Here is a 54,871-nt window from a genome sequence, read left to right on the forward strand (position 1 = left end):
GAGCGGAAATGGGCTGGTTGATCGTCAAGGCATCGTCCTTCGCGCATGGCCGCCGTTCGGATCGCGACCCGCAAAACGGCATTCGGGCTTGTTTGGTGCAGACTATTGGACGTGAAGCTTGCGCCACACTGTTCGGAGGACTTTACGCTGGTCAGCCTGGGAACAGGTTAAGACGTGATGTTTGTATCAAGCCTATTTTGCGCGATATGCCCAACCTTTGGACGGCGTCATGAAAAACGAGACGATCTATGTAACGAAGCCCAGCCTGCCGCCGCTCGAAGAATTCATTCCTTCGCTGGAAGCGATCTGGAATAACCGCATCCTGACCAATGGCGGGCCTTTCCACCAGCAGTTGGAGCAGGAACTCTGCAGCCATCTCGGCGTGAAGCATATCAGCCTCTTTTCCAACGCCACTGTCGCGCTGCTGACCGCGCTTCAGGCGCTGCGCGTCACCGGTGAGGTCATCACCACGCCCTATTCTTTCGTGGCCACCTCGCATTCGCTCCTCTGGAACGGCTTGAAGCCTGTCTTCGTCGATATCGACCCAGTGACGCTCAATCTCGATCCAGCGAAAATCGAGGCTGCGATCACGCAGCAGACGACGGCGATCATGCCGGTGCACTGCTACGGCCACCCTTGCGATGTCGATGCGATCCAGAAGATCGCCGATCTCTATAATCTCAAGGTCATCTATGATGCCGCCCATGCCTTCGGCGTGGAAGACGAGCGGGGAAGCATCCTCAATCATGGCGACCTTTCCATCCTGAGCTTCCATGCGACGAAGGTGTTCAACACGTTCGAAGGCGGGGCCATCATCTGCCCGGACGCGAAGACGAAGATCCGCATCGATCAACTGAAGAACTTCGGCTATGTCGATGAAGTGACCGTCGTGGCGCCCGGCACGAACGGCAAGATGAGCGAGTTCAACGCCGCGCTCGGCCTGCTGCAGCTGAAATACATCAATTTAGCGCTCGAAAGGCGTGAGGTCATCGACCGCGCCTATCGCGAACGGCTTCGCGGCGTTTCGGGCATCGAATCCCTGGACCGCTCCGGCGAGACCGTCTCCAACTTCTCCTATTTCCCGATCCTCGTCCGCCCCGGCTATCCTATCTCGCGCGACGCGCTCTATGAGCGGCTGAAGGAAAACGGCATTCACCCGCGCCGCTATTTCTACCCGCTGATTTCCAGCTTCTCGATGTACCGCAGCCTGCCGTCCGCGCAGCTCTCAAACCTGCCGGTCGCAACCGAAGCCGCCCAGCAGGTGCTCTGCCTGCCCATTTATCCGGACATGGAGATGGAGGTTGTTGAGCGGGTCGCCGAGTTGATCGCAAAGCCGATTTGCCCGACCGCGCACTCTCACTGAATTTCCTAATATCGAAAAGAGACCTCATGCCGCGGATCTCCATTTGCATTCCCGCCTTCAAACCCACTTATTTCGAACTATGCCTAAGAAGCGCGCTGTCACAAAGCTTTCAGGACGTGGAAATTCTAGTTTCCGACGATTGTCCAACGGACGAGATACGCGAAATATGTGAGAAATTCGGGAGCTTCATATCGTATTCTCGGAATCCCAGCCCTGGCCTTGAAAGCAACGTGTGCCGCCTCATTCGGATTTCAAACGGAGAATATATAAAGTTTCTATTCGATGACGATGTCCTGCATCCGTTCTGTGTTCAGTTCCTGTTTGAAACGATGGAAGCTACGAAGTCGAGGAATACAAAGCTTGCTTTCTCCCCTCGATATTTTGTCGATGAGCGTAATCACGGCTCCGAATTGATAAATCCTTTTAAGGCGGCAGATAATGTGAAGCTTATCAGCGGCAGCGAATTCATCAAGCTGACGGCACTCAACCATCATAATTTCGTTGGCGAGTTTACAACCGTGTTGTTTCGCCGTGAGGATTGCTTCGATGAGGCAGGCGAATTTCGTCTCTTCAGGATGGTTGGCAACGAGTTCGATGGACTTACGGACCTGTCATCGTTCTTCGAACTCGCCTGCCTTGGCGATCTCGCGGTTCATCCCAAGCCATTGTCCTATTTCAGGCGTCATAGTGCAGCCACCTCTAACCATATCTTGAATCCGAGATTCATCGTCGCCGTCACTTATTACGAGACGCTACTGAATGCGGCCTTTGAACGGGGGTATCTTTCTATCGATGATTTGCCGGTGGCATATCGCAATCTGCTGACGCTCTATAGCTCATGGGTGAATGTCTACCCGCAGCTTCGTCAGCGCATGGATCAGATTGAGATGTTTTTGCCAAATCGGTGACGGAGGATGAAGGCCTGTGGCGCAGGAAATGACGATGTCATGAGGTATTTGCGTTCACCTCGGCCTCGAGTTTAAGTATTGCTCGATCTCTCGCGGCGAGGCGCCTTGCCGGGCTTCCGGCAAATATCTCCCATTCAGGAACCGGCCTATGGACAACTGATAACGCGCCGACCGCGCTGCCTTCGCCGATGTCGCAGCCTGGCAGTACAACGGAGCCGCTGCCGATGATCGCATGGCGGCCGACCATGACACGCCCTCTCTTCGGCATCCGCAAATGCTCTGGGACTGTCGGATTTGTCAGAGACTTGCCAGAATAATCGTCGCTGATTGAATAGATGCGCACCCCATGCGAAAGGCCGGAAAAATCCGAGAGAACGACTCCCGCGCCTCCCATAACCACTGTATGGCTGGCGATGTGGATATGAGAGCCGAGTTCGACATAGCCATTCGCCGCGCTGATGACACAGAAGGCATCGATGCGGACGTGTGAGCCTATCCTAACATTCTCCAGATCAACCAAGATTGTCGTCGAGTGCACCTTCACGTTCGTTCCCACGCGCGCCACACCGGCCACCGCGAGATCGTTCTCATCGAGATAATGGCCTCCCAATATCTTCACGATATCCTCACTTGAGAATCACCCCGCACTCCACCGCAGAGGGACAGATTAGATGCTTTGACTTTGCTGCCTAGATATCCAGCACATAAAAAACATCGCATTGGCGGAACCAAACGCTGCAATTACGCCGATCAAGAGAAATTTACAAAAAATGGCACGCCCTAGGGGAGTCGAACCCCTCTTCCCAGAATGAAAATCTGGTGTCCTAACCGATAGACGAAGGGCGCTTCCTTCGCGGTGGCGCCCTTATAGTCAGCACCTTTGTGCGCTGCAAGCGGCAAAATGCGAAAAATTTGGTGATTATGCAGATTTCTTCGAGACTTGTGGAAATGACGGAAATTGCAGGCGGTGCCGGGCGTGATCATGACGGGCACCACGCGGGAAACTCCAATTGCGGCGTTCGCTTTCCGCGGTAGAAAGAAACCGGCTGATAATCCAGTATTTCAGGATTGGCGCTTACCTCCACGCATTCGCCGTAGCGTGCTTCGTAAACTAAACACAAGCCTACACGCCATCGCTTATCCCACCGGTTTCTTAGGCGCTTGCCCGCCCAAGGTGTCTCGTTCCGATACGAGAAATACAACTCTCTCATCGGATGTTTGCACAGGGTCGTGTTGGGTTAGCATGGATGAAGCAGCAGTTCGACGTGGACGCCAATCAGATCAAACAGTGGAAAGACCAGCTCCTTGAGGGGGGCGACAGGAGTTTTCGGCGATGAAGCCAAGGCGGAACCGGCGGCGCCGACCGTCGATACCAAAACCCTGCATGCCAAGATTGGAGAACTGACGCTGGAGAACGTTTTTTGTCCGGTGCGCTCGGTAAAGCGGGGTTGCTGAGCGGAAAGAAATGATCAATCGCGAGCACAAACTGTCGATGGTAGTGTCCAGAATCCTTCGCACTTTCGGATTTGACGGCTTCTTCTAGATTTATGGAAGGAGCAACGGGATGAGTGATGAGAGGGATGCATCGATGGGACAGGTGATCCGGATTGACGAAGCTCGGATCAAGGACCACCTGGGGGAGATGGTCAGGGGGACTGTCGAAGAAGCGCTGAATGCGATGCTCGACGCAGAAGCGGACCGATTGTGTGGCGCTGGACGATATGAGCGCAGTGAAGGCCGACAGGATAGGCGTGCTGGCAGCTACGAGCGGGCGCTGCACACCACGGCCGGCGAGGTAACGCTGAAGGTTCCGAAACTTCGGCGCCAGACCTTTGAAACGGCGATCATCGAGCGCTATCGACGACAGGAGAGTTCCGTCGAGGAAGCCCTGATCGAGATGTATCTGGCTGGTGTTTCTGTTCGACGTGTGGAGGATATCACCGAGGCGCTCTGGGGCACGCCTGTCAGCCCCGCGAACAGTGTCCAATCTCAACAAGAAGATTTATGCAAAGATCGAGGAATGGCGGAATCGGCCGGTCGCTGAGACCCATCCCTATCTTTACCTCGACGGGATCGTGATGAAGCGGACCTGGGCAGGCGAAGTGCGCAATGTTTCGCTCCTGGTCGCCAGTGCCGTTAATTCAGAAGGTTACCGCGAGATCCTGGGTATCTGCGAAGGCGCGAAGGAAGACAAATCCGGTTGGTCGGCATTCCTGCGCCACCTGGTGGATCGGGGACTGAGCGGCGTACAGTTGATCATCTACGATGCTTGCCGCGGCCTGGTGGAAAGCATGACCGACTATCTGCCTGAAGCTCGCTGGCAACGCTGCATGGTTCATTTTTACCGCAACGTGTTTTCGCACGTACCGAGCACGAAGGTGACGTCTTGATTTGCGGATTCCGTCGCGTGCTGCGACATAGACCAAAAACAGAAAAGACGCTACGGGTGTCTTACTCCAATGACGGTATCAGGGGCAACTACTCAAAACGATAGCCGAAAAGGGTAAGATCGCGTGAATGGCGGCGCGCTATTCGTTCGGCATCTTCCGTGGTGTAGGCTTTTCGATAATCATCGGTCTGGCGCGAGGCGTTGACGCGCTCCCCCGCTGGAATGTTTATGTATAAGCCGTACTTCCGTTTAAGTGCCGACAATTCGTCCTGCAACGCCTCCTGACGGAGAATTTCATTGACCGCAACATCTCCGTTTTCGTCAATGATCCAATCGCTGACTTGCCGCCGTGCGTAGTCGTTCGGAGATCTTGGCTGCTGCAGGTCTTCTAACCACCTGGTATATTCTGAAAATGTAAGGTTCCTGATCTGCTCGTGCTCTAGTCGCATCCCCGACTTCGTTCCATTCGTGTCCTTTGATACATAGTTGTACCAGGATAGGTGCCAGTCCCATGGGTTGCGGATCACCGTGAAAACAACAAAGTCCGAGAGATGCATGCCTCTTTTGCCGAAGATTTCCCGATATTCCAGGTAAGTTTTATGCCCCTTTGCTTCTGGCCATCGTAAGGTCGGGCAACGCGTCAGCCGCTGACCAAATGCCTGGCCGACAAAGCTTCCTCCACACTTGGGAGTGTGAACAAAGATCATTGGCAATCCGGCGTTTGAGACGACGCTTTCAAAAAGGTTACGCGGCACCTTCATCATTCTATCCTTGGATATGGGAATTCGACGTAGATGCCACGAATGTGCTACGGTAACTGCATTGTAGCATGCGGGGATGGCGTCGGATCGTAGAGACCATTAGCATACACGCCCTCGAAGAAGAGGAAGTGCGGCGCGACAGCAAGCTATTAGGCAATCTCCTTCTTCAGAGTCTCGATAATTAGTCTAGCTTCTGCAAGCTCCATCTCCCACCAACGGCTTTGAGTAATCTTAGCTCGCTGCTCTTCGGAAAATCTATACCCAATCAGCCTGGCAGGCGACCCGGCGACAATGCCAAAGTCGGGGACATCCGAATTTACGAAGGAGTTGGCGCCCACGACTGCACCAATGCCAATTCTCACGCCCCGCTTGATCACGGAATCGACGCCAATCCAAGCGTCGCTTTCAATGGTGCAATCGTCTCGTGTAAGCTCGGCGTACGGTTTTTCGTAAAACAAACTACTTGTTGAAATGTCCCGCACGTGATGCTCGCCCGGTCCCACGGATACGTTATTGGCGATAGAAACATAATTGCCGATCCAGGCCCTTGTGATATCGCATCGTTCCCCAATGTAGCAATATCTTCCCACTACAGAGTCTCGGCTTACCCTGCTGGTTGGCATGATCTGCGTAGTCTCATCGTAAATGCTTTTCGTTTTGCGTTTGAACAATCTTATTCGCATCTACAATTCCAAGCCCTACAGATCTGCCGTTCAGTTCATCGTCCAGTGTAAGGCGGACTTCTATAAAGAGGCAATCTGATTAGTGCTCGAAGAAACGCGTCAAGCTCTTTGTAAGCCGTCTTGACAGTCTTTTTCCTGCATTGCCTAGCTTGGCGAAGCGGGGTTGGAACGATCGCTCTGGCTTCAACCGATATGGACGGCCCCGATCCTGCGGGATCGTTTCGGATGCCAACTCATTCGCGAGCTTTGCTAGTATCGCGAACAGATTATGGTCGTTGAGGACAAGCTTTCTGGCCTCCTGGAGATAAGGTAGCGCCCGCTCCGCTTCGTCTGAATCGATAATCTTTTTGATCTTTTGTATGGCGTCGTCAGGGTCAAGTATGTTGATCTGCGTCACGCTCTGCGCAGGAAAGTATTCCAAAATATTGGGACAGCCATGATAAATGGGATATGTGAGGGTTAGAAACGGGTCGGCGAGCTTCTCCGTCCAATAATTGCTGAACGTCGAGTTCTCGATGGCGATGTGGTAGCGGTACGGCGCGAGCACTTCCAGCTTGTCAGCAAAGCCATTAATTCCGCGCCCGAAGACGTCAACGTCAGAGCCGAAATATGCCTTAATCCGGTCGGCGAACGCCAGTCTTGCCCGATGACCTTCTGTAAACGCCTTATTTGACGTTACGATTGACAGGTGTTTTGTCTTTGCCGGGCTGAACTGCTCAAAATCGGAATAACCAAGCGGCTTGTCCAACAGCTTGCCGTTAGAGTCCCAAGCTCCCACAAGCCAAGGAAGACCCAACTGGCTGAATACGACGTTAAGGTGCTTGGTATTCTGGTCAGTCGTTAGGACGCGGTCGAACTGATTTAGAAAAGACGGAAGGTACGACTTTACGCTGCTAGGCTCAGACGCAATGAATACTCTGTGTTTTGCTCGTACTTTGAAAGCAGAATTGCCAGGAACGGCGTCATATACAAAGAGTACATCGCAAGACTCAAGCTGCTCGGAAAACAGGAACCGAACGCCATCCCATTCCGGATGGAAATTGGGGAATTGCCTAGACCAGTTCCAACTCGGTGCAGATGAAAGGAATCCGGCTCTTATCAATTGCTTATTTTCCCGCGTCTTAGCGTAAATTATTGAGCCGAGCGTAAAGGCCGTCGGTTCGCTGAGCAAGGCTCGAGTGATTGCCTTCTTCCATAATGCGGCCGCCGTGCATTATGACAATCCTGTCAGCGTTGACGATGGTCGAGAGCCGATGGGCAATGACGACGACGGTCCGTCCAACCATCGCCTCATCGAGCGCCTTTTGCACCGCAGCTTCCGATTCGGTGTCGAGCGCCGACGTTGCCTCATCAAGGAGCAGGATCGGCGCATTGCGGACGAGCGCGCGCGCGATGGAAAGGCGTTGGCGCTGGCCACCTGAAAGCGTCACGCCGTTTTCGCCGACGGGCGTGTCGTAGCTCTGGGGCTGGGCCAGAATGAATTCATGGGCGTAGGCGAGGCGTGCGGCGCGCTCAACCTCCTCGTCGGTTGCTTCCGGACGGCCGTAGCGGATATTGTCGCGGATATTGCCTTCAAACAGATAGGGCTGCTGCGAAACATAGGCCAGTTGCTCGCGCAGCGACTGCTTCGTCACATGGGCGATGTCCTGACCGTCGATCAGAATTTGTCCCTTCTTCGGATCATAGAACCGCGGAATAAGCGTGATGATGGTCGACTTGCCGGCGCCAGAAGGACCGACAAGTGCGGTCGTTTTTCCGCCCTCAGCGACAAAGCTGACATCACGAAGGACCTCGTCATGACCGTAGGCGAAGGAGACGTTGCGGAATTCAATGCGGGCATCGGTGATGACCAGTGGCTTCGCATCGGGCAGATCACGCTGATGCGGCTTTGTATCGAGAATCTCATAGACCATTTCAGCGTTGGTAACTGCGGCTGCCAGTTGAACTGGCAGGCGTGCGAGGCGCCTCGCCGGATCATAAGCCAGCAAAAGCGCCGTCAGAAATGACAGAAATCCGCCTGGGGGAACATCCTGATAGATCGACCGGTAGGCCGCGTAGGCCATGATGGTCGAAACAGCGAAACCTGCAAATATCTCGATCAGTGGTCCGGACCGCTCGGAGACACGGACAACTTTATTCGCGCGCTGTTCGGCGAACCCAATCAGCCCGTCCATCTTCCGCTCGAGCTCTGTCTCTAGCGTGAACGCTTTAATGATAGCGACGCCCTGAATCGTTTCCTGAATGGCGCCAAACACGTGACTACCGGCATGAGCGGTTTCTCGCGTGACAGCGCGAAGGCGCCTAGACAGTTTGCGCAACCCATAGCCCAGCGGTGGCGCCGTAAGAAAGACGAAAAGGCTCAGCCAAGGCTCTTGCACAAACATGACGCCAACCAGCGACACAAACGTGAGCAGATCTCGGGCCGCCGAAGTGATGGTGAGGTTCATTACCTGACGAACGCCGTTGATATTCTGTCCCAATTGAGCGACGACCCGCCCGGATCGCAGTTGATTAAAAAATCCGACCGAAAGCTTGAGGAGATGGGAATACGCGCGAACTTGGTATCGAGCTGCTATGTTGTTGCCGATCTTGGAGAGAATGACCGCCTGACCGTAGCTCGCAAACCCGCGCAACACGAAGGCGATAAAAATTGCCACACAGATGCCCCAGACGAGATCGGCGCGGCGCTCAACAAATGCCTCGTTGATAACGGACTTCATCACCCAAGCGGTGAACGCTGTCGACAGGGAGATGATAACGAGGCATGCAATCGCAATCGAATACTGCAATGCATACTCGCGTCCATTTTCCGCAAAGACGCGCTTGATTACCTTGAATGTTGTACTGCTGTTTGCCATCACCTACCCGTCGTGTGAAAAGCGCTTAGCGCGCGGCAGGCACTCTTTGCAAGTCAAACCCGCTCCCAAGTCGCCGGTATGAGATCCTTGTCATCGTGCAACGGCGACCGGAACCAGTGTAAAGGCGCTATCACATGTTTCGCTGGATTAGCGTTTAGCCAAGCTCCCCACCAACTGAAAGTGCTGTTTGCCGTAATATGGTTGCGGCATGCGGCCATCAAGTGCATGTCCTCGCCATCTCGACCGTCCTGCTGTGGCTCAACGAAGGTCATTTTCCAGGACGATTTCAGATTCTGCTGCGCCCAAGCGGGGTCATCCGAGAATACGAAGAAGCTCGGATCATCCGTCCGCTCCGCCATCCGCTGCATCGCAGCTTCATACCAGCCAGGCTCTATGGTTCCGTGGGTTGCATTTGCAGAGGGATTTGTAACGTAGTCGCCGCGTCGAACATGTACTGAAACAGCATTTGTCGTTCTTATGTGCGATAAGATGGCTTCCCTTCCGGAACTCAAGGGTGCGGCGAGACCGAAGTCGCTCCGAATCGTGTTAGCGATCGATGCGAAGTATTTTTCGCTCTGCCAGTAACCGTCGAAGTACAATGAGCCGCTAAGGCTCATAACGGTTGGGTCAAATGTGTGTGCCTTCTCGATGATATGCTGGCACGGGCTCTGTCTTTGAATGAGCTGGAATGCTCGCCGGAGAAAGCCTCGTGAACGCGTCACAGGGGTCTCGTGGGGGCGAGCCAACCCTGCCTGGATATTAAACTGCTGCAGTGAAAATTCCCGGCGGGTGTATTTCTTCATGGACTCGAGGTCCAGCTTCAATGTCTGGCCGGTACTGACAGACAGCGAACGTCCGACAGCATATTGGAACATTTGGTTACCCAATCCGCCGACGATATGCGTTATGACAACCATGGTGCTATGAGTTTTCTTTGAGACGCTCTGGAATTGGTTGGCTGACCTCGGCGGGGAGGTGTTTAGACGTGCCCAGCAGGTAGGGCAAATTTGCGAGGAAGCGCAGGACGTCATCGCGGGCGCGATATATTGCCCGGAGCTTTCGGAATCTCCGGGACCTTGGCGCTCGTTGAGCTCCTTGCCAGATTTCAGATTGTTCTGCGGTGTTTGCGATGTGACTAACGGGGTAAGGGAAGAGGCCCAGGCTATCCACGCCATGGGTCCAGAACCGATCCAAATGCAGGTCCACCGGCTCGAACCATGTTGAGGCTTTAACCAACAGTCTCTTTGCTGCCTTTGGCGACACGGCGTAGCAGGACGTACCATTTGGACCTTTAAGGAAGCGGACGATCTTCACTCCATCATCGATTTTCTCGTACTCGGTAAAAGCTCTCTCCTTGTGGCCAGAAAAACGTATAAGGCCAAGTCGGTGTATCCTTTCGACCGTGACTGAGTATGCTTTCATAAAGCTATCATCAATCGCAACATCGTCTTCGAAAATGAGAAGCGGCGTATTTTCTCGAACGCAACGCTCCCACAGAAGGTAATGGCTGGCGAAACAGCCCATCTCACCTCCATTCAAGGTAAAACCTCGCCGGACCTCAGCAAGACGCTGATCTACCCGGTCAAACAGCGCGTGCTTCCCCTCCCTGCCGTCTATTGCTTGGAAGAATTCAAAACAAATGCCCAGCGGCGACAGGATAGCAGCCATCTGCTGGCGCCGGTCAGCAGACCGTGCCAGATTGACGACCACCACTTTTAGCTGGCTTCCCTGCATAGGCATAGCTCCGGCACTGAGATCACTTCGGTCGCAGGGTTCTGTTAGGAATTCCGTGACGTGTCAATCCATCCCAGTGCAGTGTTCCTGCCGCCTCCGGCTAGCACCGTTTTCCACCATTCCGCCGCAAAGAAGCAATTTTAAAATTATTGCCGGTTTGCTTTTGCCTCCTCAGTCGCCCGGTGCACCAGGAACCACTCATAAGTTGATCGTATTCCGTCTTCCAGATCTATGCGGGGCACCCATCCCATCGAACGCAGCTTTTCCGCGCTCATTAGTTTGCGAGGAGTGCCGTCGGGCTTGGAGAGGTCGTGGGTGATCCGGCCCTCGAAGCCCACAATCCTGCACACCAGCCGCGCGAGCTCCAGGATGGAAAGATCGGTTCCGCTGCCGACATTGACATGACTGTCGCCCGAATAGTTCTTCATGAGGAAGATGAGAGCATCGGCACAATCATCGGCGTGCAGAAACTCCCGGCGCGGCGATCCAGTGCCCCAGAGGACCATGTCCTTATCGCCGCGCAACTTGGCCTCGTGCGCTTTTCGAATAAGCGCGGGCAGCACGTGACTGGAGTTCAGATCGAAGTTATCGCCGGCGCCGTAAAGGTTCGTTGGCATGGCGGATATGAACTCGCAGCCATATTGCTTGCGATAGGACTGCGCCAGCTTGATGCCCGCAATCTTGGCGATCGCATACCATTCATTGGTCGGCTCAAGCGAGCCCGTCAGCAGCGCCTCTTCGGCAATCGGCTGCTCGGCAAACTTGGGATAGATGCACGACGAGCCAAGAAAGAGAAGCTTCTCAACGCCGGCCTGACGCGAAGCCTCGACTATGTTCGCCTCTATCATCAGGTTGTCATAAAGAAATTCCGCCGGTCTCGTGTCGTTGGCAAGAATGCCGCCGACTTTGGCAGCCGCCAGTATGACGGCGTGTGGCCTTTCTCTCATCACCCATGACATGGTTGCGGCCTGATCGCGCAGGTCGACCTCATCACGACGAACGGTCAGGACTTCGCAGCTTTCCTGCTGAAGGCGCCGGGCAACAGCGGACCCTACCATCCCCCGATGGCCAGCCACCCAAATGCGTTTCCCGCGAAGAGCATAGCCTGTCATATTACACGCCCTTCGCAACGACATCGGATTGCATCACGCGAAGGTCTTCCTGCACCATCTCACGCGCCAGTTCACGCACGCCGGTCTCATGATGCCAACCGAGTTTTTCATGAGCCTTGGTTGGATCTCCAATCAGCACGTCGACCTCGGTCGGCCGGAAATAGCGCGGATCGACCTCAACGAGAACTTGTCCCGTCGCCGCGTCGATACCTTTTTCCTCAACACCGCGTCCTTTCCATTCGAGATCAATACCGATGTCGGCAAATGCCCATTCGACAAAGGTTCGGACTGGTGTCGTTTCTCCGGTGGCTAGAACATAGTCGTCGGGCTGATCTTGCTGGAGCATCAGCCACATGCCGCGTACGTATTCGCGGGCATGCCCCCAGTCCCGCTTGGCATCGAGATTGCCAAGATAAAGCCTTTCCTGCCGTCCGAGCTTTATGGCAGCCGCCGCGCGGGTGATCTTACGGGTCACGAAGGTTTCCCCACGAAGGGGGCTTTCGTGGTTGAACAGAATGCCGTTGGATGCATGCATGCCGTAAGCTTCACGATAGTTCACGACGATCCAATAAGCGTAAAGCTTGGCCGCGGCGTAAGGGCTCCGGGGATAAAAGGGTGTCGTTTCCCGCTGAGGCACTTCTTGAACCAAGCCATAGAGTTCGGAAGTGGAGGCCTGATAGAAGCGTGTGGTTTTGTCCAGACCCAAGATTCGGATAGCTTCGAGGAGCCGCAAGGTGCCTATTCCATCGGCGTTTGCGGTATATTCCGGCGTTTCAAAAGAGACTTGGACGTGGCTCTGGGCGGCGAGGTTATAGATCTCGTCGGGCTTTGTCTCCTGCACGATACGGATAAGGTTCGTGGCGTCCGTCATGTCGCCATAGTGCAGGAAAAAACGCGCATTCGTTTCGTGCGGGTCTTGATAGATGTTCTCAATCCGGCCGGTATTGAAGGAGGAAGACCGGCGTTTGATCCCATGAACAATATAACCTTTATCCAAAAGCAGTTGGGCCAAATAGGCTCCATCTTGCCCTGTTACGCCAGTAATCAGGGCGACTTTGGCATCCTTGCTCATAAGCTGTTACTCCAATGGTGCTTCATGCCCCGGATTCGCTCGGCTACCCGGCGTATTGCCGCGGGCAGGGCGCTCCGATTGTTTGGGCCGGAAGTGACGGTAGTGGACCGGAAAGGCGCGGATGGCAAGATTGATTTCCGCTACTTCGACAAAAGCGGCGAATACTGAAGACAAAGATCGACTGTCGAGAATTGTGGTACGCCCTAGGGGAATCGAACCCCTCTTTACAGAATGAGAATCTGTTTCCGACCCTTGTTATGGCGTGACAGGCGCCGCCAAAATTGCCACATGCATTGAATTCATTTGACTTTTCTGCGGCATATTCTGTAAAGCGGTGCCATGGCGCGCCGGATTGCACGTGCCGGGATTTGCCGGGGCGTTGGTGCTGTTTTCCTCAGCCTTGCGGAGTGCTACCTGAAACCGCAACCCGGCAATGACGCGCGCGGCGGACCGGCCCCATTCTTCCCGGCCCTTATCGACGGCATTGGTATCTGACGACGGACGGAAAAACCGCATGGATTGGCCCGTTCGATAGCGCCGCCGAGGTTTGGGATTTGTTTGAAATGCTTACGACCAGTCGTTGGGAATTCGGCGGTCCGATTCGTTGTCGGCCTCAAAAGTTATCTTGCGATGGTTGCGGCTTCTTGCGCTTGTCACGCGCGTATAGTAGCCGTCGCCTACTCCTGATGGAGGGGCGACAACGAGGACACTGAGGTTATCCGTATGCATACAATCGGGCGGTTCGTGCCGGGGAGAATCAGGCAATTCGGGACGGCGCGAAGCGGCAGCACGCTATGCTACAACGCCATCCGCTTCCTGGCGCCGGGCCGGAAAGTGGCAAAGCTCCACGACTTCAAGACAAAATACATCTTCCAGCCGCTCGTCATCACGACCCGCGATCCGTTTGATTCTGTCGTCAGCATGTTGCAGATAGACGACCTGGCGCCAACCGACGAGAACGTTGCTCATGTCAGCAAGCTCTTGTGGAACCTCGGCTTCTCAGACATCTACCGGGCCAAGCGGCTTGGCTTCGGTCTGTTCCTCGAATATGAAGCGTTCTACGGCAACTATGCCTATCTCCTGACAAGAATCGGCAACTACCTTGGCGTTCCCGTGACGCAAGACGACGTCGCCCGCTTCGAACTGGAGTTCAGTGTTAACAAGGTACGGGAGAGCACGAAGGATAAGCCGTTCAAGACTTGGGACAACGCCACAAAACTTCACGGCTCGCACATCTCGGCAACGCTCGGGCGTCCTGGAGAGGGAGAAACCCTCGGCCCACAGAAACAGATCGTGCGTGAAATTCTGAAGGTGGAAGGCTAGCCTCGATTCGATCTTTCCCGGATTATGATTCTCCTTATGGCTGTTTACGACAGCGGCAGGGATATCTCCGCTGCCTGCGACGCCGACGACTATCCGGTTCACGGGGGCACCTATGGGCCGTCGGTTCCAATGCCGAGGCCATCAGAGCGTGAACGCCCGGCGCGAACAGACGAGAGCCGAGCGCGCCATGCCAAGCGGCAAGCGGTCCTTGGCAGGCGGTAGCAAGGCCAGGCCGCCGTTATGCTCCCTTCGCATAGCGTACCAATAATCAATGTCTAAGCGGCCCTGAACTCGCCCGAACTGCCAGCCCCGGCATTCCAAATGGGCGGAAAATAGAATGACCATTCGGAAGGCTGTAGGTCCGCAGCGGTCAAATTCAGTATCTGCGGAATTTCAGCGATCAGCTCTGCGAATGACGCTTTCCCCGTGCTTCTGCCGCCGAGTATCTGAAGAACCGCCTCAGCAAGCTCCCCCTCTGCCGTTCTCCCCTGTGCATCAGGCATGTTGGCTCCTTTTAGCTTTGCCCTCACCCCACGCTACTCTTGCAGCGTCCACGCTTTCGACTTCGGTTAGTCCATCATGCTTCGTGATGTGCCAACTGGCATTACTCCGCGTATTTCTTTGCGGTCGCGCGCAACCGGTCGCTGTAGTCGTAAATCTGATCGAGGCTGTCGACGATGAGACGCTCTTCAGTCTCGCCATCAAAAAGACCGATGTACTTGACCGAGCGATTGAACCAAAGGCGGGCAAGCGGCTTCGATTGTTGTTGTCAATCAGAATGCCGCAATAGGATTTCTGATCGCGCATGACGACTCGCTTGGGGCTGATGGAGTCGCGTACAATAGCTTTGACGATCATGTAGCCTTCGCGCTCCTCCTCTGTTGTCACGACGTCCGGCTCTTCCTCGACAGCAGTGTCGATCTTCTCGATGACCTCTTCAGTATCGGCGAGCGCGCTGGATAAACGACTTTTGACCGTATCCATGATGACTTCGCGGAAGGCGGTCCTGACAACGCCGGTGAACATCTCCTTGACCTGCGCGGTCATACGGCCTTCGTATACGCCTCCCGATGCGATCCGGACGAATTCGTCGGTCGGCTCTTCGGTGAGCTTTGAAATCACTTGCTTGACGCCGGAGGTGTATTTTAAGCGCTCTGCGGTCGCGAGGATGGCCGCTACGTCGAACGCCGACTTTTCGAATTTGCGCAGCTCGGTAACGATGCCGGCGTTGAAATCCGTCACATCGAAGACAAAGAAGGGCCTGGTGTCGAGCTTATTCGGAGCTTCCAGATCCGTGTAGAAGTTGAATGTCCGCCCATTTGTCAGGATCGCGAATTTGGCATTGGTGACGCTAAAGTATCGGTAGAGCTGATCGAGATGCTTCTTGTCGAGCGCTACAGATATCGGCTTGCACTCGATGAGGATGCGGATCTCTTTGTCGATTTTGATGGCGTAGTCGACCTTCTCGCCTTTTTTCCGACGGCATCGGCCGTGAATTCCGGCACGACCTCTGTGGGATCAAAGACATCGTAACCGAGAGAACGAAGAAAAGGCAGGACCACAGCGGTCTTAACCGCTTCCTCCGTTGCCATGGTACTGGAATGGGATTTCACGCGCTCAGATATGGCGCGCAGGCTTTCTTCTATTGTGCTCATGAGTCCCCTCCACCGTTATAGCGGTAGAGTTGCTGAACCATACGATTCGGTCAATCAGGCATTGTTTATGAAATCAAGGCTTGCTTAACGCGGCTGTGGAACAAGTAGTCAGTCTTTGGCAAGCATACGTTCGCGAAGCAATAGGACGCGGTGGTTCAGCAGATAACCATTCGCGAGCAAAGGCCGGGCGGCGCGTTGTATCATGGGGCGGCATAAATATTGCCCCCGCCGGATTGCATTGTCCCCGGCTGCCCCGAATTAAGGATAATTATTTGAGTTTTTTGGTTCGCAGTTATCTATATAATTTTGTTTGATAAATTTGGTACGCCCTACGAGAGTCGAACTCGTCTTTACAGAATGAGAATCTGTCGTCCTAACCGATAGACGAAGGGCGCGCTGCGTCCGCTGCAAATGGGAACGCGCAGCCGCTTTCGCAAGGGTACTGGCAAACGGGAAAAATGAAAAGAGAAAGTGGCACGCCCTAGGGGAGTCGAACCCCTCTTCCCAGAATGAAAATCTGGTGTCCTAACCGATAGACGAAGGGCGCTTCCTTCGTGGTGGCGCCCTTATAGTCAGGCGTTTTGAATCCCGCAAGCGGGAACTGCCGTTTTCTTTCAAAAAAATGACAGGGAATCCGAGGCTGTGTAAGAGGCCGATTATCCGAGCTGAATCAATAGGCTGTCGGGCGTTTCTTTAGAGGGATAGCCTAACGCTGCCGCAACGTGATGCAGGAAATTGCGCTGCCGTCAGATGGCTCTTGCGCCTGGCGTTGTCGCGCGTCCGGCGCCGCAGCCCCAATTCCAGTCGCGGCTTTTGCCGGTGTCGAGATGGACGGATTCGGTGTGGCAGTAGGTGCCGACGCCGCCGCGGTCCGGCAGAGAGCGGATATAGCCGGCGATATCCCATTTGGAGATGCCGTCGATTTTGATATCGGCGGCGTCGCAGGTCTTGTGCATCGATTCTTCGGCGCCGCCGACCATACGGTTATGACCGGGATCGCGATATCCGGAGGTGACGACGACGGGCTTGCCGAAATGGGCTTCGACCGCCTTGATGACATTGAGCATGGCGGGCTTGAAGCAGCCGACTTCGACGCTGCCGTTCTGGATGTGCAGGCCGTTCGGCGCCACGCGCGTCATGCCCGGCAGAGATGCCTTCTCAAGGAGCCCGGCGAGGCCGCCGACGAGGTTCTGCTTCGGAGCGGCGTAGAGCGCGTTCATCGATCCGCTTTGCAGGCTGCCGGTCGCGATTGATGCCGTCTGATAGGCGGGCGCGAGCCGTGTGCCGGTGTTTTCGGAGGACTGCTGTGGCAGAAGCACCTTGGCCTGCTGCGCCGGCTCTGCGGGCGGCGGCGCGCTGAAAACGCTGCTGCGTGCTGCGTCGACGCCTTGAGCCGGTGCATAGGCGTTGGCGTCCGCCGGCTGAATGATCGTCGAGGTCCTGTTGTTCTGCGGCATTGCCGGCTGGGCGGAAAAGATGCTCATTGTGTTTGCATTGATGCGCGTCGGCTGCATCGCCAAGCCGCCGATATTGGCGGGCTGGGCGGCGGCAGCGCCGGCGGGCATGGCGGCGGCGTTCGGATCCTGCGCTGCCGCCGTCTGCGGCGCGCCCGAGACACCTGTGACCATCGGATCACGATAGGCGCCCTTGGCGGATTTGCCCGGCGTATTCGCGGCAAGTTGCTCGGCCGCAGGATCGGCAGGCACGGCGGCTGCGGAATCGAGAGCCTTCTGGTCCGAGACGCAGCCCGAGAGCGCAAGGGCGGCAACAGCGATGAGAAGCGCGCCCGCGGCGGGCATCCGCTTATCGAGAGTGAGCAAGCGACGGTCTCCGTTGGTGCGGAGGACGGATCAACCGTGTCGTCTTCCGCTTCGAGTCGGCCGGAGAATGCCTGCGGGGCGGGCTTGCGGCAAGCGCGAAGCGGGCGCTGCGATCCGAAATCGCAAAAGCCGCAAGCCTCGCAAAAGCCTCGGTCTACCAGGCGCCCGTATTGCCCATCGAAAGCCACGGCTCGGCCGCCGGAAGGCTGCCGTTCTTCTGCAGGATTTCGATGGAAATCCCGTCCGGCGAGCGCACGAAGGCCATGCGGCCGTCGCGCGGCGGGCGGTTGATGGTAATCCCGTTGTCCATCAGATGCCGGCAGGCCGCATAGATGTCGTCGACCTCGTAGGCGAGGTGGCCGAAGTTGCGTCCGCCGGTATATTCCTCGGGATCCCAATTGTAAGTAAGTTCGAGGCAGGGGGCGCCATTTTTCTCTGCATTTGTGATATCCTCGTTTGCGGCGAGGAAAACCAGCGTGAAACGGCCGCTTTCATTTTCGGATCTGCGGATTTCCTTCAGGCCGAACAGCGTGCCGTAGAAATGCAGGGAGGCATCCAGATCCTTCACGCGGACCATAGTGTGGAGATAACGCATTCTATTTCCTCTCTAAAATATGGGGGCTGCTTCGTTATGTGGCGGGAGGTCAGCTTCGGGCAAGACATGCGACTAAAATGAGCAGTTGGGAATAACCGAAAACAGGACTTGCGCTTATCCGTTACCAAGATGTTAATCTTGATTGCAAGAATCAGTTAACCGTAACAGTGTGACGCGTATTGAGGGGCTGGCGACATGGCTGACAGGATTTCATCGAAGGAATTCACCGATATCGACGACCTGTCCGGGGAAGCCGTCGACCTCGTTGAAATCACCGGTGTCGTCAAGTGGTTCGATGTCGCCAAGGGCTTCGGCTTCATCGTTCCGGACAACGGCATGCAGGACGTCCTGCTGCACGTCACCTGCCTTCGACGCGACGGTTACCAGACGATCCTCGAGGGCACGCGGATTGTCGCGTTGATCCAGCGCCGCGAGCGCGGCTACCAGGCCTTCAAGATTCTCTCCATGGACCAGTCGACCGCCGTCCATCCGTCGCAGCTGCCGCCAGTGCGCACCCACGTGCAGGTCACGCCGACGAGCGGTCTTGAGCGCGCGCTGGTGAAGTGGTTCAACCGGACGAAAGGCTTCGGCTTCCTGACGCGCGGCGAGGGGACGGAAGATATCTTCGTGCATATGGAAACGCTGCGCCGCTTTGGTTTGACGGAGCTTCGCCCCGGCCAGGTCGTACTCGTGCGCTACGGCGATGGCGACAAGGGGCTGATGGCAGCCGAAATCCACCCGGATATGCCAAGCCCGGCAAGCCGGTCGCACTGATGCCTCGCGGCATGGCCATACATGCTATCAAAGGCGCCTTCCTGGCGCTTTTTTTCATCCTGGCCGCTTCCGCCTTTGCCCAGCAGCAACCGCCTTTCGACAAGGAACCGCTGGTGATCCGGACGGCCTCCGGCAAGATGCTGAATTTCACAGTGGAGATTGCCGCCACCGATGATCAGCGTCAGTACGGCCTGATGTTCCGTAAGGAAATGGCCGAGGATGCTGGAATGATCTTCGACTTCGGCCAGCCACGGCGGGTGACTATGTGGATGGAGAACACCGTTCTGCCGCTCGACATGCTCTTCATCGACGGCGGCGGTACGATCCGCCACATCAAGGAAAATGCCGTTCCCTATTCTCGGGCGATCATCGATTCGATGGGCGAGGTGAAATACGTCGTCGAGCTGAATGCCGGTGTCGTCAGGAAATCCGGCATCTCGGTCGGCGACAAGGTCGTGAGCGCCACGGTGACGAAGAAAAAGTAGGCGGGTCGCCGAAGCGTCCGCCGCCGGTTCTCTGCGAATTAGTGTTTTTTCACCGGTTTGGCCTTGGCTTGGATCAGCCGCTCCATGAACAGCGCCATCTTGCGCTTGATCGTGCCGTAAGTGCCGAGTTCGAAGTCGCAGTGATAGCAGGTGATGATGTCGCTATCGAGTGGTTGCGGGCGCGGAAAGTTCATTCGGGTCTTGCCACACTTGGGGCAGGGGACTTCAACTTGCATTTATGGCTCCTGCGCGCGGGGTCATTGGCCGCCTGCGAAGACAACTTTTTTGAAAGCGGCGTGGAGAGACTCGGGCCTCTGGTCCCAATCAACCCTTTGGCGTCCAATTACCTATAAATCCCCGAGAACGCCAGAAGAAGAACTGAAAACTGTGCGAAAACATTCCGGAATTCTCACAATGCTCTCACAGATTCTATCGTCAATCACCCCCGCATCTTACCATTGGCCTTTGTGGTCGCGCGGATCGGCTCTTCCAGATCGAACTTCTCATACCGGTCTGTGGTCTTTGATCCTTCGTTGACCGTGTGGCCCAGCCACTTCGACCATTGTTCCGGTGAGACCGGGAAGGATGCGCGGGCGCATGGCTCTGATCAAACCTTCCGATACCATGCATCAAAGCGCGACCACTCGCGATAGACGCGCTCATAGCCTTTCGGAAGGATGATCCTATCGAGCTTCGCATCGGCTTCGGTGTGATTGTGCTCGATGCTGAAAAGGCGAACGCTGTACCTGGTAAAATCGAACGTAGACATGATGCCTGGCTCGTTGCCTTCGGTATCGATGCTGATGAAGTCGATGTCAGCCGGTGCGTTGTTCTGGGAGAGTAGGTCGTTCAGGCTGATTGTCGTCTGAACGATCTCGACGCCTTCCTTGCGCCGAGCCTTCGTGTGCAGATCTTTGTGCGCGAGTTCTGCCATGCCGGAAAGCGCCGGGGCGTCAGCGACGAAGCGCATCTTGACCGCGCGGCCGGTAGTCGCATCGACCGGAGACGTGCAAAGAGGGCCCGATCGGATTTCGCGGATGGTGTCGCTGAAGAGTGGATTCGGTTCGGCCACGATTCCGGTCCAGCTGTACTCCTTCTCCAGCATGTAGGTGTTGCTGAAGTGCTTGCCATCGTACGCGCCAACCTCGACGAAGAAGCCGTCTCGCTTCCCGTTGAGTTCATCGATAACCCACCGGTCCTGCTGAATCTGTGAATAGCTGTGTTCATTCCAGAAGGGAGGGCGCTCCAATGGTACGCGCTTCTTCTTCAGTCCAAGCCATGTACGAATGCCCACGATACCCACCTCAGCCGGTTGCGAATTTATCGTCGCGCACCCACTATATTGCCTCTGACTGAAAAACAAACGCGCGAATGCCACATGTGCTGGAAGGTCTCCCGCGTCTCTCCGCAGGTTGTGCATTTCACCAAGATGAGAATGGTCGGAGTGGAGAGATTCGAACTCCCGACCCTCTGGTCCCAAACCAGATGCGCTACCAGGCTGCGCTACACTCCGTGAGAGGGGGCAATACACGCTTCATCCCGGCCCCGCAATATCTAATTCGCGTCTTCCACTCTCAATACTGCATTGTCTGGCGGGCATTCTTCTCGATCGGCTTTTTTCTTGAAAGTGGAGGGATTCGCGGATAAGCAAAATTCATCTCTTCGCGTTATAAAGGCGATGAAGACCATTCCGTAGACGGGGTGGAAGGCTAAGTTACAGCGGGTCAGGCCCGCATATCCGGAGGCGTTGCAGCTGATGTCTGCCAAGATCTACCGTCCCGCAAAGACCGCCATGCAGTCCGGCAAGGCAAAGACGCATCTTTGGGTGCTCGAATTCGATCAGGAGCAGCCGCGCAAGATCGACCCCATCATGGGCTACACGTCCTCCGGCGATATGCGCCAGCAGGTGAAGCTGACCTTCGAGACGCAGGAACTGGCGGAAGCCTATGCCAAGCGCAACGGCATCGAGTACCGCGTGATCGCGCCGAAGGATCCGGCTCGCCAGACGGTGGCTTATCCTGATAATTTCCGCTATACGCGCACGCAGCCCTGGACGCATTGAGCGCTCAGATATGCCGCCATTGCCGCTGCCCAGACGCAGCGCCGGATGGCCCCTTAGCTCAGCTGGATAGAGCACCTGCCTTCTAAGCAGGTGGTCGCAGGTTCGAATCCTGCAGGGGTCGCCACTTATCTGCTTGATTTTTAAGTGAAATTCGCAACGTCTACAGGTAGGCGTTGCCAAACCTGGTCTCTGGATGATCTCCAATAATGGGGTTAGGATGCCGAAGCAGATCGATGAAGCCTTGCGGATAACCAGCAGCGTCCTCTCAGCGCGATTTGATGGCTATTCTTTCGCCTTTGCTGCGGGCTCGATCATTCGCGGGGAGGGTACGGAAAACTCCGACATCGACCTGGTCGTCGTCTTCGATAAGCTTGATCGGGCATGGCGGGAGTCGTTCGTTGAAGACGGCCTGCCCTTCGAAGCGTTCGTTCATGATCCAGAGACGCTCAACTGGTTCTTCGAACGTGACCTTAAATCCGGCCATCCGATCATCGTTCACATGGTGGCGTCCGGACGGATTCTCGGGCCTGGCCAGGAAAATGGCCGGACGTGGCAAAGCCATGCCGCCCAGTTGCTGAAGGACGGCCCACCTGAGCTTGTCAGGCAGGAGCTTGATGCGCTCAAATATCAAATCACCGATCTGCTGGACGATCTTTGCGGTGAACGCAGCGGAGCTGAACTCCGCGCAATTGCGTCCCAGCTTTATCAGCCGCTTGCCGATCTGATGCTTCGTGGACGCGGCACTTGGTCCGGGAAAGGAAAATGGATTCCACGCCTTCTGAAGCAGCTCGACAACGAGTTGTTCGAGGCGTTCGACGCAGGTTTCAAGCATGCCGCTGAAGGGCGGGCTGGGAAACTTCTCCGTTTGACCGAAGCAGAGCTGGCTCGCAAGGGTGGCCGGTATTTCGATCGAGACCGCCGCGAGGCGCCCCTGGATGCCCGCAAGACAAGTGCCGTGCCGGGATGAAGGATTTGAGATGACGAAAATCTTCTTTGATGTTGACGGTGTGCTTATCGATGGCTGGCATGCCGATCCGTCGCGCCGCAAACCCTGGGACGCGACGATTGAGGCTGATCTCGGTGTTGACCGGGCGGCATTCGGCAATCTCTTCTTTGGACGCGCAGGCGGCCGTTCGAACGCGCTTATGGCTGAATGTATCTCCGGCAAACGCGATCTCGCCGAGGCGCTTGCCGAGGTTCTGCCGGAGGTTGGATATCACGGCGATGCGAAGGACTTCATGAGATATTGGTTCGAAAAGGATTCGAATCTCAACAGTGAGGTCTTTGATCTGATTGAGGGCATAAGGAGCAGCGGCAGAGTTGTCGAACTCTACGTGGCAACCGGCCAGGAGCATCACCGGGCGCGATTTCTCTGGAACGAGCTCGGCTTTTCGAAGCTGTTCGACGGTATGTTCTACAGTGCGGAAATTCGATACCCGAAGAAGGACATCCGCTTTTTCGAGGCGATCAATTCCCGATTGAGCATCGGCGCCGGCGAGTGCCCGATTATTTTTCGACGACCAGCCCGAAATCGCGGCCGTGGCGAGGCAGGCCGGTTGGGACGCAAATCCGTTCGCTTCCGCTTCCGACATTCGCCAGCATCCGCGGCTGCGCCATCTCTGGGCATCCGAGTGATCGCATGATGCGGGCCGCGTTTCCGCCCTGAACGCAGACGCTGTCGCTTTGCAGGGCGGCTAGCCGGCGTGCCCTTAGTGGCTGCCGGCTTTCTTGCTGGCGAGCAGCATCACGTAATCCTCGGCGGCGTCCGCGAGCGCGAGCGCCACTTCGGCCGGCGTCCAGCCATGCTGTTGCAGGCGCTTGATCATGTCGAACATCGCAGCTTCGACTTCCGTCCGGCAGTTCAGAGGGTGCTCCGACCTGCCGTTTGCGCGCTGAGAACCGTGAATTTCCATCATTTTTCTGCCCCCGTCCTTCGGCCCTCGTTCTATCTTGGGCCTGATTTTAAGGAGAGAGCATCGCATAACTTCACGCTGAAGCAAATGGATACCTAATCAAGAGTTAAAGCAGACCGTTGCACGACGTCATTTGACGCCATTTCGGCAAGCCGCGCTTTGGCGGGTTGGAACGCCGCCACGACTTTCAGCGGTCGTCATCCCAGTCGAAAAACGGACGGTAGACGCGATTGGCGATCATCAGGCTGCGGTCGGGGCGGATGATGTAGGTCTCTTCGACCTCGCGGCCCCTGTTATCGTAAAATGTGTGAGGAAACGACGAGCCGATCGGCGATTTTGTCAGCTTCGTACGGGGCTGGCCGCTATAGGTGATGCTGCCGGGAATGGGCTCCAATCCTGGGCCGGAAATGTCTCCGCCGGCCGTGCAGCCTGCGATCAATGCGCCCATGACAAGAACTGCGGCGAATTCGGCTTTCATCGGGGGCTCCATGACATGGGTCGGCGATGCTATCTTAGATAGGTGTGCGCCTTCGCTTTTCTATAGCTGAACGCTGCCTGCTTCCGGAGGGCAGGCGATGGTTTCGGCGACAATAAATGAAAGAAGCCGCCGGAAAGTTTTTTCCGGCGGCCTTTCTATGAAAACGGTTTTTCAGCTCAGTGCAGGATCTGGCTGAGGAAGAGCTTGGTGCGCTCGTGCTGCGGATGGTCGAAGAATTCGGCGGGCGAGTTCTGTTCGACGATCTGGCCCTGGTCCATGAAGATGACGCGGTTGGCCACCTGACGGGCAAAGCCCATTTCGTGGGTGACGCAGAGCATTGTCATGCCTTCTTCGGCAAGGCCCACCATCGTGTCCAGCACTTCCTTGATCATTTCCGGATCGAGCGCCGAGGTCGGCTCGTCGAACAGCATGATCTTCGGGTTCATGCAGAGCGAGCGGGCGATCGCCACACGCTGCTGCTGGCCGCCGGAAAGCTGGCCGGGATACTTATGCGCCTGTTCCGGGATCTTGACGCGCTTCAGGAAGTGCATGGCGACCTCTTCCGCCTGCTTCTTCGGCATCTTGCGCACCCAGATCGGCGCCAGCGTGCAGTTTTCCAGGATCGTCAGATGCGGGAAGAGGTTGAAGTGCTGGAACACCATGCCGACTTCGCGGCGCACTTCGTCGATCTTCTTCAGATCGTTGGTGAGCTCCGTGCCATCGACGAGGATGTGGCCCTTCTGATGCTCTTCCAGGCGGTTGATGCAGCGGATCATCGTCGACTTGCCGGAGCCCGACGGGCCGGCGATAACGATGCGCTCGCCGCGCATGACCTTGAGGTTGATGTCGCGCAGCACGTGAAAATCGCCGTACCACTTGTTCATGTTGATGATCTCGACCGCCACATCCGTTGCGGAAACGGTCATTTTCTTGGGTTCAGCCATGTATATTCCCTCATTCTTATCGTTTGTGGCCGGTGTCGAGGTGGCGTTCCATGAACACGGAATAGCGCGACATGCCGAAGCAGAAGATCCAGAAGACGAAGCCCGCGAAGACGAGGCCTGTCAGCGGCGTGACCGAGCTTGCCCAATTGGCATCGGTGAAGTTCAGGCGGACGATGCCGAGCAGGTCGAACATGCTGATGATCGAAACGAGCGACGTATCCTTGAACATGCCGATGAACGTGTTGACGATGCCCGGGATGACCAGTTTGATCGCCTGCGGCAGCACGATGAGCCGCATTTTCTGCCAGTAGCCGAGCCCGAGTGAATCGGCTCCCTCATACTGGCCCTTCGGGATTGCCTGCAGGCCGCCGCGAATGACTTCCGCCATGTAGGCTGAGGCGAAGATCGAGACGCCGATGACGGCGCGCATCAGCTTGTCGACATTCCAGCCGGTGGGCAGGAAGAGAGGCAGCATGACGCTTGCCATGAAGAGGACCGTGATCAGCGGGATGCCGCGGATCACTTCGATGAAGGTGACGCAGACCACCTTGACGACGGGCAGTCTCGATCGTCGGCCGAGCGCCAGCAGGATGCCGAACGGAAGCGAGACCGCCATGCCGACGAAGGAGACGACCAGCGTCACGAGCAGACCGCCCCAGAGCGGCGTGTCGACGACTTCAAGGCCGAAGCCGCCATAAAGCATGAAGAACGAGAAGATCGGCAGCACGCCGAAAAGCAGGATCGCGTTCAGGCCCTTGCGCGGCACCGACGGGATCAACATCGGCACCAGCAGGAGCACGAAGAGAATACCGACGATCGTCGGACGCCAGCGCTCGTCGAGCGGATAGCGGCCGAAAACGAACTGATCGAGTTTCGCATTGACGAAGGCCCAGCACGCGCCACTCCAGCCATCGGGCTGGATGCCGCCTTGAACTGCAGTTGCACAGAAGGTGCGGTCGGTGCCCGTCCACACGGCCTGGATGAACAGCCAGTCGATCAGCTGCGGCAGGACCCAGGCGAGGGCGGCGATCGCGAGCACCGTCAACACGATGTCCCGCGGCGTTGCGAGCAGGTTGCGCCTGACCCAAGCGGTAGCGCCGCGTTCGCCGGGCGGTGGCGGTTCAGCCGTGAGTATCGCCGTTCTGACAAAGGAGGTGTTGGAAACGGACATCTTATCTCTCCACCAGTGCCATCTTGGCGTTGAACCAGTTCATGAACAGCGACGTGAGAATGCTGAGGCTGAGATAGACGACGATCCAGATCAGCACGATTTCGATGGACTGGCCTGTCTGGTTGAGGGTCGTTCCGCCGACGGCGACAAGGTCCGCAAAGCCGATCGCAATGGCGAGCGACGAGTTCTTCGTCAGGTTTAGATACTGGCTCGTCAGCGGCGGAATGATGATGCGAAAGGCCTGCGGTACCACGACAAGGCGGGTGATGGAGGAAGGATGCAGCCCAAGGGCACCTGCCGCCTCCGACTGCCCCTTGGCCACGCCGCGAATGCCGGCGCGGACGATCTCCGCAATAAAGGCTGCCGTATAGAACGACAGCGCCAGAAACAGCGACATGAATTCCGGGCCGACGACCGAGCCGCCCGTCAGGTTGAACTTGCCGGCGACCGGAAGGTCGAAGGACATCGGCAGGCCGGTTACCAGGAAGGCGAGGACTGGCAGGCCGGCGATCAGTGCGATCGACGCCCAGATCGTATGGAACGGCTGGCCAGTCGCGGCCTGGCGCTTGTGCGCCCAGCGCGCGGTGATGATGGCGGCGGCGATGCCGACGATGAAGGCAATCAGAACCGCCCACATGCCCGCTTCGAAGATCGGCTTCGGGAAGGCGAGACCACGATTGTTCAGGAACATGCTGAACGGCAGGTGCAGGGATTCGCGCGGCTGCGGCAGAACGGCGAGAACGCCGGAATACCAGAAGAAGATGACGAGCAGCGGCGGAATGTTGCGGAATACTTCGACATAGACCGTGCACAGCTTGGCAATCAGCCAGTTGTGCGACAGTCGCCCGATGCCGACGATAAAGCCGATGATCGTTGCGGTGATGATACCCGTAACCGCGACCAGGAGGGTATTCAAGAAGCCGACGAAGAGGGCGCGGCCATAGGTCGAGTCGCTGGAGTAGGAAATCAGCGACTGGCCGACCTCGAAGCCGGCGCGTCCCCTGAGGAAGGCGAAACCGGAGGCCGTATTGCTGCGTGCGAGGTTCTCGATCGTGTTGTCCACGAACCACCAGACCACTCCAGCGAGGACGAGGACGGTGAGAACCTGATAGAAGATACCCCGGTATTTGGGGTCATACATGGCGGACCGGAAGGTCCAGCCGGTTTTAGGCAACGGTGTTGTGCCCAGAGCCTCTTGCGTCATGCCGAGCCAATTCCCCTATGTGCCCGTTTTGGGCTTTTTTCTTGTCGAGGGAAAGGCGGTTGCCCGCCTTTCCGGTATTTCATTCCAGGCCGGCGATCAGCGGACCGGCGGTGCGTACTGGATGCCGCCCTTGCTCCACAGAGCGTTCAGGCCGCGCTCGATCTTGAGAGGGCTGCCCTGACCGATGTTGCGCTCGAAGACTTCGCCGTAATTGCCGACGCCTTTGATCACGTTATAGGCCCAATCGTTGGTGAGGCCGAGGTCGGTACCGATCTTGGTGTCGGCTTCCGAACCGAGGAAGCGCTTGATATCTGGGTTCGGCGAATTCTTCATCTCGTCGACGTTGGCCTGGGTAATGCCGAAGTCTTCAGCATTGACCAGAGAGAAGGCCGTCCAGGAGACGACGTCGAACCACTGGTCGTCACCCTGGCGGACAGCTGGGCCGAGCGGTTCCTTGGAGATGATCTCCGGAAGGATCATGTGCTCGTCGGGATTCTTCAACGTCAGACGCAGAGAATAAAGGCCGGACTGGTCGGTCGTGTAAACGTCGCAACGGCCGGAGTCGTAAGCAGCGTTGACTTCCTCGAGTTTTTCGAAAACGACCGGATTGTACTGAAGGTTGTTGGCCTTGAAGTAGTCGGCGAGGTTGAGCTCGGTGGTCGTGCCGGCCTGAACGCAAACGGCGGCGCCGGAAAGCTCGAGAGCCGACTTGACGTTCAGGCCCTTGCGAACCATGAAGCCCTGACCATCGTAATAGGTGACCGCGCGGAAGTTGAAGCCGAGAGCGGTATCACGGTTGATCGTCCAGGTGGTGTTACGCGACAGGACGTCGACTTCGCCGGATTGCAGCGCCGGGAAGCGGTCTTTCGCGGAGAGAGGCGTGTACTTGACCTTGGTCGGATCGCCGAACACGGCTGAAGCAACCGCCTTGCAGAAATCGACGTCGAAGCCGGCCCAGTTGCCGGAAGCGTCAGGCTGAGCGAAGCCGACGAGGCCGCTGTTGACGCCGCACTGGACGAAACCCTTTGCCTTCACGTCTGCGAGAGTGGCTGCCGAGGCAGCCGAGGCGCCAAGGGCGAAAACTGCTGCGCCGACGGTGGCGGACAGGAGCTTAATCTTCATTTTTCCCAACCTTTATCTGTTGTCTTATGTTTTTGTGGAGGGGACGGCTGAAGCAAACCATTCGCCCCCCAATTCTCGACACCCTCCCGGCGCGAGCGGTTCTATCACAGTCGCAAATATCACCACGGTCAAGTGTCGCGGTTCACAATTGCGGCAGAAATTGGCATTTTGGTAAAATGCGCCGTTCTGATAGGCATTTGAGCGGCAAATGGGCAGCCCTTTGCGGAAAATTGTTGCGTAATCCACTGATATATCTGACAAAGTAACGAAATGGGCAATCTGCCTCTCCGAGCCCGGGGTTGACCGTTTTGCGGGGCGGGTCCAGAAGTGCAGCTTTGCATCATTCCGCCAAAGGCCATTCCAGATTATGAAAGACAGAGACAGTCTACTGCAGAACGCGGGTATCAACACGCGCCTTACCCATGTTGGCAACGATCCCGCCGACTACTTCGGTTTCGTCAATCCTCCCGTCGTCCATGCGTCCACGGTGCTCTTCCCGAACGCCAGGACGATGGAGACGCGGTCGCAGAAATATACCTACGGCACCCGCGGAACGCCGACGACGGATGCGCTCTGCGAGGCGATCAATGCACTGGAGGGGTCTGCCGGAACGATCCTCGTTCCAACGGGTCTTGCCGCCGTTACGGTGCCGCTGCTCGCATTTCTCTCCTCCGGCGATCACGTTCTGATCGTCGATTCGGTCTATACGCCGACGCGGCATTTCTGCGATACGATGCTGACGCGTCTGGGTGTCGAGGTCGAATATTACGACCCGGCGATCGGTGCGGACATCGAGCAGCTTTTCAAGCCGAACACGAAGTTGGTGCACACCGAAGCGCCGGGTTCGAACACATTCGAAATGCAGGATATTCCCGCCATTGCCGCAATCGCCCACAAGCACGGTGCGGTCGTTGCGATGGACAATACCTGGGCGACGCCGGTCTATTTCCGGCCCCTCGACTTCGGCGCCGATATTTCGATCCATGCCGCGACGAAATATCCCTCCGGCCACTCCGACATCCTGATGGGCACGGTCTCGGCGAATGCCAAGTACTGGGAGCAGTTGAAGGAAGCCAATATCACGCTCGGCATTTGCGGGGCTCCGGACGACGCCTACCAGATCCTGCGCGGTCTTCGCACCATGGGTGTGCGCCTTGAGCGGCACTATGAAAGCGCGCTGACGATCGCCAAATGGCTAGAGGGCAGGGAAGAGATCGCAAGTGTCCTGCATCCGGCGCTGCCGAGCTTCCCGTCGCACGAACTCTGGAAGCGTGATTTCAAGGGCGCAAGCGGCATCTTCTCCTTCGTGCTCGCGGCCGACGCGCCGGAAAAATTCAAGCCGAAGGCGCATGCCTTCCTCGACGCACTGCAGATCTTCGGCCTGGGATATTCCTGGGGCGGCTTCGAAAGCCTGGCAGTGCACGTCAATCTCAACGACCGCCGTATCCGCAAGGCGCCGCAGGAAGGGCCGGTCATCCGGCTTCAGGTCGGTCTCGAAGACGTCGCCGACATCAAGGCGGACATCGAACGCGGCCTTGCCGCTGCCAATGCCGTTTGATCAATCGATCGGACGGTAGCCGTAGATCCAGTCCAGATCGGCTGCCAGGCTTTGCGGCGATTTCAGCGAAAGAACAATATCGCGGCCGAGACGGGCTGGGCCGCGGGCGTGGTAGGCAAAGCGGTTGAATGCGCCGCGCTTGCGGATTTTCGCGACGCGCGGCGCACGTTGCCGTTCGAAACGAGGTAGGGCTTCCTTCACAGAATGGGCCGCAAGCAGCGCCGCGAGCTCGTAGCCATCTTCGATTGCCATCGCCGCGCCCTGGGCGGCAAAAGGCGTCATGGCGTGAGCGGCATCGCCGATAAGGACGGTGTCGCTTCCGTTTTGCCAGTTGCCCTCCGTCGCCTCGTAGAGCGGCCAGAAGGTCATCCGGGCGTCACCGAACAGCGACTTGATATCGGCGCTCCATCCGGAAAAACGTGATGTGAGCTGCTTCAATTGCTGCTCCGCCGGCTCGTTGCGCCAGTCCTGCAGCGCAGCATTGCCGGCGGTGATGGCGACGAGATTGAAACTGCCGGCCTCCTTCAGCGGATAGCAGATAAGATGGGCGGACGGCCCAAGGAACGCCGAAACACTTGCGCGGTCGAGGAACGCCGGCGCGGAATTGCCGGCGATCGTGAAGCGATAGGCTATATTGCCGGAAAAGCGCGGCGAGGGACTGCCCTTGATTGCCTGTCGCAGCTTCGACCAGACGCCGTCGGCACCGATGATCACATCCGCCTGGCGCGTGGTTTCCGGGAGGATGCCAGGCTCGATCCTGCTGCCGCAGTGAAGGGTACAGAGAGAGTTCGCTTCGACTTGCGCAAGCAGCGCTCTTTGCAGCGTGGCGCGGTGCAGGACGCCGTAGGGCCCACCCCAGCGGGTGCGCGCGAATTCGCCTGCCGGAACGGCCGCAAGCGGGCGCAGCGTGTCGCCGGAGAAAAGGCGGATGAATTGCGGTTCGAGCCAGACTTTTTCGATGTCGTGCAGGATGCCGAGCTTTGCGAGGATGCGCGATGCATTCGGCGAGATCTGCAGGCCGGCGCCGACCTCCGCAAGCGAGGCCGCCTGCTCGAAAATATCCGAACTGATGCCGCGTTTAGCGAGCGCCAGAGCAGCGGTCAGGCCCGCAGTTCCGGCGCCGATGATGGCGGCATGTTCGACCGGCATCTGCTGTCCGATCTTTAGTGAGTGACGTTACGCTGCCTTGACGTGGAAGACGCAGCCGGCCGGGTTCGTCTGGCTCGCCTTCAGCGCGCTGTTGAAGCGGTAAAGCGTCGAGCAGTAGGAGCAGACCTTCTCGTTGTCGTCGCCCATATCGATGAAGATATGCGGATGATCGAAGGGCGCGGACGCGCCGGTGCACATGAACTCCTTCACACCGACTTCGATCACGCGGTGTCCGCCGTCGTTCTGGAAGTGGGGAATGTTGTGGCCGGCCATGTCTGTCTCCGAATGCTTTGAAATGTGCGCAGACATTATAATCCTTCGCCGGAAATGTGTAGAGCCAAAGCGCCGCACGGCGCATGGTTTTTTGGTGTCGCGAGGGTTCACCTTCGCTGCCCGATAAAATATGGTCCGGCCAAAAAGGACGGACTTTATGAATCTGAATACGCCTGCATTTTCTAGCTTTCCCCACGACGGCCTGAACCTCGTTTTTTTCGACAAAGGCGATCCGAACGGTCCGCCAGTGCTGCTCATTCATGGCTTCGCCTCGACCGCCAACGTCAACTGGATGCATCCCGGCTGGCTGAAGACGCTGGGCGATGCAGGCTATCGGGTCATTGCGATGGACAATCGCGGCCACGGCGCAAGTGATAAGCCCCACGATGCCGAAGCCTACCGGCCGTGGATCATGGCGGAAGACGCGGTGGCGCTGCTCGACCATCTCGGCATCCCGGAAGCCAATGTCATGGGCTATTCGATGGGTGCGAGGATTTCGGTCTTCACGGCGCTTGCCCATCCGCATCGCGTGCGTTCGCTGGTGCTTGGCGGTCTCGGCATCGGGATGACGGATGGCGTCGGCGATTGGGATCCGATTGCCGATGCGCTGCTTGCGCCGTCGTTGGACGACGTCACGCATGTCCGCGGGCGCATGTTCCGCGCCTTCGCCGAGCAGACCAAAAGCGACCGGCAGGCACTCGCCATGTGCATCCGGGGATCGCGCGATCTCGTGGCGCGGGCCGACATGGGCAAGATCGAGGCGCCGACGTTGATCGGTGTCGGAACAAAGGACGACATTGCGGGTTCGGCGCACGAACTGGCGGCATTGATGCCGCATGCCGAGGCGCTGGACATTCCGGGTCGCGACCATATGCTGGCGGTTGGAGACAAGGTGTTCAAGAAGGCGGTTCTGGAGTTCTACGAGAAGGTCGCCGGGCGGTAACGGGCGCCTTCAAGGTGCCGTGATTTCCGAAAAAATATGCTAAAAAAGCATAGGGCCGGTACCCATTTATGTTCCGGGCGTTTTGCCCTATATAATGTCGTTCCGACGGAAACGAGGAGACCTGGAATGGTCGCGAAGACTGACGTTCGTTCTTTTGAAGCATCAAACCCGCTGAAGGTCATGGATCCGATCTGGGACAGCCTGCGCGAGGAAGCGCGTGCGGCTGCCGAGAAGGATCCGGTGCTGGCGGCTTTCCTTTATTCGACGGTGATCAACCACCGTTCGCTGGAAGAATGCGTCATTCATCGGATCTGCGAACGCCTTGACCATCCCGACATGCAGGCAACGTTGCTCCGCCAGGTCTTCGACAAAATGGTCGAAGATTGGCCGGAATGGAGCGATATCCTGCGCGTCGACATCCAGGCCGTCTACGACCGTGACCCGGCATGCCTGCGCTTCATGGAAGTGGTGCTGTATTTCAAGGGATTTCATGCGCTGCAGACGCATCGCCTGGCGCATTGGCTGCTCAATCAGGGGCGGCGGGACCTGGCGCTCTATCTGCAAAGCCGGTCATCCAGCGTCTTTCAGACCGATATCAATCCGGCAGCGCGCATCGGCCGGGGCATCTTCCTCGATCATGCGACTGGCCTCGTCGTCGGCGAGACGGCGGTGATCGGCGACAACGTCTCGATCCTGCATGGCGTCACACTTGGCGGCACGGGCAAGGAGGGCGCTGACCGTCATCCGAAGATCGGCAGCGGCGTACTCATCGGTGCGGGCGCGAAGATTCTCGGCAATATCCAGATCGGCTATTGCTCACGTGTCGCGGCCGGTTCGGTCGTTCTGCAGCCCGTTCCGCCGAAAACGACGGTCGCAGGCGTGCCGGCGAAGGTTGTCGGAGAGGCCGGGTGTTCGGAACCGTCGCGTATCATGGACCAGGTAATCGGCGCCGGTATCTGATCCGGTCCTATCGGCTAGAACGGAAAAGCTGGCGAAATGCTGAGGGGAAAGCCGGGGCGGATGTGCTGCGGCAGCCTTTACAGCGCCGCTTTTCCTGTGCAAGAAGCGGCCAACGAAGACCGCTAGGAGACCCAGTGTGAAGCCTGAAGAACTCAAGAAGCTCGACGCCTATTTCAAGAAGACGCTCAACCCGCAGATCGTCGTCAAGGCGCGCCCGCGCAAGGATGATTCCGCGGAAGTTTATCTCGGCGACGAATTCCTGGGTGTCGTCTATATCGACGACGAAGATGGCGATCGTTCCTACAACTTCTCGATGGCGATTCTCGACGTCGATCTCTGATGATCCTTTGGCGGGCCGCACATAGCGGCTTGCCTTTGCCGAACGGCACCTTTTATCCGCAGCCTGCCTACCAAGCCTCAGCAACAATTTTGCCGCTTGCGCTGGATGAGTTCGCCCTCCGCCCCATGTTAGTTTTTGCGAATGCGATCAAACTAAATTTGGAGGCGAGGACATGGGTATTTTCGATAAAATCAAGAACGCGATTTTCGGCGAAGCGCAGGCAGCACCGGTGATCGAGGCAGCGGAAGCGCCGAAAATGGCGCCCGCGCAGACGGCGGCCGCGCCATCAGCAGCACCGTCGGCGGCGCCTGCGGCCGTCGATATCGCTCCGATTCTCGATGCTGCCGTCAAGAAGAGCGGGCAGAAGCTCGATTGGCGGCGCTCGATCGTCGACCTGATGAAGGCGGTCGGAATGGATGCGAGCCTCTCCGAGCGAAAGGAGCTTGCCGCGGAAACTTGGCTATACAGGCGACACAGGCGATTCCGCCAAGATGAACATGTTTCTTCACAAGGCGCTCATGAAGAAGCTGTCCGAAAACGGCGGCAAGGTTCCCGCAGATCTGATGGACTGAGACAGCCTCCGGCTGTCCCAAGATTGAGGCTTCGCGAGAATTTTTGCGAAGCCTCAGGTTGTAGGCCTCTGATATATATTTTAAAAATCAATTGGCGATGTACGTTGCTCTTTTTTAAAGGCGCTTTAGAGTAGCGTCATGCAATCCATGGTGGTTGTGCAACGCACAAAATCGCTTGACTATTTGTGCGGCGCAGCTACCTTTTGTGGCAGCCATTACCACAAAAGGAGGAGACGTAGATGTTTAACTTTGACGACACGAGCCGGAAGAGCAAGGAAGCCATGGACACGATGCTGAAGAGCTATTCCGACACGGCCAAAGGGGTCCAGGCGATCGCGACCGAAGCTGCGGAATATTCCAAAAAGTCCTTCCAGGACGCCGTTAATCATTTCGAGACGCTGTCTGCCGCCCGCAGCTTCGAAACGGTCTTCGAACTGCAGACCGGCTTCATCAAGTCTTCCTATGAGAATTTCATCTCCGAGGCGACGAAGATGGGCGAAATGTACGCCGATCTCGCCAAGGGCGCCTATAAGCCTTACGAAGCGCCGGTTTCGGCCCCGGCGGCAAAGTCGCCCAAGGCTGCCCAGGTAACGCCCGCAGCTGCGTAAAATGCGATGGTGCGAACAGCGCACCCCTTGAAAAACGAAGACCGGCAACGCATCTGCGGCCGGTCTTTTTTGTTTCCCGAAGCCCTTTAAGAATTCGCACGGGACTTTTTTAGTCTTTGCGTCAAGTCCTGCGGAATTGTGATTGCAGTCGCAAACAAGGGGCTTAAAATCGCTCCATTATGAACTAAGTTAGTGTTTCAGATATTCGGCGGGTAAAGCAGCCTCCCATGCACCACCGGATAGACCGAGGAATGAATGACAATGATCGCAAAGCCGATCCGGATGCAGAACGACAGCGAAAGGAACGGGGACAACGGAAATCGCGGAACCTCGGTCATCACACGCACGAAGCCGAAAACCAAGAAGCCCAATCTCTACCGCGTGCTAATCCTGAATGACGACTACACTCCCATGGAATTCGTCATCCACATCCTGGAGCGTTTTTTTCAGAAGGATCGTGAAAGTGCCACCCGCATCATGCTTCATGTCCATAACCACGGCGTCGGCGAATGCGGGATATTTACATACGAGGTAGCGGAGACCAAGGTAAGCCAAGTGATGGACTTCGCGCGTCAGCACCAGCATCCGCTGCAATGCGTCATGGAAAAGAAGTGAGGATCTCAACGTGCCAACATTTTCGCCTAGTCTTGAGAAGGCGCTCCATCAGGCACTGACCTTTGCCAACGAGCGGCATCACGAATATGCAACGCTCGAGCATCTGCTGCTCGCCCTAATCGACGATGCCGATGCGGCAGCTGTCATGGGTGCATGCAATGTCGACCTCGACGCGCTGCGCAAGACGCTGATCGAATACGTCGACAACGAACTGTCCAATCTGATCACCGGTTATGACGAGGACTCCAAGCCGACCTCCGGTTTCCAGCGTGTCATCCAGCGTGCCGTGATCCACGTGCAATCGTCGGGCCGCGAAGAGGTGACCGGGGCGAATGTCCTTGTCGCAATCTTTGCCGAGCGCGAAAGCCATGCAGCCTATTTCCTGCAGGAGCAGGAAATGACGCGCTACGACGCGGTCAACTACATCTCCCACGGCATCGGAAAGCGACCGGGCTCTTCGGAAGTCCGCACGCCGCGCGGCGCCGACGAGGAAGCCGAGAGCAAGCCGAGCGCATCGCGCGGCGGCGAGGACGAGGGCGGCGCCAAGAAGCAGCAGGATGCGCTGAAGGCTTATTGCGTCAATCTCAACGAGAAGGCCAAGAGCGGCAAGATCGATCCGCTGATCGGCCGCAACTCGGAAGTCAGCCGTACGATCCAGGTGCTGTGCCGCCGCTCCAAGAATAACCCGCTCTATGTGGGCGACCCGGGCGTCGGCAAGACGGCGATCGCCGAAGGCCTCGCCAAGCGCATCGTCGAAGGCAAGGTGCCAGAAGCGCTCGCTGATGCGACGATCTTCTCGCTCGACATGGGCACGCTGCTTGCGGGCACGCGTTACCGCGGCGATTTCGAAGAGCGCCTGAAACAGGTCGTCAAGGAGCTCGAAGAATATCCGGGTGCGGTGCTGTTCATCGACGAAATCCACACCGTGATCGGTGCCGGCGCCACCTCGGGCGGCGCGATGGATGCGTCGAACCTCCTGAAGCCGGCGCTCTCGTCCGGTGCGATCCGTTGCATCGGCTCGACGACCTACAAGGAATACCGGCAGTTCTTCGAGAAGGACCGGGCTCTCGTTCGCCGCTTCCAGAAGATCGACGTCAACGAGCCGTCAATCGACGACGCGATCGAAATCATGAAGGGCCTGAAGCCCTATTTCGAAGAATATCACCACCTGCGCTACTCGAACGACGCCATTAAGTCGGCGGTCGAGCTGTCGGCTCGTTATATCTCTGACCGCAAGCTGCCCGACAAGGCGATCGACGTCATCGATGAAACGGGTGCCGCTCAGATGCTGCTGCCGCCATCCAGGCGCCGCAAGCTGATTACCGAAAAGGAAATCGAAGCGACGGTCGCGACGATGGCCCGCATTCCGCCGAAAAGCGTCTCGAAGGACGACGAAGCCGTTCTCGCCAATCTGGAGAAGGAACTGCGCTCGGTGGTCTACGGCCAGGATACGGCGATCGAAGCCCTTTCGACGGCGATCAAGTTGGCGCGTGCCGGGCTCCGCGAGCCGAACAAGCCGATCGGCGCCTACGTCTTCTCCGGCCCGACCGGCGTCGGCAAGACGGAAGTGGCCAAGCAGCTCGCGGCGTCGCTCGGCGTCGAGATGCTGCGCTTCGATATGTCGGAATATATGGAGCGGCACACCGTCTCCCGCCTGCTTGGCGCACCTCCCGGCTATGTCGGCTTCGACCAGGGCGGCCTCTTGACCGATGGCGTCGACCAGCATCCGCATTGCGTAGTCCTGCTCGACGAGATCGAGAAGGCGCATCCGGATATCTACAATATCCTGCTGCAGGTCATGGATCACGGCGCGCTGACCGACCATAACGGCAAGAAGATCGACTTCCGCAACGTTATCCTGATCATGACGACCAATGCGGGCGCGTCGGAAATGGCCAAGGCCGCAATTGGCTTCGGTTCGTCCAAGCGCACCGGCGAGGATGAGGAGGCGCTGACCCGCCTGTTCACGCCGGAATTCCGCAACCGTCTCGATGCGATCATTCCCTTCGCATCGTTGCCGACGGCCGTCATCCACAAGGTCGTGCAGAAGTTCATCATGCAGCTGGAGGCCCAGCTTTCCGAACGCAACGTCACCTTCGACCTGCAGGAGGAAGCGATCGACTGGCTGGCGGAAAAGGGTTACGACGAGAAGATGGGCGCCCGCCCGCTTGCCCGCGTCATCCAGGATGTGATCAAGAAGCCGCTGGCGAACGAAATTCTCTTCGGCAAGCTGAAGAAAGGTGGCGTCGTCAACGTCACCGTCGGCCCGAAGGAAGACGGCAAGCCCGGCATCATCCTCGAAGCGATCCCCGAATCCGCGCCGATCAAGCCGAAGCCGGAAGCCGAAACCGTTCATCCAGAAGCCGATGGCGAGGATGACGGCGAGCTGAAGACGAAGGCAAAAACCAAGAAGACCGCGGTAAAGAAGGCGAAGGCCGAGGTCGGGGAGGCACCGAAGAAGGCGAGTGCGGTGCCGAAGGTGCCGCGCAGGAGATAGTCTGTTACCGGGAAGTGAATTGAAGAAGGCCGCAGCGATGCGGCCTTCGATTTTTCTGGGTTTTCGTGTGCGCGCAAGGCTGCATGTTCGAGCGACAGATCCTTGAACGCGAAGGTCTTGCCGGGACCGATGCCAATCTTCGCAAGTTTCGCGCGAACAGCCTTGTCCCTTGGCGTCTCGGGGACGAATTGCAGGGCCGCGTCGAGATACTGGAAGACGTTATCCTTGATCCAGGCGGTGGTGGCAGGTGAGCCCTTCGACCCGATCCTTCACGAAACGCCTGCGCCACTTTCCAACAGTATGCTCATGCACCCCAGTTGCTCGGCGCCATCGTTGCTCTGAAGACCTTCGCCACAAAGCAGGACCATTCGGCAACGCTCCGATAGCGACCGCGCCGCCTTATGCCGCCGAACCTGCGCTTCGAGAAAGCTACACTCCTCAGCGCTCAACACAACTGTATCCGCCCACCCGACCTGCCATCGCAAAACCTCCACAACCGCTCGTCTCGATACGAATTCCGGTTCCAGAAGACTAGTTCCCCAGTTCACCCTTGATCTTCTCGGCATGGGCTGCAAGCACGTCGCCATCCTCCATTTTGCCGGAATGCGGTTTGAGGGTAACGCCCTCGTGGCGCGGGATGACGTGGAAATGCAGGTGGAAGACGCTCTGGCCGGCGGCCGGTTCGTTGAACTGGCAGACCAGGACGCCATCGGCATCGAAAGCCTCTTTCACGGCCTTGGCGATTTTCTGGACGACGGGAATTGTCTGCGCGAGGACCGTGGGGTCGGCATCGAAAATATTGCGCGACGGTGCCTTCGGCAGGACCAGGACATGGCCGGGCGCTTGCGGCATGACATCCATGAAGGCGACCGTATGCTCGTCCTCGTAGACGCGGTGCGACGGGATCTCGCCGCGCAGGATCTTGGCGAAGATATTGCTGTCGTCGTAAGCGGCGCTGGTCATCTCGAAATCTCCTCGTTTTTCGGTGATCGGGTAGCGCAGCAAGGGCGCGAGCGTCAATCCTCCTGTTGCCGCTCGCCTTTGCGGAACGGGCTGTGTTCGGCGAGAACCTCGTTCATGTGCTCGACGTCCTCGCGTTCGCGTTCCAGGTAATCGGCGATCGCGCGCCTGAGACCGCCATGGGCAACATAGTGCGCCGAATGCGTTGTCACCGGCAGGTAACCGCGTGCGAGCTTGTGCTCGCCCTGCGCACCCGCTTCAACGCGTTTCAGGCCCTTGGTGAGCGCGAAATCGATCGCCTGATGATAGCAGACCTCGAAATGCAGGTATGGGTGGTCTTCGACGCAGCCCCAATGGCGGCCGTAGAGCGTATCGCCGCCGATGAAGTTGATGGCGCCTGCGACATAGCGGCCGCTGCGCTTGGCCATCACCAGCAGGATGTCCTCCGGCATGCGCTCGCCGATCAGCGAATAGAACTTGCGGGTCAGGTACGGCCGTCCCCATTTGCGGCCGCCAGTATCCATGTAGAAGGCGAAGAACTGGTCCCAGATGTCTTCGGTAAGATCGCTGGCGGTCAGCCAATCGATGCTGATGCCGTTTTCGAGTGCCGTGCGCCGCTCCTTACGCAGCGCCTTGCGCTTGCGCGACGTCAGCGTTTCGAGGAATTCCTCGTGATTGGCATAGCCCTCGTTGATGAAATGGAACTGCTGGTCGGTCCGGTGCAGATAGCCGTCGGTCTCGAAGACGCCGATCTCGTCTTCCGGCACGAAGGTGATGTGCGCGGATGAAACGCCGAGGCGGCGGACGACTTCCTTCAGGCTCTCGGCAATGGCGTTCTGGATCGGCCGCCGTTCAAGGCCCGCGGCAACGAGCAGGCGCGGACCGGTCGCCGGCGTGAAGGGGATCGAGCATTGCAGCTTCGGGTAATAACGCCCGCCGGCGCGCTCGAAAGCATCCGCCCAGCCGTGGTCGAAGACGTATTCGCCCTGGCTGTGATTCTTCAGATAGCCGGGTAGGGCGCCGATCAACTCGCCCTTATCCGTTTCCAGTAGCAGATGATGGCCGAGCCAGCCGGTTTGCGCCGTCGCCGAACCCGATTCTTCGAGGGACGAGAGGTAGGCATGCGACAGGAAGGGATTATAGGCGAGCGTCGTGCCTTCCTTGGATGTACCGGAAAGCCGAGACCAACTCTCCGGGGAAATCGCGGTGAAGGACCGCTCAACGCGGATCGATAGTTCGTCTGTCATGGAGCAAATGCGAGGCCCTTGGGAGGAGGATATTGGCTCTCCTTCAGTCTGCGCACGATCTTGTCGAAAAAGCGAGCGTCAAACCGAAACGCGGGGATCGAAACCTTCGAACGTCATCTGATCGGCATTCTCGACGGTGTGTTGGCGCGCCTTCTCGTCGCGGACCGTCCAGGTGATGACCGGGATGCCCTTGGCGCGCTGGCCGGTGATGAAGGGGTTCGGCAGATCGGCGAAGAAATAGGAGATGAAATCGAGGCCGATTTCCATCGCTCGTTCGTGGTTTGCGAATTCTTCCGGCTTGTTGCCGCCAGCGGTGAGGCCGAGCGGGTAGGGCGCATTCAATGCTTTGAGGTCGCGCAGCAGCCAACGGTCGAAGCTCATGAGCGCGACCTTGCCCTCGTAGCCTTCCAGCACTTCGAGCACGGCTTCGGCAAACCCCTCGTCATCCGCTTCGCGGCCCTTGAGTTCGAGGACGAGCGGAACCGTGCCTTTCACGAGATCGAGCAATTGCTTGAGCGTCGGGATCTTGTCGGCCGTGCCACCGACGGACAGCAGGCCGAGCTCCCTGGAGGTGCGCTCGCGGATATCACCCTTCATGTTGCAGAGACGTTCGAGATTCTCGTCATGAAAGACGACCGGAACGCCATCGGAAGCATAATGGAGGTCGCATTCGATCGCAAAGCCGGCTTCGACGGCACGGGCGAAGGCAGAGAGCGTGTTTTCCCAGATGAGCTTGTTGGTGTCGTGATAGCCGCGATGGGCGACCGGCAGTTCCTTGATCCAGGCGGCGGAGGTCATGACGCAATTTCCATGATGGCATCGATTTCGACGGCGGCGTTAAGCGGCAGCGCCGCCATGCCAACGGCGGCACGGGCATGCTTTCCAGCCTCGCCGAGGACGCCGGCGATCAGGTTCGAGGCACCGTTGATGACAAGATGCTGTTCGACGAATTCCGGGGTGGAGGCGACGAAGCCGTTGAGCTTGATGACGCGCTTGATGCGGCCGAGATCGCCTCCGAGTGCCGCCTTAGCCTGGGCGAGAATGTTGATGGCGCAAAGCTCGGCGGCGCGCTGGCCGGCGGGAACAACGACGTCTCGTCCGAGATGGCCGGAGACGGCGACCTTGCCGCCTTCGAGCGGAAGCTGGCCGGAGATATAAAGGAGATTGCCGCTGATCACATAAGGCACATAATTGGCAGCGGGTGCGGCGGCTTCCGGAAGAGTTATCCCCATTTCCGTCAGGCGGGTCGCGATTTCATTCGACATTTTCGTCTCCGCTTTTTGTTTCAGTTCTTCAAAAAAGTATGCATCGGGACTAGAATCTTGCGTATGACGGTTTCGAGCCTCGATTTGGCCGAAAGCGTTCTTATAACATCGCGGCCGAGTCCAACAGGAGATAATGGATGTTCCGACCGAGTCTTGCCGCCCTTCTTCTTGCAGGCGTCGCAACGAGTGCCTGGGCGGCTGCGCCTGCCTCCGGCGCTGCGATCGCCTCCGGTCTTGTCGCCCACCGGGCAATCTACGATCTCGAACTGAAGGACGCGACCGAGCGCTCTGGCATCGCCGGCATGCACGGCCGCATGGTCTACGAGTTCAACGGCAATTATTGCGAGGGTTTCACCACCAATTTCCGCTTCGTGACGCAGATCAACACCGGCGACAGCACCCGGGTCAGCGATCAGCAGACGAAGACCTTCGAAAACGTGAAGGACCGCAGGTTCACCTTCGAAACGAAGTCTTTCACGGACGATCAGCTCGACAAGGAAGTCAACGGCGAGGCGAACGACAAGCCGGACGGCGTGACAGTCGATCTCACGCGCCCGCAGAACAAGGAGTTGCAGCTTGCCGAAAGCCGCTTCCCGACCGAACACATGCTCGATGTGATCGAGAATGCCAAGGCGGGCAAGCGTTTCTTTGAAGCTCGCGTCTTCGATGGTTCGGACGATGGGGACAAGCCCCTGGTAACGACGACGGTGGTTGGCAAGCACATTACGCCGGTTGCCGGTGAGGAAGCGGATGCGGGCAATGCCGGCGCCTTCTCCAAGGAAGCCTTCTGGCCGGTGACGATCTCCTATTTCAACGAGAATACGAAATCCGATGCGCTGCCGGTCTACCGCATGTCGTTTAAGCTTTACGAGAACGGCATTACGCGCGATCTCACCATGGATTACGGCGATTTCGTTTTGACCGGCAAACTCGCGAAGCTGGAGATGCTGGACAAGAAGGCCGACACCTGCAAGTAAACCGCGGGCCGGCATTTAGGCGCGCCTTCAACAAGGTGTTATGCCTTATTTTTCTTTTTCGGGTGCATAATAGAAGTGCAGGACAGACATGTCCTGCCCGGGCCAGTCGCCGTTGATGGGGCGGAGCCGATAGGGGGTGGGATATGAAGAACGTGTCGCGGATTGCACGCTCAAGGCTTGCGGTGACGCTCGTTGCTGTAACAGCTGCGGTGTCCGGCGGTCATGTGATGGCGGCCGATTGCCACGACACGCCCAGTGCAGGCGTCGACTGGAGCGAATGCACCAAGAAGAATCTGATGCTCGAAGGCAGCGACTTCGAAAAAGCAAATCTCGCCGGTGCCGATCTGTCGCAGACCAGCCTCAAGAATGCGAACCTGGCTGCGGCAAACCTCGAGAAAGCCACCCTCATACGGGCCTGGCTCGAAGGTGCAAAGGCCGACGATGCCACGTTCGACAAGATCGAGGCTTACCGCGCTGTGTTTCAGGATGCTTCGGCGCAGAATTCGTCCTTTGTCAGCGCTGAACTGCAGCGCGCGGATTTCACCGGCGCGCAGCTGTCCGGCGCCAACTTCGAAAAGGCCGAGCTTGGGCGTGCGACTTTTGAAAAGGCCGTATTGACCGGCGCCAGGTTTGCCCTTGCCAATCTCTCCCGCGTCGACCTGAGCGGCGCAAGCTTCGGAGGTCCGGTCGATTTCGATCGCGCCTTCATGTTCCTGACGAGGATAGAGGGGCTCGATCTCTCCGCTGCAACAGGGCTTCAGCAGTCGCAGATCGAACTGGCCTGCGGCGACGCGTCGACCAAGCTTCCTTCCGGCCTTACGATGCCGAAGGACTGGCCCTGCGCAACGGACTGAGCGGGTGCGCAAAACGACAGCAATGAAACCAATGTCCCGCGGGAGGCGCAGGGATGAATTTCACATTTGCCGTTGGCGACATCCATGGGTGCCTGGAGCCGTTGAGAGAGATGCTGGACCGCATCCGGGCATATGCGCGCGCCGGAACGGTGGTTTTCATTGGCGACTACATCGACCGCGGTCCCGACAGCAAGGGAGTGATCGATCTCCTGATGAACGGATCGGGCAGCCAATCCTGGCGATGGATATGCCTGAAGGGCAACCACGAGGACATGATGCTGCGCGCCCATGCCAATGACGGCGAACGTATTTGGTGGCTCGAAAACGGCGGGCTTGAAACGGAGCTTTCCTATGGTGGCAAGGTGGCCGTGAACCATCTGCTGTGGGCCAGTCAGCTGCCGTTGATGCATATCGACAGCAACCGCATCTTTGTGCATGCCGGCGTCGTTCCGGATTTGCCGCTGGAGATGCAATCCCCGCAAGACCTGGTCTGGCTTCGGGTTCCAGATGACTATTCAACGGACTATTGGGGAAAGCACCTGTGCCACGGGCATACGCCATCGATGGCGAATCCGATGACCGTCGGCAACCGGACGAACATCGACAGCGGATGCGTATTCGGCGGTCCGCTTTCCTGCGCCGTGTTCGACGATTCGCGGCCGGGCGGGCCGATCGAGTTTATCCAAGTGCAGGGCTAAGGGCAGTCAGACGTCAGTTTTTTCGGCGAACGACTTGCATTTTCGACGGATCGACGGTAAGGGCAGCCGCATTCCACACGTAAGGCATGGGACTGTCCGGGAGAAATCCGGATTTTTCCGCCGGTGGCATCTTCGAAGAGGATGCTGTTCGCCTTGCGGAGGTTCAACCGGAAAAGGAGTCAAAGGCATGGCATTGCCTGATTTTTCTATGCGCCAGCTTCTGGAAGCTGGTGTTCACTTCGGCCACCAGACACATCGCTGGAACCCGAAGATGAAGCCGTACATTTTCGGCGATCGTAACAACATCCACATCATCGACCTGGCTCAGACCGTCCCGATGCTGTCGCGCGCCCTGCAGCTTGTCAGCGACACCGTTGCCCGTGGCGGCCGCGTCCTCTTCGTCGGCACCAAGCGCCAGGCTTCGGAGCTCATCGCCGACGCCGCCAAGCGTTCCGCCCAGTACTACGTCAACTCGCGTTGGCTCGGCGGCATGATGACCAACTGGAAGACGATCTCCAACTCGATCCAGCGCCTTCGCAAGCTCGACGAAATCCTTTCCAGCGAAGCCCAGGGCTTCACCAAGAAGGAGCGTCTGAACCTTGAGCGCGAGCGCGAAAAGCTCGACAAGGCTCTCGGCGGCATCCGCGATATGGGCGGCACCCCGGACCTGATGGTCATCATCGACACCAACAAGGAAAAGATCGCGATCGACGAAGCCAAGCGCCTCGGCATCCCGGTTGTCGCAATCATCGATTCGAACTGCGATCCGGACCTGATCGACTATCCGATCCCGGGCAACGACGACGCTTCGCGCGCCATCGCTCTTTACTGCGACCTGATCTCCCGCGCCGCTATCGACGGTATCGCCCGTCAGCAGAGCGCATCGGGCCGTGACCTCGGCGCTTCGGTTGAAGCTCCGATCGAGCCGACGCTCGACGAGGCTCAAGCCTGATAAACAGGCGGACGGGCCTTCCGGTCCGTCCAGCTTGACTGGATTGGGAAAGGCCGCGCGAGACTTTGCGAAGCTCCGGCGGCCTTGACCTTTTTAGGCGGCAGGTTCAGGCCCGTCCGCCCAACGAGTTTTGGTATGACGCGTCTTCATCACGCTGTCATACATAAAGGTACATTTCGTGCCTCAATCCGGTGGCGCAGAGCACTTTGCGGACCACCGTATAACCGACAAGAGGAAGCTTATGACCGAGATTACGGCTGCAATGGTGAAGGAACTGCGCGAAAAGACCGGCGCAGGCATGATGGACTGCAAGAAGGCTCTTGCTGAAACCAATGGCGACATGGAAGCGGCGATCGACTGGCTGCGCGCCAAGGGCATCGCCAAGGCCGACAAGAAGTCGGGCCGCACCGCTGCCGAAGGTCTCGTCGGCGTTGCCAGCGAAGGCACCAAGGCTATTGTGGTCGAAGTCAATTCCGAAACCGACTTCGTTGCCCGTAACGACGCCTTCCAGGATCTCGTCCGCGGCATCGCAAAGGTTGCCGTTTCGACGAACGGTTCTGTCGATGCCGTTGCTGCTGCGACCTATCCGGCTTCCGGCAAGTCCGTTGCCGACACGATCAAGGACGCGATTGCGACCATCGGCGAAAACATGAACCTGCGCCGCTCGGTTGCCCTCTCAGTCGAGGACGGCGTCGTTGCGACTTATATCCACAACGCTGTTTCCGACGGCCTCGGCAAGCTCGGCGTTCTGGTCGCGCTGAAGTCGACCGGCAACAAGGAAGCGTTGAACGCTATCGGCCGCCAGATTGCCATGCACATCGCTGCGACCTCGCCGCTCGCCATCCGTCCGGAAGAGGTCGACGCCGCTGTCGCCGAACGCGAACGCAACGTCTTCATCGAGCAGTCGCGCGCCTCCGGCAAGCCGGACAACATCATCGAAAAGATGGTCGAAGGCCGCATGCGCAAGTTCTTCGAAGAAGTGGCGCTGGTTTCCCAGGCTTTCGTCATCAATCCGGACCTGACGGTCGGCGCCGCACTCAAGGAAGCTGAAAAGACCGTCGGCGCGCCGATCGAGATCACCGGCATGGCACGCCTGCTGCTCGGCGAAGGCGTCGAGAAGCAAGAGACCGACTTCGCAGCCGAAGTCGCGGCCGCCGCCAAGGGCTGATAAAACTTCATATAATGTGAAAACGGCAGGGCATCGCGTGACAACGCGGTGCCCTTCGTGTATCCGGCAATCATGCCAATATACGAGGAGCCAAGATGTCGTCAGAGCCTGTCTATAAACGCGTTCTACTCAAGGCTTCCGGCGAAGCGCTCATGGGCAGCCAGGGATTCGGTATCGACGTTGCGGTAGCGGACCGCATCGCCTCGGATATTGCCGAGGCCCGCCAGATGGGCGTCGAAGTCGGTGTCGTCGTTGGTGGCGGCAATATATTCCGTGGCGTCGCCGTCGCCTCCAAGGGCGGCGACCGTGTGACGGGCGACCACATGGGCATGCTTGGTACCGTGATCAATGCGCTGGCGCTCGCAACGTCGCTGCGCAAGCTGAACATCGATACGGTCGTGCTTTCGGCGATCTCCATGCCGGAGCTCTGCGAGAGCTTCTCGCAGCGCGCGACGCTCTACCATCTGTCGATGGGCCGTGTGGTCATCTTCGCGGGCGGCACGGGTAATCCGTTCTTTACGACCGATTCTGCCGCTGCCCTTCGGGCCGCCGAAATGGGCGCACAGGCGATCTTCAAGGGTACCCAGGTGGACGGAATCTATTCCGCCGACCCGAAGAAGGACCCGTTTGCGACGCGCTTCGACCGGCTGACGCACCAGGAAGTGCTCGACAAGGGCCTTGCCGTCATGGACGTTGCCGCCGTTGCCCTCGCACGCGAAAATTCCATTCCGATCATCGTCTTCTCGATCCATGAGAAAGGCGGTTTTGCTGAAATCTTGACGGGCGGTGGCCTCAAGACCATCGTATCGGACAACTGATTGAGAGACAGCGCCGCGACGGCTGCGCGTCTTCGACTGACAGGAGTATTGAGCATGACTGAAGCCACAGACATCAAGGAACTGAAGCGCCGCATGGACGGCGCGATTTCCGCATTCAAACACGATATCGCATCGCTGCGCACCGGCCGCGCCTCGGCCAACATTCTGGATCCGGTGACGGTCGAAGCCTATGGTTCGCGCTTGCCGCTGAACCAGGTTGCCAATATCACCGTGCCGGAGCCGCGCATGCTTTCGGTATCCGTCTGGGACAAGTCGATGGTGAGCGCGACGGAACGTGCGATCCGCGAGTCGAATCTCGGCCTCAACCCGATCGTCGATGGCCAGAACCTGCGCATTCCGCTGCCGGAACTCAACGAAGAGCGCCGCAAGTCGCTGGTCAAGGTCGCGCATGATTACGCCGAGAAAAGCAAGGTTGCGATCCGCCATGTGCGCCGCGACGGCATGGACGGCCTTAAGAAAGCCGAAAAGGACGGTGTCATAAGCCAGGACGAAAGCCGGGCGCAATCAGATCGTGTGCAGAAAATGACGGATGAGATGATTTCCGAAATCGATCGCTTGCTTGCCGACAAGGAAAAGGAAATCATGCAGGTCTAGGGCTTTCACCTGCGCCCCTGGAGACCGGACGGGAAATGTCGGAACCAGTATTCTTGAGTATGCCAGAACATGTTGCCATCATCATGGACGGCAACGGCCGTTGGGCAAAGCAGCGAGGGCTGCCGCGCGCAATGGGTCACCGCAAAGGTGTGGAAGCCGTTCGCGAGACCGTGCGGGCCGCAGGCGATGCCGGCATCAAGTACCTGACGCTCTTTGCCTTCTCATCGGAAAACTGGCGCCGCCCGGAGGCGGAGGTTTCCGACCTCATGGGATTGCTCAAGGCCTTCATCCGGCGCGACCTCGCTGAGTTGCACGCGCAAAATGTGCGGATCAGGATCATCGGCGACCGGCATAGCCTTCGCAGCGATATCCTCAACCTTCTGCTCGAAGCCGAAGAGACGACTCGCGGCAATACCGCGCTGACGCTGGTTATCGCCTTCAACTACGGCTCGCGCGACGAGATCGCCAGAGCCGTGGTGAGCCTTGCCGAGGACGTCGAGGCCGGGCGGCTGCGGGCTGAGGAGATCACACCCGAGCTCGTCAATGCGCGGCTGGATACGGCTGGCATTCCTGATCCCGATCTTATCATTCGCACCAGCGGCGAAGAGCGCCTTTCGAACTTCCTTTTGTGGCAGGCCGCCTATTCCGAGTTCGTCTTCGTGCCGGAATATTGGCCGGATTTCGGCCGGGACCTCCTCTATGCGGCGCTCGAGAAGTTCGCGGCGCGCGATCGCCGCTTCGGCGGTCTGTCGGCGCAGGCCGCGGCAGTAGGCACCTGATTGATGCAACAGGAACTGAAACTCCGGATCATCTCAGGGATCATCCTGGCAATCGTCGTGCTCGCCGCGACCTGGTACGGCGGCTTCGCCTTTCGCTTGCTCTCGGCGCTGATTGCGCTGCTTATCTATTATGAATGGTCGACGATCACGCGGCTGCAAAGCGAACAGCCGGTCGCCAATGCGGCAGGCTGGGTGGGACAGGCGGCCATCACGGCTGCGATCCTGCTCGGCCGGTTCGATTTCGCGCTGAGCCTGCTCGTCTTCTTCTTCGCGATTGCTGTCGGTTTCGTGGCAGCGCAAAGCGCCAGCCGCTGGTTCCCCGCAGGCATCGTCTACGCCGGACTGACCGGCATCGCGCTCGCCGAAATCCGGGGTGGGGATGCTGCAGGGCTGCATGCCATGCTCTTCGTCTTCGCGGTGGTCTGGGCAACCGATATTCTTGCCTATTTCGTCGGCCGGGCAATCGGCGGACCGAAGCTCGCGCCGAAAATATCGCCGGGAAAGACGCAATCGGGCGCTTTGGGCGGCGCGGCCTCCGCTGTCATCGCGGGCAGTCTCATCGCCTACATCTTCATTCCCGAGGCGGACTGGCTGATGGCGGCCGCCGTCGCTTTCATTCTCTCCGTCTGCAGCCAGGCGGGCGATCTCTTTGAGTCCTTCATTAAACGGCGATTCGGTGTAAAGGATTCCAGCCATCTCATTCCGGGACACGGTGGCGTGATGGATCGCGTCGACGGGTTGATATTCGCTTGTTTTGCAGCTTTCTTGCTCGCGACATTATTTTCCCTGATAAAGGGTGACGGCGTGGCGCCGCTGGGCGCCGCCTTGTTCGGACTCTGATATTGCGCTGAGCGCAGCGGAAGGATTTATGGAAGGCATGACCGGTGTATTCGGCTTTGTGACGGGCTATATCATTCCGTTTATTCTCGTCCTCTCGCTGCTCGTTTTCGTGCACGAGATGGGTCACTATCTGGTCGGCCGCTGGAGCGGCATCCGCGTGCTCGCCTTTTCGGTCGGCTTCGGACCGGAGCTTGCGGGCTTCACCGACCGGCACGGGACGCGCTGGAGGATCGCGGCGATCCCGCTCGGCGGCTATGTGCGTTTCTTCGGCGACGAGGACGCTTCGAGCAAACCGGACATGAGCAAGCTCGAATCGATGTCGGAAGAAGACAGGGCGCGCTCGTTTGCCGGCGCGAGGCTCTGGAAGCGGGCGGCGACGGTGGCCGCAGGTCCCATCGCCAACTTTCTGCTGGCGATCATCATCTTTGCTGTGCTTTTCTCGATCTACGGTCGCTCGGTCGCCGATCCGGTCGTCGCTGAAGTGAAGGCGGAGAGTGCCGCCGCCGAGGCTGGAATTCTGCCCGGCGACCTGCTGATCGCAATCGACGGCGGAAAGGTCGAGACGTTCGACGATGTGCGGCGCTATGTGAGCATTCGCCCGGAACAGCGAATCGTCGTGACGATCGAGCGGAACGCCGAGAAGATGGACTTGCCGATGGTGCCGAAGCGCACCGACATGACGGACCAGTTCGGCAACAAGATGGAGATCGGCCTGATAGGCATTGTGACGAACCAGGAGGTCGGCCATTTCCGCGTGCAGACCTATACGCCGCTTGCAGCCTTGGAGGAGGGCGCCGTTCAGACCTGGCATATCGTCACTGGTACCTTCAAGTATATCGGCAATCTTTTCGCCGGATATATGAAAGCCGATCAGCTCGGCGGGCCGATCCGCGTGGCCCAGGCCTCCGGCCAGATGGCGACGCTTGGTGTTGCAGCTCTGCTTCAGCTTGCCGCGGTATTGTCCGTTTCGATAGGATTACTGAATTTGATGCCTGTCCCGGTACTTGATGGCGGACATTTGATGTTCTATGCGATTGAAGCTGTGAGGGGAAAACCTTTGGGGGCATCGGCCCAGGAAATTGCATTTCGCATTGGTCTGGCTATGGTTCTTTCACTAATGGTTTTTGCTACCTGGAACGACATCAGCGCGTTGATAGGTTAAGACGCGCGGTGAGGGAAAATTACCGTTTATTTACGATGTTTCAAAGCTGTAGTGGCGAATGGGTCACGCTTCGAAATGAAGTAAACAGAAATTAACTTGCTGCCTTGCTTGTAAGGTAAAAGCGGGTAAAACGACACACGTGCCGGAATCGGGTTCGCCCGGCGACGGGGGCGAGAAAAAAGGTAATGGGTGAAATGAAGGCTGGTTCAAGATTTTTGAACGCAGTATCGGCGGTTGCGCTGTCTGCAGGTATTGTTGCTTCGGGCGCTGGTGCAATTACAATCGTTTCTGCGACGGCTGCGGAAGCAGCGGTTATCCAGCGTATCGATGTGCGTGGAGCAAGCCGTGTCGGCGCCGAGGCGGTCCGGTCCAATCTCACCATTGCCCCCGGCAGGAACTTTTCGAACACCGACATCGATGACTCGGTAAAGCAGCTCTACGGCACGGGCTACTTCTCCGACGTCAAGATTTCGGTTTCCGGCAGCACGCTGGTCGTCACCGTCGAGGAAGCCCAACTCGTCAATCAGGTCGTCTTCAACGGCAACCGCAAAGTCAAGGACGACAAGCTGGCATCGGTCGTCCAGACGCGTCCGTCCGGCCCGTACAACGATGCGCTGATCCAGGCCGATATCGCGGCGATCAAGGAAGCATATGCAGCAACGGGCCGCAGCGAAGTTCAGGTAACGACACAGGTCGTTCCGCTCGGCGAAGGCCGCGTGAACCTTGCTTTCGTCATCGACGAAGGCGACCGCACCAAGATCGCGTCCATCAATTTCGTGGGCAACAATGCCTACAGCGCCAGCCGCCTTGCCGCCGTGATCAGTACCAAGCGTTCGAACTTCCTCTCGTTCCTGACCCGCAAGGACGTCTACAGCGAAGATCGCCTGCATGCCGACGAAGAGGCGCTGCGCCAGTTCTATTTCAACCGCGGCTATGCGGACTTCAAGATCATCTCTTCGGACGCTGCTTTTGACGAAGCGACGAACAAGTACACGCTGACCTTCAATGTCGAGGAAGGTCCCCGCTATAACTTCGGTCCCGTAACCGTGCAATCGACGGTTGAGGGCGTGACCGGCGAGCAGCTTCAGGGCTTGGTGAGGACGCATGAAGGCGAGGTCTACAGCGCCAAGGACGTCCAGATGTCCATGGAAGCCATTTCGGATCAGGTTGCTTCGGCAGGCTATCCGTTCGCCCGCGTGACGCCCCGCGGCAATCGCGACCTCGGCAACAATACGATCGGCGTCGAATATCTCGTCGACCAGGGCGACCGCGCCTACGTCGAGCGCATCGAAATCCGCGGCAACAGCCGCACGCGCGACTACGTCATCCGCCGCGAATTCGACATGAGCGAAGGCGACGCCTTCAATCAGCAGATGATCACCAAGGCGAAGCGCCGCCTTGAAGCGCTCGGCTTCTTCTCGTCGGTGAATATCTCGACCGCACCGGGCAGCTCGCCGGACCGCGTCGTCGTCATCGTCGATGTTCAGGATCAGTCGACGGGTTCGTTTGGCATCGGCGCCGGTTATGCCGCAGGCGGCGACGGTCTGATCCTCGAGGCCTCGGTCGAAGAAAAGAACTTCCTCGGTCGCGGCCAGTATATCCGTGTATCGGCCGGCGGCGGTCTCGAAGGCTCGCAGAGTTACGGCTTGAGCTTCACCGAGCCCTATTTCCTCGGTTATCGCCTTGCGACTGGCTTCGACCTCAATCACAGCGAAACCTCGAGCAACGACAACTACGACTATACCGAAGATAGCGCCGTTCTCCGTGCAACGGCGCCGATCACCGAAGATCTGGCGACGACGTTCCGTTACAACTTCAAACGGATGGATTACGATGCCGACGGTAATGATCTGAGTGATCTTTCGACGCCCTATCAGGATCTTGTCGAGAACGGACCGTGGATACGGTCATCGATTTCCAATACGCTGACCTATAACACGCTTGATGACATGACGCTCCCGCGCGAGGGTATATACGCGACGCTGACGCAGGAAATCGCCGGCTTGGGTGGCGATTCGCAGTTTTATAAGATCTACGGCAAGGCACGTTACTATCATCTGCTGGCCGATGATGCCGATATTATCGGATCGCTCGCCGGCGGAGCAGGTTATGTTGTCGGTCTCGGCAAAGACCTGAATATCTTCGACCAGTTTACGCTTGGGAACAACGATATCCGCGGCTTCGAGAACAAGGGTATGGGTCCTCGCGTTGGTGGTGGACCGGATGATCCGCTCGGGGGAACGACTTATTTTACTGTGTCAGCGGAAGCGACCTTCCCGATGCCCGGCTTTCCGCGTGACTTTGGCCTTCGTGGCGCGGTCTTCGCTGATGCGGGTACATTGTTTGGAAATGACGTTGATGTGAGTTCGCCGGAATTCGTGAGAGGCGATAGTGCGCAACTGCGCGCTTCGGTCGGTGTTGGCCTTGTCTGGCAGTCGCCGTTCGGCGCGCTGCGCGTCGATTACGCGATCCCGGTCGTGAAGGAAGATTTCGACAAGACCCAGTACTTCAAGTTTGGCATCAACAACCAATTCTGATATCGGCAGTCCAGAATCGTAAACTGGAGCTTTTGCCGGTGGAGCAGAACAATTTCTTTCCGCCCCGCGACGGCGTCAAACTTTCGGAGTTGGCGCATTATCTTGGGGCGGAACTTGCCAATCTTGAAAGCGGCGACATTCTCGTCCGCTCCGTGGCGCCGGTCAGCCGCGCAAAGGCTGGCGATCTTTGCTATATCATCTCACGCAGAAGCCGTGGCGAGCTCGAGACCTGTCAGGCGTCGGCCGTTCTTTGTGAGCCTGCGATAAGATCGGCAGTACCTCCCCATATTCCGGTTCTCCTGTCGAAGAATCCGCATGCGGCTTTTGCGGTGGCGGGCGGGTATCTCCATCCGGCGGCTCTTCAGCCGCTGGCGACAATGTCTTCGACGATAGAGATCGCGGCGACTGCGGTTGTCGATCCGACGGCGCGGCTGGAGCCGGGCGTGATCGTCGAGCCTTTGGCTGTCATCGGCGCGAATGCGGAAATCGGTCAGGGAACGCGGATCGGCGCGGGTGCGCTTATCGGTCCCGGTGTCAAGATCGGCCGCAATTGCACGATCGCCGGCGGCGCCAGCGTCGTGTGCGCGCTGCTTGGCAACTGCGTGATCGTGCACAACGGTGTACGTATCGGCCAGGACGGCTTCGGCTATGCGCCGGGGCCCCAGGGGATGATCAAGATCGTTCAGATCGGCCGCGTCATCATCCAGGATAATGTCGAGATTGGCGCGAACACGACCATCGATCGCGGCACGATGGACGATACGGTTGTCGGCGAAGGAACGAAGATCGACAACCAGGTGCAGATCGGCCACAACGTCAGGATCGGACGTCATTGCGCGATTGTTTCGCAGGTCGGCATTGCTGGCAGTGCGGTGATCGGAAACGGTGTGCAGATCGGTGGCCAGACAGGTATTAATGGCCATATTACGATTGGCGATGGCGTACAGATCGCGGCAAAAAGCGGCGTCATCCACAGCATTCCCGCGGGCGAGCGTTATGGCGGTATTCCCGCGCGCCCTTTAAAGGACTTTCTTCGAGAGTCGGCAGAGATAATGGCGCGCGCGAGCGCCCGGGCTCATAAAACGGGAGACCAAGAATGACTGAAGGGGTCAAAGAGACGCTCTCTTCGGCGGACATCATGGAGATCATGAAGCTTCTGCCGCATCGCTATCCGTTTTTGCTCGTAGACCGGATCATCGAGATCGATGGCGACGATTCCGCGATCGGCATCAAGAACGTGACTGCCAACGAGCCTCATTTCACCGGCCACTTTCCCGAGTCGCCCATCATGCCGGGCGTTCTGCTGATCGAAGGCATGGCGCAAACTGCGGGCGCGATCTGTGCGCGCAAGGATGGAACGAGCGGCAACCTCGTCTATTTCATGACCATCGACAATGCGCGTTTCCGCAAGCCGGTCATCCCGGGTGACCGGGTTGAATTTCATGTGAAGAAGCAGAAGCAGCGCGGTAATATCTGGAAGTTCCATTGCGACGCCAAGGTCGACGGCGCATTGGCCGCGGAAGCCGATATCGGTGCAATGATCCTTCGTAAGGATGAGGCATGAGCACGATTGCCGCAAGCGCCCGCATTCATGCCATGGCCGTTGTCGAGGATGGCGCGGTCATCGGCGAAGGCGTGACCGTTGGTCCGTTCTGCCATGTCGGTCAGAAGGTTGTTCTGCACGACAATGTCGAACTGCTGGCGCATGCCGTGGTGACCGGCAGGACCGAGATCGGCAAGGGCTCCCGGATTTTCCCGATGGCGGTTATCGGCGGCGATCCTCAGAGTGTGCACCACGGCGGTGAGGAGACGACGCTGACGGTGGGCGAGAATTGCATCATCCGCGAAGGCGTGACGATGAACACCGGTACCGCCGATGCCGGCGGCAAGACGATCGTCGGCGACAACAACCTGTTTCTCGCCAATTCGCACGTCGCCCATGACTGCCGTGTCGGCAACCATGTCATCATGTCCAACAATGTCATGCTTGCCGGGCATGTGACGATCGAGGACCGGGTCATTCTGGGCGGCGGATCGGCGGTGCATCAGTTCACCCGC

57 protein-coding genes, 6 tRNA genes and 6 pseudogenes (2 of these 69 cut by a window edge) are annotated in these 54,871 nt (G+C 57.9%); 33 read left to right on the forward strand and 36 right to left on the reverse strand.

All coding sequences use genetic code 11. The features are described from left to right. On the reverse strand, positions 1-28 hold the start of the coding sequence (locus tag ACZ9BX_RS04035; protein ID WP_476215878.1) for a CgeB family protein. It extends 1,928 nt beyond the left edge of the window; only the first 28 of its 1,956 coding nucleotides appear in the window; its start codon is at positions 26-28; the stop codon falls past the left edge of the window. 201 nt (positions 29-229) lie between these two features. Between ACZ9BX_RS04035 and ACZ9BX_RS04040 the strand changes: the two genes are divergently transcribed. Next, positions 230-1,363, forward strand: a complete 1,134-nt coding sequence (locus ACZ9BX_RS04040; protein ID WP_476215880.1) for a DegT/DnrJ/EryC1/StrS family aminotransferase — start codon at positions 230-232, stop codon at positions 1,361-1,363. Between the two features lie 26 nt (positions 1,364-1,389). Further along, positions 1,390-2,271, forward strand: a complete 882-nt coding sequence (locus tag ACZ9BX_RS04045) for a glycosyltransferase family 2 protein (protein WP_476215882.1) — start codon at positions 1,390-1,392, stop codon at positions 2,269-2,271. 37 nt (positions 2,272-2,308) lie between these two features. Here the strand turns inward: ACZ9BX_RS04045 and ACZ9BX_RS04050 are convergent, their stop codons facing one another. Then, positions 2,309-2,890, reverse strand: coding sequence for an acyltransferase (locus ACZ9BX_RS04050; protein WP_476215884.1), 582 nt, complete (start codon positions 2,888-2,890; stop codon positions 2,309-2,311). A gap of 152 nt (positions 2,891-3,042) precedes the next feature. Continuing rightward, positions 3,043-3,117: transfer RNA gene (locus ACZ9BX_RS04055), tRNA-Glu, on the reverse strand. Positions 3,118-3,494: 377 nt separating this feature from the next. Between ACZ9BX_RS04055 and ACZ9BX_RS04060 the strand changes: the two are divergent. After that, positions 3,495-3,799 (forward strand): annotated as a pseudogene (locus tag ACZ9BX_RS04060) (IS3 family transposase); the annotation flags it as partial. 60 nt (positions 3,800-3,859) lie between these two features. Next, positions 3,860-4,652 (forward strand): annotated as a pseudogene (locus tag ACZ9BX_RS04065) (IS256 family transposase); the annotation flags it as partial. A gap of 97 nt (positions 4,653-4,749) precedes the next feature. Here the strand turns inward: ACZ9BX_RS04065 and ACZ9BX_RS04070 are convergent. The 9 genes from ACZ9BX_RS04070 to ACZ9BX_RS04110 form a co-directional block, all read right to left on the reverse strand. After that, positions 4,750-5,424: a sulfotransferase family 2 domain-containing protein gene (locus ACZ9BX_RS04070; RefSeq protein WP_476215886.1), complete on the reverse strand. Its 675-nt coding sequence runs from the start codon at positions 5,422-5,424 to the stop codon at positions 4,750-4,752. A 759-nt stretch (positions 5,425-6,183) separates the two neighbouring features. Further along, positions 6,184-6,852 (reverse strand): glycosyltransferase family 10 domain-containing protein, encoded by a 669-nt coding sequence (locus ACZ9BX_RS04075; RefSeq protein ID WP_476215888.1) that lies wholly within the window; start codon positions 6,850-6,852, stop codon positions 6,184-6,186. 373 nt (positions 6,853-7,225) lie between these two features. Beyond that, positions 7,226-8,962 (reverse strand): ABC transporter ATP-binding protein, encoded by a 1,737-nt coding sequence (locus ACZ9BX_RS04080; RefSeq protein WP_476215890.1) that lies wholly within the window; start codon positions 8,960-8,962, stop codon positions 7,226-7,228. Between the two features lie 53 nt (positions 8,963-9,015). After that, positions 9,016-9,879, reverse strand: coding sequence for an alpha-1,2-fucosyltransferase (locus ACZ9BX_RS04085; RefSeq protein ID WP_476215892.1), 864 nt, complete (start codon positions 9,877-9,879; stop codon positions 9,016-9,018). A gap of 4 nt (positions 9,880-9,883) precedes the next feature. Further along, positions 9,884-10,696, reverse strand: coding sequence for a glycosyltransferase family 25 protein (locus tag ACZ9BX_RS04090; RefSeq protein ID WP_476215894.1), 813 nt, complete (start codon positions 10,694-10,696; stop codon positions 9,884-9,886). Between the two features lie 146 nt (positions 10,697-10,842). Beyond that, the gene (gene fcl, locus ACZ9BX_RS04095) at positions 10,843-11,808 is read right to left on the reverse strand and encodes a GDP-L-fucose synthase (protein ID WP_476215896.1); all 966 of its coding nucleotides are present in this window, start codon (positions 11,806-11,808) and stop codon (positions 10,843-10,845) included. A 1-nt stretch (position 11,809) separates the two neighbouring features. Further along, positions 11,810-12,880, reverse strand: coding sequence for a GDP-mannose 4,6-dehydratase (gene gmd, locus ACZ9BX_RS04100; protein WP_476215897.1), 1,071 nt, complete (start codon positions 12,878-12,880; stop codon positions 11,810-11,812). 194 nt (positions 12,881-13,074) lie between these two features. After that, a tRNA-Ser gene (locus ACZ9BX_RS04105) sits at positions 13,075-13,144 on the reverse strand. After that, the gene (locus ACZ9BX_RS04110) at positions 13,136-13,396 is read right to left on the reverse strand and encodes a hypothetical protein (protein WP_476215899.1); all 261 of its coding nucleotides are present in this window, start codon (positions 13,394-13,396) and stop codon (positions 13,136-13,138) included. Before ACZ9BX_RS04110 ends, ACZ9BX_RS04105 begins: the two co-directional genes overlap by 9 nt. 207 nt (positions 13,397-13,603) lie before the next feature. Between ACZ9BX_RS04110 and ACZ9BX_RS04115 the strand changes: the two genes are divergently transcribed. Then, complete coding sequence (locus ACZ9BX_RS04115) at positions 13,604-14,203, forward strand: hypothetical protein (protein ID WP_476215901.1); 600 nt, start codon at positions 13,604-13,606, stop codon at positions 14,201-14,203. Positions 14,204-14,698: 495 nt separating this feature from the next. On the opposite strand, the gene ACZ9BX_RS04120 is transcribed toward ACZ9BX_RS04115, so the two are convergent. The 7 genes and pseudogenes from ACZ9BX_RS04120 to ACZ9BX_RS04150 form a co-directional block, all read right to left on the reverse strand. Next, positions 14,699-15,445, reverse strand: a complete 747-nt coding sequence (locus tag ACZ9BX_RS04120; RefSeq protein ID WP_476215902.1) for a hypothetical protein — start codon at positions 15,443-15,445, stop codon at positions 14,699-14,701. Between the two features lie 93 nt (positions 15,446-15,538). Next, a pseudogene (locus ACZ9BX_RS04125) lies at positions 15,539-15,652 on the reverse strand (restriction endonuclease); the annotation flags it as partial. Continuing rightward, positions 15,598-15,858 (reverse strand): type I restriction endonuclease, encoded by a 261-nt coding sequence (locus ACZ9BX_RS04130; protein ID WP_476215904.1) that lies wholly within the window; start codon positions 15,856-15,858, stop codon positions 15,598-15,600. The gene ACZ9BX_RS04130 and the pseudogene ACZ9BX_RS04125, both read right to left, overlap by 55 nt. A 320-nt stretch (positions 15,859-16,178) precedes the next feature. Next, a tRNA-Glu gene (locus ACZ9BX_RS04135) sits at positions 16,179-16,253 on the reverse strand. Positions 16,254-16,330: 77 nt separating this feature from the next. Beyond that, positions 16,331-16,405: transfer RNA gene (locus ACZ9BX_RS04140), tRNA-Glu, on the reverse strand. Between the two features lie 199 nt (positions 16,406-16,604). Then, on the reverse strand, positions 16,605-17,678 hold the full coding sequence (locus tag ACZ9BX_RS04145) for a YcbK family protein (RefSeq protein ID WP_476215905.1): 1,074 nt from the start codon (positions 17,676-17,678) through the stop codon (positions 16,605-16,607). 154 nt (positions 17,679-17,832) lie between these two features. Beyond that, complete coding sequence (locus ACZ9BX_RS04150) at positions 17,833-18,273, reverse strand: VOC family protein (RefSeq protein WP_476215907.1); 441 nt, start codon at positions 18,271-18,273, stop codon at positions 17,833-17,835. Positions 18,274-18,468: 195 nt separating this feature from the next. Between ACZ9BX_RS04150 and ACZ9BX_RS04155 the strand changes: the two genes are divergently transcribed. Beyond that, the gene (locus ACZ9BX_RS04155) at positions 18,469-19,047 is read left to right on the forward strand and encodes a cold-shock protein (RefSeq protein ID WP_027509372.1); all 579 of its coding nucleotides are present in this window, start codon (positions 18,469-18,471) and stop codon (positions 19,045-19,047) included. A gap of 11 nt (positions 19,048-19,058) precedes the next feature. Beyond that, a complete protein-coding gene (locus ACZ9BX_RS04160; protein ID WP_476215910.1) occupies positions 19,059-19,532 on the forward strand; it encodes a DUF192 domain-containing protein in 474 nt (157 codons plus the stop codon). 38 nt (positions 19,533-19,570) lie between these two features. Here the strand turns inward: ACZ9BX_RS04160 and ACZ9BX_RS04165 are convergent, their stop codons facing one another. The 3 genes from ACZ9BX_RS04165 to ACZ9BX_RS04175 form a co-directional block, all read right to left on the reverse strand. Continuing rightward, the gene (locus ACZ9BX_RS04165; RefSeq protein WP_086999489.1) at positions 19,571-19,768 is read right to left on the reverse strand and encodes a hypothetical protein; all 198 of its coding nucleotides are present in this window, start codon (positions 19,766-19,768) and stop codon (positions 19,571-19,573) included. A 371-nt stretch (positions 19,769-20,139) separates the two neighbouring features. After that, positions 20,140-20,826: an FkbM family methyltransferase gene (locus ACZ9BX_RS04170; RefSeq protein WP_476215913.1), complete on the reverse strand. Its 687-nt coding sequence runs from the start codon at positions 20,824-20,826 to the stop codon at positions 20,140-20,142. A gap of 142 nt (positions 20,827-20,968) precedes the next feature. Beyond that, positions 20,969-21,045: transfer RNA gene (locus tag ACZ9BX_RS04175), tRNA-Pro, on the reverse strand. A 243-nt stretch (positions 21,046-21,288) separates the two neighbouring features. Between ACZ9BX_RS04175 and ACZ9BX_RS04180 the strand changes: the two genes are divergently transcribed. The 4 genes from ACZ9BX_RS04180 to ACZ9BX_RS04195 all read left to right on the forward strand — a co-directional run bounded on the left by ACZ9BX_RS04180 (position 21,289) and on the right by ACZ9BX_RS04195 (position 23,237). After that, a complete protein-coding gene (locus tag ACZ9BX_RS04180; RefSeq protein ID WP_027509374.1) occupies positions 21,289-21,594 on the forward strand; it encodes an ETC complex I subunit in 306 nt (101 codons plus the stop codon). A gap of 47 nt (positions 21,595-21,641) precedes the next feature. Further along, positions 21,642-21,718, forward strand: a tRNA-Arg gene (locus ACZ9BX_RS04185). Positions 21,719-21,811: 93 nt separating this feature from the next. Beyond that, positions 21,812-22,561 carry a nucleotidyltransferase domain-containing protein gene (locus tag ACZ9BX_RS04190; protein WP_476215915.1) on the forward strand — a complete coding sequence of 250 codons (750 nt, stop codon included), beginning with the start codon at positions 21,812-21,814 and terminating at the stop codon, positions 22,559-22,561. 10 nt (positions 22,562-22,571) lie between these two features. After that, on the forward strand, positions 22,572-23,237 hold the full coding sequence (locus ACZ9BX_RS04195; protein WP_476215917.1) for an HAD family hydrolase: 666 nt from the start codon (positions 22,572-22,574) through the stop codon (positions 23,235-23,237). A gap of 66 nt (positions 23,238-23,303) precedes the next feature. Here the strand turns inward: ACZ9BX_RS04195 and ACZ9BX_RS04200 are convergent, their stop codons facing one another. The 6 genes from ACZ9BX_RS04200 to ACZ9BX_RS04225 form a co-directional block, all read right to left on the reverse strand. After that, a complete protein-coding gene (locus ACZ9BX_RS04200) occupies positions 23,304-23,429 on the reverse strand; it encodes a hypothetical protein (protein ID WP_425376422.1) in 126 nt (41 codons plus the stop codon). Positions 23,430-23,694: 265 nt separating this feature from the next. Further along, positions 23,695-23,985, reverse strand: coding sequence for a hypothetical protein (locus ACZ9BX_RS04205; RefSeq protein ID WP_476215920.1), 291 nt, complete (start codon positions 23,983-23,985; stop codon positions 23,695-23,697). 176 nt (positions 23,986-24,161) lie between these two features. Then, the gene (locus ACZ9BX_RS04210; protein WP_027509379.1) at positions 24,162-24,929 is read right to left on the reverse strand and encodes an amino acid ABC transporter ATP-binding protein; all 768 of its coding nucleotides are present in this window, start codon (positions 24,927-24,929) and stop codon (positions 24,162-24,164) included. 16 nt (positions 24,930-24,945) lie between these two features. After that, positions 24,946-26,100 (reverse strand): amino acid ABC transporter permease, encoded by a 1,155-nt coding sequence (locus tag ACZ9BX_RS04215; protein ID WP_476215923.1) that lies wholly within the window; start codon positions 26,098-26,100, stop codon positions 24,946-24,948. Position 26,101: 1 nt separating this feature from the next. Further along, on the reverse strand, positions 26,102-27,304 hold the full coding sequence (locus ACZ9BX_RS04220) for an amino acid ABC transporter permease (RefSeq protein ID WP_476215925.1): 1,203 nt from the start codon (positions 27,302-27,304) through the stop codon (positions 26,102-26,104). Positions 27,305-27,400: 96 nt separating this feature from the next. Beyond that, positions 27,401-28,426: an amino acid ABC transporter substrate-binding protein gene (locus tag ACZ9BX_RS04225; protein ID WP_476215927.1), complete on the reverse strand. Its 1,026-nt coding sequence runs from the start codon at positions 28,424-28,426 to the stop codon at positions 27,401-27,403. A 367-nt stretch (positions 28,427-28,793) separates the two neighbouring features. On the opposite strand from ACZ9BX_RS04225, the gene ACZ9BX_RS04230 reads away from it, so the two are divergent. After that, complete coding sequence (locus tag ACZ9BX_RS04230; protein WP_132566339.1) at positions 28,794-29,984, forward strand: cystathionine beta-lyase; 1,191 nt, start codon at positions 28,794-28,796, stop codon at positions 29,982-29,984. On the opposite strand, the gene ACZ9BX_RS04235 is transcribed toward ACZ9BX_RS04230, so the two are convergent. After that, positions 29,985-31,133 carry an FAD-dependent monooxygenase gene (locus ACZ9BX_RS04235; protein ID WP_476215930.1) on the reverse strand — a complete coding sequence of 383 codons (1,149 nt, stop codon included), beginning with the start codon at positions 31,131-31,133 and terminating at the stop codon, positions 29,985-29,987. A gap of 27 nt (positions 31,134-31,160) precedes the next feature. Then, positions 31,161-31,406, reverse strand: a complete 246-nt coding sequence (locus tag ACZ9BX_RS04240) for a zinc-finger domain-containing protein (protein ID WP_027509385.1) — start codon at positions 31,404-31,406, stop codon at positions 31,161-31,163. Between the two features lie 157 nt (positions 31,407-31,563). On the opposite strand from ACZ9BX_RS04240, the gene ACZ9BX_RS04245 reads away from it, so the two are divergent. The 7 genes and pseudogenes from ACZ9BX_RS04245 (at position 31,564) to clpA (ending at position 37,941) form a co-directional block, all read left to right on the forward strand. Beyond that, positions 31,564-32,349 carry an alpha/beta fold hydrolase gene (locus ACZ9BX_RS04245; RefSeq protein WP_476215933.1) on the forward strand — a complete coding sequence of 262 codons (786 nt, stop codon included), beginning with the start codon at positions 31,564-31,566 and terminating at the stop codon, positions 32,347-32,349. A gap of 126 nt (positions 32,350-32,475) precedes the next feature. Further along, the gene (cysE, locus tag ACZ9BX_RS04250; RefSeq protein ID WP_476215935.1) at positions 32,476-33,309 is read left to right on the forward strand and encodes a serine O-acetyltransferase; all 834 of its coding nucleotides are present in this window, start codon (positions 32,476-32,478) and stop codon (positions 33,307-33,309) included. A 136-nt stretch (positions 33,310-33,445) separates the two neighbouring features. Further along, entirely contained in the window at positions 33,446-33,649 is a 204-nt protein-coding gene (locus ACZ9BX_RS04255) for a DUF3126 family protein (RefSeq protein ID WP_027509388.1), read from the forward strand. Positions 33,650-33,821: 172 nt separating this feature from the next. Beyond that, positions 33,822-34,221 (forward strand): annotated as a pseudogene (locus ACZ9BX_RS04260) (DUF3597 domain-containing protein). A 239-nt stretch (positions 34,222-34,460) separates the two neighbouring features. Then, complete coding sequence (locus tag ACZ9BX_RS04265) at positions 34,461-34,829, forward strand: phasin family protein (protein ID WP_027509390.1); 369 nt, start codon at positions 34,461-34,463, stop codon at positions 34,827-34,829. 261 nt (positions 34,830-35,090) lie between these two features. Next, positions 35,091-35,444: an ATP-dependent Clp protease adapter ClpS gene (clpS, locus tag ACZ9BX_RS04270; RefSeq protein ID WP_027509391.1), complete on the forward strand. Its 354-nt coding sequence runs from the start codon at positions 35,091-35,093 to the stop codon at positions 35,442-35,444. Positions 35,445-35,454: 10 nt separating this feature from the next. Beyond that, positions 35,455-37,941: an ATP-dependent Clp protease ATP-binding subunit ClpA gene (gene clpA, locus ACZ9BX_RS04275; protein WP_476215937.1), complete on the forward strand. Its 2,487-nt coding sequence runs from the start codon at positions 35,455-35,457 to the stop codon at positions 37,939-37,941. 77 nt (positions 37,942-38,018) lie between these two features. On the opposite strand, the pseudogene ACZ9BX_RS04280 reads toward clpA, so the two are convergent. The 6 genes and pseudogenes from ACZ9BX_RS04280 to ACZ9BX_RS04305 all read right to left on the reverse strand — a co-directional run. Further along, positions 38,019-38,189, reverse strand: a pseudogene (locus ACZ9BX_RS04280) (DUF1254 domain-containing protein); the annotation flags it as partial. Position 38,190: 1 nt separating this feature from the next. Further along, positions 38,191-38,435 (reverse strand): annotated as a pseudogene (locus ACZ9BX_RS04285) (helix-turn-helix domain-containing protein); the annotation flags it as partial. 37 nt (positions 38,436-38,472) lie between these two features. Next, the gene (locus ACZ9BX_RS04290; RefSeq protein ID WP_476215939.1) at positions 38,473-38,904 is read right to left on the reverse strand and encodes an HIT family protein; all 432 of its coding nucleotides are present in this window, start codon (positions 38,902-38,904) and stop codon (positions 38,473-38,475) included. 53 nt (positions 38,905-38,957) lie between these two features. Then, entirely contained in the window at positions 38,958-40,148 is a 1,191-nt protein-coding gene (locus ACZ9BX_RS04295; protein ID WP_476215940.1) for a GNAT family N-acetyltransferase, read from the reverse strand. 78 nt (positions 40,149-40,226) lie between these two features. Next, a complete protein-coding gene (locus tag ACZ9BX_RS04300) occupies positions 40,227-40,946 on the reverse strand; it encodes a glycerophosphodiester phosphodiesterase (protein ID WP_476215942.1) in 720 nt (239 codons plus the stop codon). Next, entirely contained in the window at positions 40,943-41,413 is a 471-nt protein-coding gene (locus ACZ9BX_RS04305; protein WP_027509397.1) for a RidA family protein, read from the reverse strand. The genes ACZ9BX_RS04300 and ACZ9BX_RS04305 overlap by 4 nt, the downstream gene beginning before the upstream one ends. 137 nt (positions 41,414-41,550) lie before the next feature. Here ACZ9BX_RS04305 and ACZ9BX_RS04310 point away from each other — a divergent pair, with 137 nt between their 5' ends. From ACZ9BX_RS04310 to lpxA, 14 genes are all read left to right on the forward strand, one after another. Beyond that, positions 41,551-42,390 (forward strand): cell envelope integrity EipB family protein, encoded by an 840-nt coding sequence (locus ACZ9BX_RS04310; RefSeq protein ID WP_027509398.1) that lies wholly within the window; start codon positions 41,551-41,553, stop codon positions 42,388-42,390. Between the two features lie 143 nt (positions 42,391-42,533). Further along, on the forward strand, positions 42,534-43,244 hold the full coding sequence (locus ACZ9BX_RS04315) for a pentapeptide repeat-containing protein (RefSeq protein ID WP_476215945.1): 711 nt from the start codon (positions 42,534-42,536) through the stop codon (positions 43,242-43,244). Positions 43,245-43,297: 53 nt separating this feature from the next. Continuing rightward, a complete protein-coding gene (locus tag ACZ9BX_RS04320; protein WP_476215947.1) occupies positions 43,298-43,942 on the forward strand; it encodes a metallophosphoesterase family protein in 645 nt (214 codons plus the stop codon). 187 nt (positions 43,943-44,129) lie between these two features. After that, positions 44,130-44,894 (forward strand): 30S ribosomal protein S2, encoded by a 765-nt coding sequence (rpsB, locus tag ACZ9BX_RS04325; protein ID WP_027509401.1) that lies wholly within the window; start codon positions 44,130-44,132, stop codon positions 44,892-44,894. A 241-nt stretch (positions 44,895-45,135) separates the two neighbouring features. Further along, positions 45,136-46,062 (forward strand): translation elongation factor Ts, encoded by a 927-nt coding sequence (tsf, locus tag ACZ9BX_RS04330; protein ID WP_132566300.1) that lies wholly within the window; start codon positions 45,136-45,138, stop codon positions 46,060-46,062. A 95-nt stretch (positions 46,063-46,157) separates the two neighbouring features. Then, positions 46,158-46,880: a UMP kinase gene (gene pyrH / locus ACZ9BX_RS04335; RefSeq protein ID WP_022715485.1), complete on the forward strand. Its 723-nt coding sequence runs from the start codon at positions 46,158-46,160 to the stop codon at positions 46,878-46,880. A gap of 54 nt (positions 46,881-46,934) precedes the next feature. Continuing rightward, positions 46,935-47,495, forward strand: a complete 561-nt coding sequence (gene frr / locus ACZ9BX_RS04340) for a ribosome recycling factor (RefSeq protein WP_022715486.1) — start codon at positions 46,935-46,937, stop codon at positions 47,493-47,495. Positions 47,496-47,530: 35 nt separating this feature from the next. Then, a complete protein-coding gene (locus ACZ9BX_RS04345) occupies positions 47,531-48,274 on the forward strand; it encodes an isoprenyl transferase (protein WP_027509405.1) in 744 nt (247 codons plus the stop codon). A gap of 3 nt (positions 48,275-48,277) precedes the next feature. Beyond that, positions 48,278-49,114 carry a phosphatidate cytidylyltransferase gene (locus tag ACZ9BX_RS04350; RefSeq protein ID WP_027509406.1) on the forward strand — a complete coding sequence of 279 codons (837 nt, stop codon included), beginning with the start codon at positions 48,278-48,280 and terminating at the stop codon, positions 49,112-49,114. Between the two features lie 28 nt (positions 49,115-49,142). Further along, complete coding sequence (gene rseP, locus ACZ9BX_RS04355) at positions 49,143-50,276, forward strand: RIP metalloprotease RseP (protein ID WP_476215951.1); 1,134 nt, start codon at positions 49,143-49,145, stop codon at positions 50,274-50,276. Between the two features lie 194 nt (positions 50,277-50,470). After that, on the forward strand, positions 50,471-52,813 hold the full coding sequence (gene bamA / locus ACZ9BX_RS04360) for an outer membrane protein assembly factor BamA (RefSeq protein WP_476219893.1): 2,343 nt from the start codon (positions 50,471-50,473) through the stop codon (positions 52,811-52,813). A 38-nt stretch (positions 52,814-52,851) separates the two neighbouring features. Beyond that, positions 52,852-53,913, forward strand: coding sequence for a UDP-3-O-(3-hydroxymyristoyl)glucosamine N-acyltransferase (lpxD, locus tag ACZ9BX_RS04365; RefSeq protein WP_027509409.1), 1,062 nt, complete (start codon positions 52,852-52,854; stop codon positions 53,911-53,913). Further along, the gene (fabZ, locus tag ACZ9BX_RS04370) at positions 53,910-54,377 is read left to right on the forward strand and encodes a 3-hydroxyacyl-ACP dehydratase FabZ (protein WP_027509410.1); all 468 of its coding nucleotides are present in this window, start codon (positions 53,910-53,912) and stop codon (positions 54,375-54,377) included. Before lpxD ends, fabZ begins: the two co-directional genes overlap by 4 nt. Next, positions 54,374-54,871, forward strand: the 5' portion of a protein-coding gene (gene lpxA, locus ACZ9BX_RS04375) for an acyl-ACP--UDP-N-acetylglucosamine O-acyltransferase (RefSeq protein WP_027509411.1). It continues 321 nt past the right edge of the window; 498 of the gene's 819 nt are visible here — the first part of the coding sequence; its start codon is at positions 54,374-54,376; the stop codon falls past the right edge of the window. Before fabZ ends, lpxA begins: the two co-directional genes overlap by 4 nt.

This window comes from Rhizobium sp. USDA 3886, assembly GCF_056279785.1.

What these genes read in the sequence shown, in the direction of transcription:
- ACZ9BX_RS04210 (WP_027509379.1), bottom strand. Translation starts at nt 24,929, where the DNA reads ATGGCTGAACCCAAGAAAATGACCGTTTCCGCAACGGATGTGGCGGTC.
- ACZ9BX_RS04235 (WP_476215930.1), bottom strand. Translation starts at nt 31,133, where the DNA reads ATGCCGGTCGAACATGCCGCCATCATCGGCGCCGGAACTGCGGGCCTG.
- bamA (WP_476219893.1), top strand. Translation starts at nt 50,471, where the DNA reads ATGAAGGCTGGTTCAAGATTTTTGAACGCAGTATCGGCGGTTGCGCTG.
- ACZ9BX_RS04215 (WP_476215923.1), bottom strand. Translation starts at nt 26,100, where the DNA reads ATGTCCGTTTCCAACACCTCCTTTGTCAGAACGGCGATACTCACGGCT.
- rpsB (WP_027509401.1), top strand. Translation starts at nt 44,130, where the DNA reads ATGGCATTGCCTGATTTTTCTATGCGCCAGCTTCTGGAAGCTGGTGTT.
- ACZ9BX_RS04225 (WP_476215927.1), bottom strand. Translation starts at nt 28,426, where the DNA reads ATGAAGATTAAGCTCCTGTCCGCCACCGTCGGCGCAGCAGTTTTCGCC.
- ACZ9BX_RS04110 (WP_476215899.1), bottom strand. Translation starts at nt 13,396, where the DNA reads ATGCGGTTTTTCCGTCCGTCGTCAGATACCAATGCCGTCGATAAGGGC.
- ACZ9BX_RS04165 (WP_086999489.1), bottom strand. Translation starts at nt 19,768, where the DNA reads ATGCAAGTTGAAGTCCCCTGCCCCAAGTGTGGCAAGACCCGAATGAAC.
- ACZ9BX_RS04220 (WP_476215925.1), bottom strand. Translation starts at nt 27,304, where the DNA reads ATGACGCAAGAGGCTCTGGGCACAACACCGTTGCCTAAAACCGGCTGG.
- ACZ9BX_RS04240 (WP_027509385.1), bottom strand. Translation starts at nt 31,406, where the DNA reads ATGGCCGGCCACAACATTCCCCACTTCCAGAACGACGGCGGACACCGC.
- ACZ9BX_RS04310 (WP_027509398.1), top strand. Translation starts at nt 41,551, where the DNA reads ATGTTCCGACCGAGTCTTGCCGCCCTTCTTCTTGCAGGCGTCGCAACG.
- ACZ9BX_RS04130 (WP_476215904.1), bottom strand. Translation starts at nt 15,858, where the DNA reads ATGAGCACAATAGAAGAAAGCCTGCGCGCCATATCTGAGCGCGTGAAA.
- ACZ9BX_RS04160 (WP_476215910.1), top strand. Translation starts at nt 19,059, where the DNA reads ATGGCCATACATGCTATCAAAGGCGCCTTCCTGGCGCTTTTTTTCATC.
- ACZ9BX_RS04295 (WP_476215940.1), bottom strand. Translation starts at nt 40,148, where the DNA reads ATGACAGACGAACTATCGATCCGCGTTGAGCGGTCCTTCACCGCGATT.
- ACZ9BX_RS04115 (WP_476215901.1), top strand. Translation starts at nt 13,604, where the DNA reads ATGCATACAATCGGGCGGTTCGTGCCGGGGAGAATCAGGCAATTCGGG.
- ACZ9BX_RS04230 (WP_132566339.1), top strand. Translation starts at nt 28,794, where the DNA reads ATGAAAGACAGAGACAGTCTACTGCAGAACGCGGGTATCAACACGCGC.
- tsf (WP_132566300.1), top strand. Translation starts at nt 45,136, where the DNA reads ATGACCGAGATTACGGCTGCAATGGTGAAGGAACTGCGCGAAAAGACC.
- cysE (WP_476215935.1), top strand. Translation starts at nt 32,476, where the DNA reads ATGGTCGCGAAGACTGACGTTCGTTCTTTTGAAGCATCAAACCCGCTG.
- ACZ9BX_RS04350 (WP_027509406.1), top strand. Translation starts at nt 48,278, where the DNA reads ATGCAACAGGAACTGAAACTCCGGATCATCTCAGGGATCATCCTGGCA.
- ACZ9BX_RS04205 (WP_476215920.1), bottom strand. Translation starts at nt 23,985, where the DNA reads ATGAAAGCCGAATTCGCCGCAGTTCTTGTCATGGGCGCATTGATCGCA.
- ACZ9BX_RS04345 (WP_027509405.1), top strand. Translation starts at nt 47,531, where the DNA reads ATGTCGGAACCAGTATTCTTGAGTATGCCAGAACATGTTGCCATCATC.
- clpS (WP_027509391.1), top strand. Translation starts at nt 35,091, where the DNA reads ATGATCGCAAAGCCGATCCGGATGCAGAACGACAGCGAAAGGAACGGG.
- frr (WP_022715486.1), top strand. Translation starts at nt 46,935, where the DNA reads ATGACTGAAGCCACAGACATCAAGGAACTGAAGCGCCGCATGGACGGC.
- ACZ9BX_RS04155 (WP_027509372.1), top strand. Translation starts at nt 18,469, where the DNA reads ATGGCTGACAGGATTTCATCGAAGGAATTCACCGATATCGACGACCTG.
- ACZ9BX_RS04040 (WP_476215880.1), top strand. Translation starts at nt 230, where the DNA reads ATGAAAAACGAGACGATCTATGTAACGAAGCCCAGCCTGCCGCCGCTC.
- ACZ9BX_RS04090 (WP_476215894.1), bottom strand. Translation starts at nt 10,696, where the DNA reads ATGCAGGGAAGCCAGCTAAAAGTGGTGGTCGTCAATCTGGCACGGTCT.
- ACZ9BX_RS04200 (WP_425376422.1), bottom strand. Translation starts at nt 23,429, where the DNA reads ATGTTCGACATGATCAAGCGCCTGCAACAGCATGGCTGGACGCCGGCC.
- ACZ9BX_RS04290 (WP_476215939.1), bottom strand. Translation starts at nt 38,904, where the DNA reads ATGACCAGCGCCGCTTACGACGACAGCAATATCTTCGCCAAGATCCTG.
- ACZ9BX_RS04300 (WP_476215942.1), bottom strand. Translation starts at nt 40,946, where the DNA reads ATGACCTCCGCCGCCTGGATCAAGGAACTGCCGGTCGCCCATCGCGGC.
- ACZ9BX_RS04320 (WP_476215947.1), top strand. Translation starts at nt 43,298, where the DNA reads ATGAATTTCACATTTGCCGTTGGCGACATCCATGGGTGCCTGGAGCCG.
- ACZ9BX_RS04305 (WP_027509397.1), bottom strand. Translation starts at nt 41,413, where the DNA reads ATGTCGAATGAAATCGCGACCCGCCTGACGGAAATGGGGATAACTCTT.
- ACZ9BX_RS04080 (WP_476215890.1), bottom strand. Translation starts at nt 8,962, where the DNA reads ATGGCAAACAGCAGTACAACATTCAAGGTAATCAAGCGCGTCTTTGCG.
- ACZ9BX_RS04190 (WP_476215915.1), top strand. Translation starts at nt 21,812, where the DNA reads ATGCCGAAGCAGATCGATGAAGCCTTGCGGATAACCAGCAGCGTCCTC.
- pyrH (WP_022715485.1), top strand. Translation starts at nt 46,158, where the DNA reads ATGTCGTCAGAGCCTGTCTATAAACGCGTTCTACTCAAGGCTTCCGGC.
- ACZ9BX_RS04045 (WP_476215882.1), top strand. Translation starts at nt 1,390, where the DNA reads ATGCCGCGGATCTCCATTTGCATTCCCGCCTTCAAACCCACTTATTTC.
- fabZ (WP_027509410.1), top strand. Translation starts at nt 53,910, where the DNA reads ATGACTGAAGGGGTCAAAGAGACGCTCTCTTCGGCGGACATCATGGAG.
- ACZ9BX_RS04195 (WP_476215917.1), top strand. Translation starts at nt 22,572, where the DNA reads ATGACGAAAATCTTCTTTGATGTTGACGGTGTGCTTATCGATGGCTGG.
- fcl (WP_476215896.1), bottom strand. Translation starts at nt 11,808, where the DNA reads ATGACAGGCTATGCTCTTCGCGGGAAACGCATTTGGGTGGCTGGCCAT.
- ACZ9BX_RS04085 (WP_476215892.1), bottom strand. Translation starts at nt 9,879, where the DNA reads ATGGTTGTCATAACGCATATCGTCGGCGGATTGGGTAACCAAATGTTC.
- rseP (WP_476215951.1), top strand. Translation starts at nt 49,143, where the DNA reads ATGGAAGGCATGACCGGTGTATTCGGCTTTGTGACGGGCTATATCATT.
- ACZ9BX_RS04245 (WP_476215933.1), top strand. Translation starts at nt 31,564, where the DNA reads ATGAATCTGAATACGCCTGCATTTTCTAGCTTTCCCCACGACGGCCTG.
- ACZ9BX_RS04265 (WP_027509390.1), top strand. Translation starts at nt 34,461, where the DNA reads ATGTTTAACTTTGACGACACGAGCCGGAAGAGCAAGGAAGCCATGGAC.
- gmd (WP_476215897.1), bottom strand. Translation starts at nt 12,880, where the DNA reads ATGAGCAAGGATGCCAAAGTCGCCCTGATTACTGGCGTAACAGGGCAA.
- ACZ9BX_RS04070 (WP_476215886.1), bottom strand. Translation starts at nt 5,424, where the DNA reads ATGATGAAGGTGCCGCGTAACCTTTTTGAAAGCGTCGTCTCAAACGCC.
- ACZ9BX_RS04315 (WP_476215945.1), top strand. Translation starts at nt 42,534, where the DNA reads ATGAAGAACGTGTCGCGGATTGCACGCTCAAGGCTTGCGGTGACGCTC.
- ACZ9BX_RS04150 (WP_476215907.1), bottom strand. Translation starts at nt 18,273, where the DNA reads ATGCGTTATCTCCACACTATGGTCCGCGTGAAGGATCTGGATGCCTCC.
- ACZ9BX_RS04180 (WP_027509374.1), top strand. Translation starts at nt 21,289, where the DNA reads ATGTCTGCCAAGATCTACCGTCCCGCAAAGACCGCCATGCAGTCCGGC.